General features: G+C 65.1%; 42 protein-coding genes (1 of these 42 only partly in view). 17 read left to right on the forward strand and 25 right to left on the reverse strand.

The window, feature by feature from the left end:
- The 3 genes from RO07_RS25160 to RO07_RS25170 form a co-directional block, all read right to left on the reverse strand.
- A protein-coding gene (locus tag RO07_RS25160) for an ABC transporter substrate-binding protein (protein WP_039413654.1) crosses the window boundary here: on the reverse strand, positions 1-1078 show its 5' portion. 116 nt of this gene lie to the left of the window's left edge; the window shows 1078 of its 1194 coding nt (coding positions 1-1078); it begins with the start codon at positions 1076-1078; its stop codon lies off the left edge, out of view.
- Between the two features lie 76 nt (positions 1079-1154).
- A complete protein-coding gene (locus RO07_RS25165) occupies positions 1155-1928 on the reverse strand; it encodes an ABC transporter ATP-binding protein (protein ID WP_039406838.1) in 774 nt (257 codons plus the stop codon).
- 8 nt (positions 1929-1936) lie between these two features.
- Complete coding sequence (locus tag RO07_RS25170; RefSeq protein WP_039406839.1) at positions 1937-2716, reverse strand: ABC transporter ATP-binding protein; 780 nt, start codon at positions 2714-2716, stop codon at positions 1937-1939.
- A 621-nt stretch (positions 2717-3337) separates the two neighbouring features.
- Here RO07_RS25170 and RO07_RS25175 point away from each other — a divergent pair.
- Positions 3338-4564: an MFS transporter gene (locus RO07_RS25175; RefSeq protein WP_084072801.1), complete on the forward strand. Its 1227-nt coding sequence runs from the start codon at positions 3338-3340 to the stop codon at positions 4562-4564.
- A 94-nt stretch (positions 4565-4658) separates the two neighbouring features.
- On the opposite strand, the gene RO07_RS25180 is transcribed toward RO07_RS25175, so the two are convergent.
- Positions 4659-6290, reverse strand: coding sequence for a GMC family oxidoreductase (locus RO07_RS25180; protein WP_039406840.1), 1632 nt, complete (start codon positions 6288-6290; stop codon positions 4659-4661).
- 172 nt (positions 6291-6462) lie between these two features.
- The gene (locus RO07_RS25185) at positions 6463-7971 is read right to left on the reverse strand and encodes a CoA-acylating methylmalonate-semialdehyde dehydrogenase (RefSeq protein ID WP_039406842.1); all 1509 of its coding nucleotides are present in this window, start codon (positions 7969-7971) and stop codon (positions 6463-6465) included.
- Between the two features lie 263 nt (positions 7972-8234).
- On the opposite strand from RO07_RS25185, the gene RO07_RS25190 reads away from it, so the two are divergent.
- From RO07_RS25190 to RO07_RS25210, 5 genes are all read left to right on the forward strand, one after another.
- Positions 8235-9110: a LysR family transcriptional regulator gene (locus RO07_RS25190; RefSeq protein WP_039406843.1), complete on the forward strand. Its 876-nt coding sequence runs from the start codon at positions 8235-8237 to the stop codon at positions 9108-9110.
- A 282-nt stretch (positions 9111-9392) separates the two neighbouring features.
- Positions 9393-10769: a class II fumarate hydratase gene (fumC, locus tag RO07_RS25195; RefSeq protein WP_039406845.1), complete on the forward strand. Its 1377-nt coding sequence runs from the start codon at positions 9393-9395 to the stop codon at positions 10767-10769.
- A 37-nt stretch (positions 10770-10806) separates the two neighbouring features.
- Positions 10807-11709, forward strand: a complete 903-nt coding sequence (locus RO07_RS25200; protein WP_039406847.1) for a LysR substrate-binding domain-containing protein — start codon at positions 10807-10809, stop codon at positions 11707-11709.
- A gap of 214 nt (positions 11710-11923) precedes the next feature.
- Complete coding sequence (locus RO07_RS25205) at positions 11924-13204, forward strand: MFS transporter (RefSeq protein WP_039406849.1); 1281 nt, start codon at positions 11924-11926, stop codon at positions 13202-13204.
- A 65-nt stretch (positions 13205-13269) separates the two neighbouring features.
- A complete protein-coding gene (locus RO07_RS25210) occupies positions 13270-14502 on the forward strand; it encodes a metal-dependent hydrolase family protein (RefSeq protein WP_039406852.1) in 1233 nt (410 codons plus the stop codon).
- A 115-nt stretch (positions 14503-14617) separates the two neighbouring features.
- Here the strand turns inward: RO07_RS25210 and trpS are convergent, their stop codons facing one another.
- Both trpS and RO07_RS25220 read right to left on the reverse strand, forming a co-directional pair.
- Positions 14618-15646, reverse strand: coding sequence for a tryptophan--tRNA ligase (gene trpS, locus RO07_RS25215; protein WP_039406855.1), 1029 nt, complete (start codon positions 15644-15646; stop codon positions 14618-14620).
- Between the two features lie 276 nt (positions 15647-15922).
- Positions 15923-19540 carry an indolepyruvate ferredoxin oxidoreductase family protein gene (locus tag RO07_RS25220; protein ID WP_115089009.1) on the reverse strand — a complete coding sequence of 1206 codons (3618 nt, stop codon included), beginning with the start codon at positions 19538-19540 and terminating at the stop codon, positions 15923-15925.
- Positions 19541-19769: 229 nt separating this feature from the next.
- Between RO07_RS25220 and RO07_RS25225 the strand changes: the two genes are divergently transcribed.
- The 6 genes from RO07_RS25225 (at position 19770) to RO07_RS25250 (ending at position 27201) form a co-directional block, all read left to right on the forward strand.
- The gene (locus RO07_RS25225) at positions 19770-20231 is read left to right on the forward strand and encodes an Lrp/AsnC family transcriptional regulator (RefSeq protein WP_039406858.1); all 462 of its coding nucleotides are present in this window, start codon (positions 19770-19772) and stop codon (positions 20229-20231) included.
- A 356-nt stretch (positions 20232-20587) separates the two neighbouring features.
- Positions 20588-22984: a TonB-dependent hemoglobin/transferrin/lactoferrin family receptor gene (locus RO07_RS25230; RefSeq protein ID WP_084072894.1), complete on the forward strand. Its 2397-nt coding sequence runs from the start codon at positions 20588-20590 to the stop codon at positions 22982-22984.
- 128 nt (positions 22985-23112) lie between these two features.
- Positions 23113-24213: a hemin-degrading factor gene (locus RO07_RS25235; RefSeq protein ID WP_039406861.1), complete on the forward strand. Its 1101-nt coding sequence runs from the start codon at positions 23113-23115 to the stop codon at positions 24211-24213.
- A 77-nt stretch (positions 24214-24290) separates the two neighbouring features.
- Positions 24291-25166: a heme/hemin ABC transporter substrate-binding protein gene (locus RO07_RS25240; RefSeq protein WP_072637240.1), complete on the forward strand. Its 876-nt coding sequence runs from the start codon at positions 24291-24293 to the stop codon at positions 25164-25166.
- Between the two features lie 42 nt (positions 25167-25208).
- Complete coding sequence (locus RO07_RS25245; protein ID WP_039406866.1) at positions 25209-26327, forward strand: FecCD family ABC transporter permease; 1119 nt, start codon at positions 25209-25211, stop codon at positions 26325-26327.
- A 79-nt stretch (positions 26328-26406) separates the two neighbouring features.
- Complete coding sequence (locus tag RO07_RS25250) at positions 26407-27201, forward strand: ATP-binding cassette domain-containing protein (protein WP_418303735.1); 795 nt, start codon at positions 26407-26409, stop codon at positions 27199-27201.
- A gap of 77 nt (positions 27202-27278) precedes the next feature.
- Here RO07_RS25250 and RO07_RS25255 read toward each other — a convergent pair whose 3' ends face one another.
- From RO07_RS25255 to RO07_RS25270, 4 genes are all read right to left on the reverse strand, one after another.
- Positions 27279-28250: a delta(1)-pyrroline-2-carboxylate reductase family protein gene (locus RO07_RS25255; protein WP_039406873.1), complete on the reverse strand. Its 972-nt coding sequence runs from the start codon at positions 28248-28250 to the stop codon at positions 27279-27281.
- Between the two features lie 174 nt (positions 28251-28424).
- Positions 28425-30737, reverse strand: a complete 2313-nt coding sequence (gene pbpC, locus RO07_RS25260; RefSeq protein WP_039406874.1) for a penicillin-binding protein 1C — start codon at positions 30735-30737, stop codon at positions 28425-28427.
- A complete protein-coding gene (locus RO07_RS25265; protein ID WP_072637153.1) occupies positions 30721-31455 on the reverse strand; it encodes a lysoplasmalogenase family protein in 735 nt (244 codons plus the stop codon). The genes pbpC and RO07_RS25265 overlap by 17 nt, the downstream gene beginning before the upstream one ends.
- 19 nt (positions 31456-31474) lie before the next feature.
- Positions 31475-37522, reverse strand: coding sequence for an alpha-2-macroglobulin family protein (locus tag RO07_RS25270; RefSeq protein ID WP_039406877.1), 6048 nt, complete (start codon positions 37520-37522; stop codon positions 31475-31477).
- Between the two features lie 207 nt (positions 37523-37729).
- Between RO07_RS25270 and RO07_RS25275 the strand changes: the two genes are divergently transcribed.
- Positions 37730-38239 carry an FUSC family protein gene (locus RO07_RS25275; protein WP_039406880.1) on the forward strand — a complete coding sequence of 170 codons (510 nt, stop codon included), beginning with the start codon at positions 37730-37732 and terminating at the stop codon, positions 38237-38239.
- Positions 38240-38269: 30 nt separating this feature from the next.
- On the opposite strand, the gene RO07_RS25280 is transcribed toward RO07_RS25275, so the two are convergent.
- A complete protein-coding gene (locus RO07_RS25280) occupies positions 38270-38761 on the reverse strand; it encodes an Lrp/AsnC family transcriptional regulator (protein WP_039406882.1) in 492 nt (163 codons plus the stop codon).
- 141 nt (positions 38762-38902) lie between these two features.
- Between RO07_RS25280 and phhA the strand changes: the two genes are divergently transcribed.
- Complete coding sequence (gene phhA, locus RO07_RS25285; protein WP_072637154.1) at positions 38903-39748, forward strand: phenylalanine 4-monooxygenase; 846 nt, start codon at positions 38903-38905, stop codon at positions 39746-39748.
- A 255-nt stretch (positions 39749-40003) separates the two neighbouring features.
- The gene (locus RO07_RS25290; RefSeq protein WP_039406884.1) at positions 40004-40309 is read left to right on the forward strand and encodes a 4a-hydroxytetrahydrobiopterin dehydratase; all 306 of its coding nucleotides are present in this window, start codon (positions 40004-40006) and stop codon (positions 40307-40309) included.
- 140 nt (positions 40310-40449) lie between these two features.
- Here the strand turns inward: RO07_RS25290 and RO07_RS25295 are convergent, their stop codons facing one another.
- From RO07_RS25295 to RO07_RS25320, 6 genes are all read right to left on the reverse strand, one after another.
- Entirely contained in the window at positions 40450-40902 is a 453-nt protein-coding gene (locus RO07_RS25295) for an SET domain-containing protein (RefSeq protein WP_039406887.1), read from the reverse strand.
- Positions 40903-41075: 173 nt separating this feature from the next.
- Positions 41076-41717, reverse strand: coding sequence for a MarR family winged helix-turn-helix transcriptional regulator (locus RO07_RS25300; protein WP_039406890.1), 642 nt, complete (start codon positions 41715-41717; stop codon positions 41076-41078).
- Between the two features lie 1414 nt (positions 41718-43131).
- Entirely contained in the window at positions 43132-44247 is a 1116-nt protein-coding gene (locus tag RO07_RS25305; protein WP_039406894.1) for a YbdK family carboxylate-amine ligase, read from the reverse strand.
- 3 nt (positions 44248-44250) lie between these two features.
- Entirely contained in the window at positions 44251-45456 is a 1206-nt protein-coding gene (locus tag RO07_RS25310; RefSeq protein WP_039406896.1) for a cation:proton antiporter, read from the reverse strand.
- A gap of 510 nt (positions 45457-45966) precedes the next feature.
- Positions 45967-47982, reverse strand: coding sequence for a bifunctional tRNA (5-methylaminomethyl-2-thiouridine)(34)-methyltransferase MnmC2/FAD-dependent 5-carboxymethylaminomethyl-2-thiouridine(34) oxidoreductase MnmC1 (gene mnmC, locus RO07_RS25315; RefSeq protein ID WP_039406897.1), 2016 nt, complete (start codon positions 47980-47982; stop codon positions 45967-45969).
- Positions 47979-49679, reverse strand: coding sequence for a ClcB-like voltage-gated chloride channel protein (locus tag RO07_RS25320; protein WP_039406899.1), 1701 nt, complete (start codon positions 49677-49679; stop codon positions 47979-47981). Before RO07_RS25320 ends, mnmC begins: the two co-directional genes overlap by 4 nt.
- Positions 49680-50437: 758 nt before the next feature.
- On the opposite strand from RO07_RS25320, the gene RO07_RS25325 reads away from it, so the two are divergent.
- Entirely contained in the window at positions 50438-50893 is a 456-nt protein-coding gene (locus tag RO07_RS25325; protein WP_084072802.1) for a MarR family winged helix-turn-helix transcriptional regulator, read from the forward strand.
- A gap of 79 nt (positions 50894-50972) precedes the next feature.
- On the opposite strand, the gene RO07_RS25330 is transcribed toward RO07_RS25325, so the two are convergent.
- Positions 50973-51923: a DedA family protein/thiosulfate sulfurtransferase GlpE gene (locus RO07_RS25330; protein WP_039406901.1), complete on the reverse strand. Its 951-nt coding sequence runs from the start codon at positions 51921-51923 to the stop codon at positions 50973-50975.
- 126 nt (positions 51924-52049) lie between these two features.
- Positions 52050-53615 (reverse strand): DHA2 family efflux MFS transporter permease subunit, encoded by a 1566-nt coding sequence (locus RO07_RS25335; protein ID WP_039406903.1) that lies wholly within the window; start codon positions 53613-53615, stop codon positions 52050-52052.
- A 430-nt stretch (positions 53616-54045) separates the two neighbouring features.
- Between RO07_RS25335 and RO07_RS25340 the strand changes: the two genes are divergently transcribed.
- Positions 54046-54840 (forward strand): MHYT domain-containing protein, encoded by a 795-nt coding sequence (locus RO07_RS25340; RefSeq protein WP_039406905.1) that lies wholly within the window; start codon positions 54046-54048, stop codon positions 54838-54840.
- Between the two features lie 168 nt (positions 54841-55008).
- On the opposite strand, the gene RO07_RS25345 is transcribed toward RO07_RS25340, so the two are convergent.
- From RO07_RS25345 to RO07_RS25365, 5 genes are all read right to left on the reverse strand, one after another.
- Positions 55009-55224 (reverse strand): hypothetical protein, encoded by a 216-nt coding sequence (locus RO07_RS25345; RefSeq protein WP_039406908.1) that lies wholly within the window; start codon positions 55222-55224, stop codon positions 55009-55011.
- Between the two features lie 58 nt (positions 55225-55282).
- Positions 55283-55867, reverse strand: a complete 585-nt coding sequence (gene thpR, locus RO07_RS25350; protein ID WP_052266884.1) for an RNA 2',3'-cyclic phosphodiesterase — start codon at positions 55865-55867, stop codon at positions 55283-55285.
- A gap of 195 nt (positions 55868-56062) precedes the next feature.
- Positions 56063-56422: a hypothetical protein gene (locus RO07_RS25355; protein WP_147284582.1), complete on the reverse strand. Its 360-nt coding sequence runs from the start codon at positions 56420-56422 to the stop codon at positions 56063-56065.
- A gap of 92 nt (positions 56423-56514) precedes the next feature.
- Positions 56515-57093: a YMGG-like glycine zipper-containing protein gene (locus RO07_RS25360; protein ID WP_084072803.1), complete on the reverse strand. Its 579-nt coding sequence runs from the start codon at positions 57091-57093 to the stop codon at positions 56515-56517.
- A gap of 13 nt (positions 57094-57106) precedes the next feature.
- Positions 57107-57463: a hypothetical protein gene (locus RO07_RS25365; RefSeq protein ID WP_039406913.1), complete on the reverse strand. Its 357-nt coding sequence runs from the start codon at positions 57461-57463 to the stop codon at positions 57107-57109.
- Between the last annotated feature and the right edge of the window lie 208 nt (positions 57464-57671).

The raw sequence follows: 57671 nt of genomic DNA on the forward strand, positions 1-57671 counted from the left end.
GCATCAGGTACATGTCGTGGACCATCGTGCCATCCTTTCGGATGTAGCCCTTGCTGAACATGTCGTCGATCTTGATCTTGTGCAACTGCTCCATGACCTTGTCGGCGTCGGTGGTGCCCGCGGCCTGCACGGCCTTCAGGTAGGTCATCGTCGCCGAGTAGTCGCCGGCCTGCAGGCTCGACGGCATCTTCTTCATCTTGTCGAAGTAGCGCTTGGCGAAGGCGCGGGTCTTGTCGTCCTTGTCCCAGTACCAGCTGTCCGTCAGGTACATGCCTTCGGTGTTGTCCAGACCCAGCGAGTGAATGTCGTTGATGAACACGAGCAGACCGGCGATCTGCATCTTGCCCTTGATGCCGAATTCCTTCGCCGCCTTGATCGCGTTGATCGTGTCGCCGCCGGCGTTGGCCAGACCCAGCACTTGCGCGCCGGACGACTGCGCCTGCAGCAGATACGACGAGAAGTCCGATGCCGAGAGCGGGTGACGCACCTGGCCCTTGACCGTGCCGCCGTTGGCCTTGACCACGTCGGCGGTGGCCTTCTCGAGCGCGTGACCGAAGGCGTAGTCGGCCGTCAGGAAGAACCACGACTTGCCGCCGGCCTTCACCACGGCCGAGCCGGTGCCGCGCGCGAGCGCGACGGTATCGTACGCGTAGTGCACGCCGTACGGCTGGCACTGGTCGTTGGTGAGCGCGTCGGAGCCGGCGCCCACGTTGATGTAGACCTTCTTCTTCTCGGCGGAAACCTTGTTCATGGCCAGGCCGGTGCCCGAGTTGGTGCCGCCGATGAGCATGTCCACGCCACCGCGGTCGAACCATTCGCGCGCCTTCGACGCAGCCACGTCGGCCTTGTTCTGGTGATCGGCCGTCACCAGTTCGACCGGCTTGCCGAGCACCTTGCCGCCGAAGTCGGCGATGGCCATCTTGATGGCTTCCGCGCCGCCCTGGCCGTCGATGTCGGTGTACAGGCCCGACATGTCGGTAATGAAGCCGATCTTCACCGTATTTCCATCGGCATGGGCCTGCGAGGCCATTGCCGCAAAACCGAACGCAGCCGCAACGGCCAACGCCTTCATCCGCATCGTCATCTTCGTCTCCTTCGTGGATTTGATCGCCTGGGTCCATCGCCCGGAACGGACGCGCTCCGGGTAGCTCACCTCATACGCCCAACAACTCGTGCAGCACCGGCATCTTCGTTTCCAGCTCCGGAGCGCCGAAGCGCTCCACGATCTTGCCGTGCTCCATCACATAGAAGCGATCGGCAAGCGGGGCCGCAAAACGGAAATTCTGTTCCACCATCACGATGGTGTAGCCACGCGCCTTGAGCGTGGTGATCATGCGCGCGAGCGTCTGCACGATCACCGGCGCGAGGCCTTCGGAGATTTCGTCGAGCAGCAGCAGGTTCGCGCCCGTGCGCAGAATGCGCGCCACGGCCAGCATCTGTTGCTCGCCGCCGGACAGGCGCGTGCCTTGGCTGTGACGTCGCTCCTTGAGGTTCGGGAACATGTCGTAGATCTCTTCGAGCGACATGCCGCGTCCGCCGTCCTCGCGACGATTGCCGCTCATGCCGATGTACGGCGGCAGCAACAGGTTCTCCTCGCACGACAGGCTGGCGAAGATGCCTCGCTCTTCCGGGCAGTAGCCCACGCCGTGATGCGCGACCTTGTAGGTCGGCAGATGAATGGTTTCCTCGCCCGCGATGCGAATCGAGCCCTGGCGCTGGCCGGTCAGCCCCATGATCGCGCGCAGCGTGGTGGTGCGACCGGCGCCGTTGCGTCCGAGCAGCGTGACGACTTCGCCGCGCCCGACGGTCAGATCCACCCCATGCAGGATGTGCGATTCGCCGTACCAGGCCTGCAGCCCTTCGACTTCCAGTGCCGGCACGTTGCTGCCACCCTTGCCCGCGCCACTGCCGTTGCCATTACCGTACATAGACGTCCTCACCCGTGGGCTCCCTGCAGTTCGCCGTCCGCAGTGCCCATGTAGGCCTCCATGACCTGCGGATTCTTCGAGACTTCGTGATACGGGCCTTCCGCGAGCACTTCGCCGCGCTGGAGCACGGTGATGGTGTCGGAGATGCCGGCGATCACGTTCATGTTGTGCTCGACCATGAGGATCGTGCGACCCGCCGACACTTTCTTGATGAGCGCGGTCACGCGATCGACGTCTTCGTGGCCCATGCCTTGTGTGGGCTCGTCGAGCAACATCAGTTCGGGCTCCATAGCAAGTGTGGTGGCGATTTCCAGCGCGCGTTTGCGGCCGTACGGCAGTTCCACGGTAAGCGTATGGGCGAATTCGGTGAGTCCCACTTCGGCGAGCAGTTCCATCGCGCGGGCGTCGAGCTGGCGAAGCGAGCGGCTGCTGCGCCAGAAGTGGAACGCGGTGCCCAGGTTGCGCTGCAGACCGATGCGCACGTTCTCGAGCACGGTGAGGTGCGGGAACACGGCGGAGATCTGGAACGAGCGGATGATGCCGCGTCGCGCGATCTGCGCGGGCGCTTCGCGGGTAATGTCTTCACCGTTGAAGGAGATCGTCCCGGCGCTGGGCACGAGAAATTTCGTGAGCAGGTTGAAGCAGGTGGTCTTGCCCGCGCCGTTCGGGCCGATGAGTGCATGAATGGTGCCGCGCGCGACGCGCAGGTCGACCCCGTTCACGGCGGTGAAGCCGCGGAACTCTTTCGTGAGTCCACGGGTTTCGAGGATGTAATCGTTGTTCGCCATGTCTCCTGCCACATTCCTGGTTAGCGGTGCGCCCGGCACCATCGTCTGTGACAACCGCGAGGCAGCCGAACGACGCTATGGTTTACGTCCTCCGCGAAATACCCCGCGTCCCGCGTGATGCGCCGAATTCTTGGTTCGTTCGCACATAGGGAAACGTTATTGTGTGTGGTTTGCTGCAACGCGATCATTGGGATTTGCACTAGGCTTCCCAACCCTCGAAACGCGCATGCCCGCACGCGTTCGAGAACGTTCGGTCACATCGTGCGGGCGTGCTCACAGCCCTTATGGGGCAAGGCTTTTGCGGCACATGCAAATGTACGGACGACGGCCCTTAACAGCGCCGCGAGAACCGTTTGCGCAACCGACATTAGGTATTACTACGTAAGTTTCATTGGGAGAAATCTGGGAATCCGGAAAAGCGGAAATCGGAATTTCTTCAAACCCGGTTGTCTCGAATCATGAAAGGATGGTCTCGGCCGAGGCGCCATTCGCCTTGAACCAGGAAACTGTCATGAAAGAGAGCAACCACGGCTCTTTGTGGGCGCAAGGTACTGGACAGGCGATGAACCCGATCCGGCGCGTGGCGCCGCTCTGTCCCGACAATCGTAACGGAACGTTGCCATGAGCACCGTCGGCAAACGCCCAGGCGAACCGCCCATGACGCCCGCCGCCGCCATCATTCTGACGAGCGCGCTTACCGCCCTCAGTGCGCTTCCCCTCGATGTCATGCTGCCCTCGTTCGCCTCTATCGCGAACCGATACGAAACCGGTGTCGACTCCGTCGCGTCGCTCGTGGGGTACTTCGCGATGAGTTTCTCGCTCCTACAGCTCTTCGTCGGCCCTCTGTCCGACCGTTTCGGACGCAGGCTCGTGCTGGTCACGGGATTGGTCATTGCATCCATAGGCGCCATCGGCGGCGCGCTGGCGCCGACTTACGCATCGCATGTGGCATTCCGTCTGCTTCAGGCTCTGGGATGTTCATGCTTCGTGCTCGCTCAGGCGATCATTCAGGATACCTTTCCGGGGGGCACCGGGCTCCGCGCCAGAATCGTAAACGTCACCTTCGGTGGCCTTTGCATCGCGTGCTCACCGCTTCTTGGCGCCGTACTTGAGGAACACTTCGGGTGGCAGGCAAGTTTCTGGTTATTTGCCGCGATTGCCACCAGCGTCTGGATTTATGCGGCACGGCATCTGAACGACCTTGCTCGCGCTCCCACCATGAGCCTTGCCAAATGCATGCGGCTCTATCTCGCTCTGGCTACCCATCGAACTTTTCTCTGCTATACGTTTCTCGGTGCCATCGCCTTTGCCTGTCACTTCGCCTTCGTCATCCTGTCACCGAGCCTATTTGTCGAAGCGCTTGGATATAGCCCGTACGAATACGCCAACGTGCTCCTCCTGTATGGCGCCATTTACCTGCTGGGCGGTTTCGTCGCGGATCGGATGTCCAAGCGAGTCACTGTCAGAAGGCAGATCCAACTGGGCATCGCATTGTTGGGGGCGGCGAGTATGGCGATGATCGGACTTTACGTCTGGCTCGGAGATCATCTGGCCACCGCGATCGCACCCATGGCGCTGGCAACGCTGGGGACAACACTCATACGCCCCGCAGCAGCAACGCTCGCGATGGAGGTCTTCGAGTCATACGCAGGCACCGCGGCGGCGGCGGTCGGCGCCATTCGCTTCTTCATGGCAGGCGTCCTTAGCGTCGGGCTCTCCACCGTCGCGTTGTCGAAGTTCCTCGCGCTTGCGGCCTTGCTTCTCTGCGCATCGGCAATTTGCACTTTCATTCGTCGAGGCGAACGCCCCACGGTTTCGCCGTCGCGACAGCCCGAACGTCGGGCATGAGTATCGACGAGGCGCGACTCTATCAATGCTCGCGTTATCAAGAAACCGATACTCCCAACCTTCTCCGAAAGTCCCTGCCCATTCCGCCAACCCGTCACCCTGACTTACGCGCCGCCCGAATCATGTCGCTCGCCCGCTCGGCAATCATGATCGTCGGCGAGTTGGTGTTGCCCGAAGTAATCACCGGCATGACGGATGCGTCGACCACGCGCAGGTTCTGCACGCCGCGCACGCGAAGCTGGGCGTCGACCACCGCGGCGCGATCGTCCGCCCGCCCCATGCGACACGTGCCGACCGGGTGGAAGATGGTCGTGCCGATGTCGCCCGCCGCTCGCATCAGTTCTTCGTCGCTCTGGTACGACGGCCCCGGCAAATACTCGCGCGGCTCGTAGCGCGCGAACGCCGGCGCGCCCACGATGCGACGCGTGAGCTTGATCGCATCCGCCGCGACCCGCCGATCGTCTTCCGTCGACAGATAACGCGGCGCAATCGCCGGCGCCACGCGCACGTCCGGCGACGTCAGATGCACACTGCCGCGCGACGTCGGTCGCAAATTGCACACCGACGCCGTGAACGCATTGAATTTGTGCAGCGGCTCGCCAAACCGATCGAGCGACAGCGGCTGCACGTGATATTCGAGATCGGGCCGCGCCACGTCGTCGCGGCTGCGCGCGAACGCCCCCATCTGCGACGGCGCCATGCTCATCGGCCCGCGTTGCGCGAACGCATACTGCATCCCGATCATCAGCTTGCCCACCAGACTGTTGGCGCTCAAGTTCAGCGTCTTCGCACCGCGCAGTTTGTACACCGTACGCAACTGCAGATGATCCTGCAGGTTCTCGCCCACGCCCGGCAAATCCGACACGACGTCGATCCCCAATCCGCGCAACCGTTCGCCGTCGCCGATCCCCGACACCTCCAGCAAATGCGGCGAGTTCACCGCGCCCGCCGCGAGAATCACCTCCGCCCGCGCTAGCGCCGTGAAATCCTCATTCCCGCCGCGATACGCCACGCCGATGCAACGCGTCCCCTCGAACAGGAGACGGCTCACGCTCGCCCCCGTGACGGTCGTCAGGTTCGGCCGCTGCATGGCCGGGCGCAAGAACCCTTTCGCCGCACTCCAGCGCACCCCACGCCGCTGATTCACTTCGAAATAGCCGATGCCGAAGTTGTCGCCGCGATTGAAGTCGTCCGTCTTCGGAATGCCGATCTGCTCGGCGGCATCGGCGAACGAATCGAGCACGCGCCACGACAGGCGCTGTTTCTCGACGCGCCACTCGCCGCCGCTGCCGTGAAATTCCGTGCCACCCTTGTAGTGATCCTCGCTGCGCTTGAAAAGCGGCAGCACGTTGTCCCAGCGCCAGCTGTCGTCGCCGGCCACCTCGGCCCACACGTCGTAATCCTCGCGCTGACCGCGCATGTAGATCATGCCGTTGATCGACGAGCTGCCCCCCAGCACCCGCCCGCGCGGATACGCCAGCGAGCGCCCGTTGAGACCGTCCTCCGCCTGCGTGCGATACAGCCAGTCGGTGCGTGGATTGCCGATGCAGTACAGATAGCCGACGGGGATGTGAATCCAGTGATAGTCGTCCTTGCCGCCCGCCTCGAGCAGCAGCACGTTGACGTCGGGGTCCTGCGTGAGCCGGTTGGCCAGCACACAGCCGGCCGAACCGGCCCCCACGATGATGTAGTCGAAGCTCTCCTGCTTTGCTGCCTGCTTGGTCATTCCCGCATGTCTCCGTCGATGGCGCGGCACTCGCCAGGTGCAGTGCTCGCACCGGTGCGGCACCCGAGTGAGGTGGACTGTCGCCCCCTGCCCCGGGTTCACTTTGTCGTCAGGCGCAAGGCCGCGGCGTGCTCGCCTGCTTCTCTTGTTCTCCCTCGACCGGCAGCTTCGCTTACTTCGCCACCGGCATGGTGAATTCCGCGCCCTTGGCAATGCTGTCCGGCCAACGCTGCATCACGCTCTTGAAACGCGTGTAGAAACGTATCCCCTCTTCGCCGTATGCATGATGATCGCCGAACAGCGAACGCTTCCAGCCGCCGAACGACTGCCATGCCATCGGCACCGGGATCGGCACGTTGATGCCGACCATGCCGATCTTCACCTGACGCGAGAAGGCTCGCGCCACCCCGCCGTCGCTCGTGAAACACGACACGCCGTTGCCATACTCGTGCGCGTTGACGAGCGAAATGGCCGACGCAAGATCGGGTACGCGCACGACCGCCAGCACCGGCCCGAAAATCTCCTCGCGGTAGATCGTCATTTCAGGCGTTACATGATCGAACAGCGTCCCGCCGAGGAAGAACCCCTGCTCGTGTCCCGGCACCCGCAGGCCTCGTCCGTCGACCAACAGCTTCGCGCCAGCGCGCACGCCCTCGGCAATATAGCCTTCGATCTTCGCCTTGTGTGCACCCGTGACGACCGGCCCCATCTCCGAGGCATCGTCCTCGCCCGAGCCCACGCGCAATGCCTTCACGCGCGGCACCAGCGCATCGACCAGACGGTCCGCCACCTGACCGACCGCCACGGCGACCGATATGGCCATGCAGCGCTCGCCCGCCGATCCGTAAGCCGCGCCGATCAAGGCGTCGACCGCCTGGTCGAGATCGGCGTCCGGCATGACCACGAGATGATTCTTCGCGCCGCCAAGCGCCTGCACGCGCTTGCCACGTCGCGTACCTTCCGTATGGATGTACTCGGCGATCGGCGTGGAGCCGACGAACGACAATGCTTCGACGTCCGGATGCGCGAGCAGCGCATCGACCGCCACCTTGTCGCCCTGCACGACGTTGAACACGCCGTCCGGCAACCCTGCCTCGCGCAGCAACTCGGCAATCAGCAGGCTCGCGGACGGGTCGCGCTCGGACGGCTTGAGCACGAACGTGTTGCCGCAGGCGAGCGCCATCGGGAACATCCACATCGGCACCATCGCCGGAAAGTTGAACGGCGTGATGCCCGCGCACACCCCGACAGGCTGACGCAAGTGCCAGTTGTCGATGCCGCCGCCAATGTTGTCGCTGTGCTTGCCCATGAGCAGATGCGGTGCGCCGCACGCATATTCCACGATCTCGATGCCGCGCGTGACTTCACCGCGCGCGTCCGAGAACACCTTGCCGTGCTCCCGCGTGATGAGGCGCGCGAGCGCGTCATGATGCTCGTCGAGCAATGCCTTGAAGCGAAAGAGCACGCGGGCGCGCTTGAGCGGCGCCGTCTCCGACCACGCCGGCAGTGCCGCCCTGGCTGCGGCAACGGCCGCGTTCACCTCCGCCGCGCCCGCCAGCGCCACGCGTGCGCTTACGCGGCCCTGCGCCGGATTGAAGACGTCGGCAAACCGGTCACTCTCGCCGGCGACAAGCCGGCCACCGATGAAGTGCTGCACCGTCGTAACATCAGCCTTACTCATATTCGTTGCTCTCCGAATGCTCGTCGCACGGCCCCTCTGGCCCGTATGTCTGTCATGGTGAATGGGTTCGGCACACGGCCGCCACATGCATTGCCAGCTTTGAATACCGGCCCCCGAGTCAACACTGTGCGCCGCGATGATTGCAGAGCGTACTGCGGCATGGGCGCGCAATCCAATGAGAAATTATCAAAAGCAATATAAGATTCTCTTATGTTGCCTTTCCCGAGGAATGGCGCTGCCCCCCTCACATCGACGCAGACGGTATGGAACTCGCCCATCTTCGCGCTTTCGTCGCGATCGCCCACGAGGGCAACCTCACGCGTGCGGCGCAGCGTCTGCACCTCACGCAGCCCGCCGTCAGTCTCCAGGTCAAGGCGCTGCAGGAAGCGCTGCGTCTCACGCTCTTCACCCGAACCGCGCACGGCCTGACGCTCACACGCGACGCACAGGCGTTGCTACCGCTGGCCGAGCGAATGCTCGCCGCCTTCGGCGACTTCGAGCAGGCTGCCGTCGCGCTGCGCGAAACGGTGCGCGGCCGGCTTCGCATCGGCACCATCCTCGATCCGGAATTCACCCGCCTCGGCGCGTTCCTCAAACGACTGGTCGAGTCGTATCCGCAGATCGAAACGGCGCTGCGTCACGGCATGTCCGGCTCCGTGCTGCAGGCGCTGGGGCGCGGCGAGCTCGACGTCGGTTTCTATCTCGGCAGCCCGGACCCCGAACGCTTTCACGCCATCACGCTCACGCCGTTCTCGTATCAGGTGGTGGCGCCGGCGGGCTGGCGCGAGCGGGTCGCGCGGCGTGGTTGGCGCGAACTCGCCGCGCTGCCGTGGATCTGGACGCCACCCGAGTCGGCGCACCATCGCCTGCTGTCGGAGCGTTTCGGCACGCTCGGCGTGTCGCCGGTGAAAGTCGCGGAAGTGGATCAGGAGCCGTCGATGCTCGATCTGGTGAAGTCGGGCGTCGGCCTGTCGCTGGTGCGAGATTCCATCGCGCTGCGCGAAGCGCGCGCTCACGGTCTCGTGATCGCCGACGGCGTCGCCGTGCCGACCGAACTCACGTTCGTCACGCTGGCCTCGCGGCGCGACGAACCGGCCATTGCCGCCGCGCTGCAACTCGTGTCGGCGGTCTGGGCCTGACACGTCGTCGGTCGACGTCGAACGCGAGCGCCATCCCGCGCCGGATTCATACATCGCACCTGCGTCAACGGGGAGCAACCGCAGCAACGCCTTCAGACGACTCGCCCGGGTCACGAATCCGGCGCATAATCCGAGGCTGCCAAGACCTTCGGCGTCGAAAGGTCCCTGCCCCGCAATTCATTCCCATGCAGCGACACTCCACGGAATGCGCTGCCATGCCGGATCGTCACGAAAGCTCTACTATTCAAGTCTCTCTACGAGGAGTCGATCATGTCTGTAAGAATGGAACGCGATACTTTCGGCGAAATTGCGGTGCCCGCCGATCGTCTGTGGGGCGCTCAAACGCAGCGCTCGCTGCAAAATTTCAAGATTTCCACCGAGAAGATGCCGCGTGAGCTCGTGCAAGCGCTCGCGCGTGTGAAACGCGCCGCCGCCCTGGTCAACAAGGACCTGCGCGTGCTCGATGCGAAGAAGGCCGACGCCATCATCCAGGCCGCCGGCGAGGTCGTCGACGGCAAGCACGACGACGAATTCCCGCTGGCCGTGTGGCAGACCGGCTCGGGCACGCAGTCGAACATGAACATGAACGAAGTGCTCGCCAATCGTGCCAGCGAACTGCTCGGCGGCGTGCGCGGCGAAGCGCGTGTCGTGCACCCGAACGACGACGTGAACAAAGGCCAGTCGTCGAACGACGTATTCCCGACGGCCATGAGCGTGGCCGCCCTCGAAGCCCTCGTCAAACACCTCAAGCCGAGCATCGGCCAACTGCGCGACACACTCGCCGCGAAGGCGAATGCGTACGACAACATCGTCAAGATCGGCCGCACACACCTACAGGACGCCACGCCGCTCACGCTCGGCCAGGAAATTTCCGGCTGGGTCGCGCAGCTCGATCACGGTCTGAAGCACGTCGACAGCGCCCTGCCCCATCTGGCCGAACTCGCCCTCGGCGGCACCGCCGTCGGCACCGGCCTGAACGCTCACCCCGAATTCGCCAAGAAGGTCGCCGACGCGCTCGCGAAAGACACCGAGCTGCCTTTCGTGACCGCACCGAACAAGTTCGAGGCGCTGGCCGCCAACGACGCCATCGTCAACGCGCACGGCGCGCTCAAGACCCTCGCAGCAAGCCTGATGAAGATCGCCAACGACGTGCGATGGCTCGCCAGCGGGCCGCGCTGCGGCATCGGCGAGCTGACGATTCCCGAGAACGAACCGGGCAGCTCGATCATGCCGGGCAAGGTCAATCCTACGCAGTGCGAAGCCATGACGATGCTGTGCTGCCAGGTGCTGGGCAACGACGTGGCGATCAACGTCGGCGGCTCGATGGGCAACTTCGAGCTGAACGTGTTCAAGCCGATGCTCATCCACAACTTCCTGCAAAGCGTTCGCATGCTCGCCGACGGCGCCGTGAGCTTCAACGACAATTGCGCCATCGGTATCGAGCCCAATCGCGCCCGCATCGGCACGCTGCTCGAAGAGTCGCTCATGCTGGTGACCGCGCTCAACCCGCACATCGGCTACGACAAGGCCGCGCAGATCGCGAAGAAGGCGCACAAGGAAGGCACCACGCTCAAGGCCGCCGCGCTCGCGCTCGGTCACGTGACATCCGAACAGTTCGACGTCTGGGTGCGCCCGGAGCAGATGGTCGGCAAGCGCTGATCGCGCGCCGACCGCCAACGTCCGATCGTCGTCGCGCATGCCCATCTCGCCGCTACCGCCGCTGCATTGCCTGATCGCGTTCGATGCCGCCGTGCGGCATGCGAGCTTCACCCGGGCGGCCGCCGAGCTCAATCTCACGCAAAGCGCCGTGAGCCGTCAGATCGCGCAGCTCGAGGAGTTTCTCGGGCGCGCGCTCTTTACGCGTGAGCATCGCACGCTGCGACTGACGGTGGCGGGTCAGCGCTACGCCGAGCAGATTCAACGCCTGCTCGGCGAATGCGCCGAAGCGACCGCCGACCTGATGAAGCGCCGCGGCGATCTCGAGCTCACGGTGGCGTGCTCGTCCGGCGTGGCCGTGCTGTGGATGACGCCGCAACTCATGCGCTTTCGCGCCGCGCACCCCGACATCAAGATCCGCGTGATCGTGAAGGACGGCATCACGTCGCTCTCCGCTTCCGAATTCGACCTCGGCGTGTACTACGTGCGCAACGATCTGCCGTCCGACTTCGCGGGGCGACGCCTGTTCGACGAGGAAGTCTTTCCCGTGTGCTCGCCCGCCTATCTCGACGGCCGCAAGCTCAGTGCCGCCGATCTCGTCGACGAAACGCTTCTCTTCATCGAAGACGGCCAGCGCAAATGGATGTCGTGGCCCGACTGGTTCGAGCTGCAAGGCGTGAGCGTGCGCAAATTCCCTCGCATGGTCAGCGCCAACTACTACCCGTTGCTCGTGCAGATGGCCATCGAAGGCGGCGGCCTGGTGATGGGCTGGCGTCACATGATCGATCCTTGCCTCGACGCCGGGCTGCTCGTGCGCGCCTGCGAAGCGAGCGCCAGCCTGGGCGGCGGCTACTATCTCGTGTGGCCTGCCGAGCGCCACGAGCATGCCGCGGCGCGAATTTTCCGCAACTGGATTTACTCGCAAACTCGTTTCCCATCATAGGGATTACGTGCATCTTGCAAAGTTGCCATGCGTTGCACGCATGACAACATGACGAATTATCGTTTTGCCTGTCATTTTGTCTGACCTATTTTGTGATGCATCCGCGCACGTCCGACGATCCTCTCGGCGGACGTGATTCGACAAAAGCAGGCGTATTCGGCATGACGTGAATTCCAGGCACGCAACGGACGCCATCATCCTCCGGGAGACCCAGATGCAGGCGACCTACGCTGTGCCTCAAGACAATATGGCCCGCCAGCGCCGTCAAGCCATCGTGGCGACGGTGATCGGCAATGGTCTGGAGTGGTTCGACTTCACCGTGTACAGCTTCTTCGCGGCCATCATCGCGAAGCAGTTCTTCCCCACGGGCGACGAGCTGTCCTCGTTCCTGCTCGCCGTGGCGACCTTCGGCGTGGGCTTCTTCATGCGCCCGGTCGGTGGCATCGTGCTCGGCATCTATTCCGATCGCGTCGGCCGCAAGGCAGCGCTCTCGCTGACCATTCTGCTCATGGCCGCCGGCACCGCCATGATCGGCCTCGCGCCGACCTACGATCAGATCGGCCTCGCCGCTCCGCTCATCATCGTGCTCGCGCGCTTGCTGCAAGGCTTCTCGGCCGGCGGCGAAATGGGCGGCGCCACCGCGTTCCTGACCGAATACGCGCCGGCGAACCAGCGCGCGTATTACTCGGCATGGATTCAATCGAGCATCGGCTTCGCCGTGCTGCTCGGCGCTGCCGTGGGCACGTTCGTGACGACGGAGCTCGACCGCGCCGCGCTCGAATCGTGGGGCTGGCGCGTGCCGTTCATCGTCGGCATGCTGATCGGCCCGGTCGGCTTCTACATCCGCAACAAGATCGACGAGACGCCGACGTTCCAGCACGCCGAGAAGTCGGACACGCCGCTGCGCGACGTCTTCTCGCAGTACCCGCGCGAGACGCTCGCGAGCTTTTCCATGGTCGTGCTGTGGACCATCTGCACCTACGTGCTGCTGTTCTACATGCCGACGTACGCCCAGCGCGTGCTCCATCTGCCCGCCTCGAACGGCTTCACCGCCGGCATGGTCGGCGGCGCGATGATCCTGGTGTTCGCGCCGGTCGTGGGACGTCTGGCGGATCGCTACGGCCGCCGCCCGTTCCTGTCGGGCTCGGCACTGCTGATCCTGCTGCTTGCCTGGCCGATGTTCACGTATCTGAACGTGGCGCCCGGTCTGCCGTCGCTGCTCGCGTTCCAGATCGTGTTCGGCGCGCTCATCGCCTGCTACACCGGCCCGATCCTCGCCGCCTTCTCGGAGCTGTTCCCGGCGAAGGTGCTCTCGACGGGGCTGTCGGTCGCGTACAACTTCGCGGTCACGATCTTCGGCGGATTCGCCGCGCTCATCATCACGTGGCTGATCGCCCGCACCGGCAGCAACATGGCGCCGGCGATCTACGTGATCATCGCCGCCGCCATCAGCCTCGTCGGCACACGTTTCGTGAAGCCGCTGCCCAAGGCCTGAGTCCCCCCAAGGACAAGGCGCGCCCGGTCCGGCGCGCCTTGTGCATTTTTTCAAGGAAATCCCCCATGTCCGTTACTCTGCTTCGCGGCGGCAACGTGCTCGATGCCGCCGCCGGCCGCTTGCTCGAGCGTCACGATGTCGCCATCGACGGCAACCGCATCTCGGCCGTGAGCGCCACGCCGCTCGACATCGACGGCGCCACGGTGATCGACGTCACCGGCAAGACCGTCATGCCCGGCATGATCGACTGCCACGTGCACGTGCTCGCCTCGCATCCGAACCTCGGCACCAACGCCAGCCAGCCCAACGTGCTCACGGTGCTCAAGTCGCTGCCGATCATGCAGGGCATGCTCAATCGCGGCTTCACCACGGTGCGCGACGCGGGCGGCGCCGACTGGGCGCTGCAACAGGCGATCGAACAAGGCGTGATCCCGGGCCCGCGCATCTTCCCCTCGGGCAAGGCGCTCTCGCAGACCGGCGGCCACGGCGACTTCCGTCCGCGCGGCGACACGCTGGAGCCGTGCTCGTGCGCGTTTCGTGCCGGCGCCATCGGCCGCGTGGTCGACGGCGTCGACCCGATCCGCCTTGCCGTACGCGAGGAAATTCAGAAGGGCGCAACGCAGATCAAGCTGATGGCGTCGGGCGGTGTCGCCTCGCCCGTCGACCCGATCGCCAACACGCAGTATTCGGAAGACGAGATCCGCGCGGCGGTCGCCGAAGCGCAAGCGGCACAGACTTATGTGATGGCCCACGCCTATACGCCGAAGGCGATCGCACGCGCCGTGCGCTGCGGTGTGCGCACCATCGAACACGGCAATCTGTGCGACGCCGAAACGGCCCGGCTGATGGCCGAGAAAGGTGCGTATGTCGTGCCGACGCTCGTCACCTACGACGCGCTGGCGAAGGACGGCGCATCGCTGGGCCTGCCGCCAGAGTCGGTGGCGAAGGTCGAAAGCGTGCAGCGCGCCGGGCGCGAGTCGCTCGCCATCTATCGCGACGCCGGCGTGAAGATGGGCTTCGGCTCGGATCTGCTCGGCGACATGCACAAGTACCAGTCCGACGAACTCACCATTCGCGCCGATGTGCTTGGCGCCGCCGACACGCTGCGCTCGGCCACCGTGATCGGTGCGGAGATCCTCAACCGCGTGGGCGAACTGGGCGTGATCGCGCCGGGCGCGATCGCCGACGTGCTGGTTGTCGACGGCAACCCACTCGAATCGATCGACGTGCTGACGGGCCAGGGCGAAGGCATCCGCTGGGTCTTCAAGGACGGCAGGATCGCCAAGCAGCCGCAATAATCGCAGCTGTCGCAGCCATCGCCGATCAACGAAAAAGGCAGTCCGCCGATGTCGTGCGGACTGCCTTTTTGCCGTCTGACGTTCTGCCCGGCGCGTGACACGCCGGGCGACTGCCTCACTTCTTCCAGCCGGGCGTGACGAACACCGAGCGCACGTCGTCGAGCGTCTGCGAGACCGTTTCGCGAGCGCGCTCCGTGCCGGCGCGCAGCATGTTCCACACGTACTCGGGATCCTTCGCGTACTGCTCGCGACGCTCGCGCATCGGACGCAGCATCTCCTGCAGGCGTTCTTCCAGGCGCGCCTTCACCTTGGAATCCGCCAGCCCGCCGCGCACGTAGTGATCCTTGAGCGCCTGCAAGCCTTCCTTGTCCTCGTCGAACGCATCGAGATAGGCAAACGCCACGTTGCCTTCCAGATGTCCGGGATCTTCCACCTTCAGATGCAGCGGATCGGTGTAGCACTTCTTCACGGCGGCGCGGATCTCGTCCGGCGTGGAGGAGATGTTGATCACATTGCCCAGCGACTTGCTCATCTTGGCCTTGCCGTCGATGCCCGGCAGACGGCCGATCGGCGGCACGAGCGCCTTCGTCTCGACGAGGATCTCGCGATCGGCGAGACGGTTCAGACGACGCACGATCTCGTTCGTCTGCTCGATCATCGGCAACTGGTCTTCGCCGACCGGCACCAGCGTGGCGCGAAACGCCGTGATGTCCGCGGCCTGGCTGACCGGATACGTGAGAAAGCCCGCCGGAATGTCGCGCTCGAAATTGCGCAGACCGATTTCCTGCTTGACGGTCGGGTTGCGCTCCAGGCGCGCCACCGTCACGAGGTTCAGGTAGTAGAACGTGAGTTCGGTCAGCTCGGGCAGCCACGTCTGCACGCAGATCGTCGTGACGTCCGGGTCGATGCCGACCGCCAGATAGTCCAGCGCCACTTCGGAAACGTTGCGGTGCACCTTGCCGCGATCATCCGTGTTGTCGGTCAGTGCCTGCGCGTCGGCGACCAGAACGAACTGCTTGTACTCGTGCTGATACGCCACGCGGTTCTTCAGACTGCCGACATAGTGGCCCAGATGCAGCGGGCCCGTCGGGCGATCGCCCGTGAGGATCACCTTGCGATCCCCAGGTGCCTTCGAAACACTCATTTTCCTCTCCCTAATCAAGCATTTAGGGGCGTCCCGCGGCTGCACGCGCGGCCATCGCCACACCGCTGTCAGCCCTAAGTCCGCCCCAACGCGTCTACCGCAACCTACGAATGGTAGCGCGTCGGCCCGATGCCGGTACAGAAACGCGCTCGCGTTCCTGGCAGCACATGCGCGTTGGCGCGGTGACGGTGCATGAAAAAACGGGAGCCGAAGCTCCCGTTCTCACTGACATCACGCGTTGGCGCGAGTCGTCTGTCGCGCAGGGTCCTGCGACGCTCAGCGTGCCGTCACCACCGGAATGCCCTTGAGCGACTTGCCGCCCGCGCGTGCATGCGCCAGAGCCTGCTCGACGGCTTCGCCCGTGGCGGGCGTCACCCCCAGGCGGCCCGCGATCGTCGCTTCGACGCGCTTGGCCATCGCCAGGTTCGCCAGCTTCACGTGACCGTAGCCGCGGATCTTCGCCGGCGTCTGCGCGAGTGCGATGACGTCCTCGAGCGTTTGCTCGTTGAGCACCGCCAGTGCGCGCTCGAGCGTCGCGCGGTAGTCGGCGATCAACTGGCGCTCCATGCGACGCTCCAGCGTGTAGCCGAAGACGTCGAGCGCGCCGCCACGCAGACCGCGCAGCTTCGCCATGCCGCGCAGCACCGGCCACAGCCACGGGCCGATGGTGACCTTCTTCGGCGGCGCACCGTCCTTGCCGCGCGCGATGAGCGGCGGCGCCATGTGGAATTCGAGACGGAAGTCACGGCCCGGCTTGCCTTCGAAGGTCTCGCCCAGCGCGTCGGCGAAGGCCGTTTGCGCATACAGCCGCGCGACTTCGTACTCGTCCTTGTAGGCCATCAGGCGCGAGAGCTGCTGCGCAACGACGCGCGTGAGGCGCCCCGGCGCACCGGCCACGCGGGCCTCGGCATCCGAGACCTGCTTGACGAACGCGGTGAACTGCGCGGCATACGCCGCGTTCTGGTACTGCGCGAGCAGATCCACGCGATGCGCGACGAGTGCGTCGAGCGTCATTTCGTCGGCCACCGGCGCATGCGCGGGGGCGTGCACGGCCTTGGCGGTCGTCTCCGTCAGGGCGGCCGGATCGCCGGCGGCCAGTCGTCCGATCGCCAGCGCGAGCTGGTTCATCGGCACGGCCACGTTGTTCAGCTCGATGGCGCGTTGCAGCGCCTGCAGCGAGACCGGCACCAGCCCCAGTTGCCATGCGAAGCCGAGCATGATGATGTTCGCGCCCATCGTGTCGCCGAGGAAGCGCTGCGCGAGCGCCTGCGCGTCGCACGTATCGAGTTTGTCGCTGCCGGCGGCGTGACGCATCTTCGCGAGCAGCGCATCGCCATGCAGGCTGGCATCCGGATTCTGGACGAACGAGGCGTTCGGAATCGCATGCGTGTTGACGATCACGCGCGTGCGATCGCGCCGCACAGTCTGCAGCGCATCGGCGCTCGCGCCCACGACCATGTCGCAGGCAAGCAGCACGTCGGCCTGCTGCGTGTCGATGCGCACCTGATTGAGCGCCTGCGGCGTGTTGGCGAAGCGCACGAACGAAAGCACGGCGCCGCCCTTCTGCGCGAAGCCCATGAAGTCGAGCACCGAGGCGCTCTTGCCTTCGAGGTGCGCCGCCATCGTGATCAGGGCGCCGATCGTCACCACGCCCGTGCCGCCCACGCCGGTGACCATGATGTCGAACGGTGCGTTGCCGGCGAGCGCCGTTGGTTGCGGCAGTGCGTTCAGCCGCGCTTCGAAAGCCGCTTGATCGAACGCCGCGGCCAGTGCCCTCTTCAACTGTGCGCCCTTGACCGAGACGAAGCTCGGGCAGAAACCGTTCACGCAGGAGAAGTCCTTGTTGCACGACGATTGATCGATGCGACGCTTGCGTCCCAGCGCGGTTTCCACCGGCTCGACCGACAGGCAGTTCGACGCCACGCCGCAATCGCCGCAGCCTTCGCAGACGGCTTCGTTGATGAACAGACGGCGATCCGGGTTCGGGAATTCGTTTTTCTTGCGACGGCGACGCTTCTCGGCCGCGCACGTCTGGTCGTAGATCAGCACGGTCGCGCCGGGGATCTCGCGCAATTCGCGCTGCACGGCGTCGAGCTCGCTGCGGTGGTGGAACGTAGTGCCCTTCGGGAACTGGCCTTCATGGCCGATGTACTTCTCCGGCTCGTCGCTCACCACGACGAGTTTGGCGATGCCTTCGGCTTCGACCTGGCGCGCGATCTGCGGCACCGAGATCGAGCCGTCCACGGGCTGGCCGCCGGTCATCGCGACCGCGTCGTTGTACAGGATCTTGTAGGTGATGTTCGCCCTGGACGCCACCGCCTGACGAATCGCAAGCAGGCCCGAGTGGAAGTACGTGCCGTCGCCCAGGTTCTGGAAGACGTGCGGGCGCTTGGTGAAGTGCGAATGCGCCGCCCAGTCCACGCCCTCTCCGCCCATCTGGATCAGGCCGGTGGTGTCGCGGTCCATCCACGACGCCATGAAGTGGCAGCCGATACCGGCTTGCGCGATGGAGCCCTCGGGCACCTTCGTCGACGTGTTGTGCGGGCAGCCCGAGCAGAAGTACGGCACGCGACGCACGCCATCGGCTTCGTTCGACAGGATCTCGTGTGCCACCAAATCGACCACGCGCTCGCGACGATCAAGCGCCGGGCGATGCTTCGCGAGCCACTCGGCGAAGACGGGCAGCACGCGCGAGGGACGCAGTTCGCCCAGCGCCGAGAGCAGCGCACGGCCATCGGCGTCGGTCTTGCCGAGCACGATCGGGCGCGTGCCCGTCGTGCGGTTGTAGAGGGACTGCTTGATCTGTTGCTCGACGACCGGGCCCTTCTCCTCGATGACGAGGATTTCCTTGAGGCCGCTCACAAAGGCGTCCAGACGCGTCATGTCCAGCGGGAACGACAGACCGACCTTGTAGATGCGCACGCCGGCGGCGGCGAGATCGTCGACGGTGATGTCCAGGCGACGCAGCGTCTCCATCAGATCCAGATGGGCCTTGCCGCAGGTCACGATGCCGATGTCCGCCTCGGGGGCCGGCGCGATCCACTTGTCGATGCTGTTCACGCGCGAGAAGGCGCGCACGGCGTCGAGCTTGGCCGTCAGGCGGGCTTCCAGCGCGAGGCTCGGCAGGTCGGGCCAGCGGTTGTGCAGACCGCCTTCCGGTGCGACGTAGTCGAGCGGCTCGGCCCAGTCGGTGCGGATCTTGTCGAGGTCGACGGTGCCGCGCGACTCGACCGTCTCCGAAATCGCCTTGAGACCGGCCCAGGCGCCCGAGAAACGCGAGAGCGCGTAGCCGTACAGGCCGAATTCGACGAGTTCGCCGATATCCGCCGGGTTAAGCACCGGCATGCTCCACGACATCATCGTGAAGTCGCTCTGGTGCGGCATCGACGACGACACGCAACCGTGGTCGTCACCGGCCACCACGAGCACGCCGCCGTGGCGCGACGCACCGTAGGCGTTGCCATGCTTGAGCGCGTCGCCCGCGCGGTCCACCCCCGGGCCCTTGCCGTACCACATGCCGAACACGCCTTCGACGGTGCGCTCGGGATCGGCCTCCACGCGCTGCGTGCCCATGACGGCCGTGCCGCCCAGTTCCTCGTTGATCGCGGGCAGGAACTTGACGTTCGCCGCATCGAGCAGCTTCTTCGCCTTCCACAACTGCTGGTCCACGCCGCCCAGCGGCGAGCCGCGGTAGCCGCTGATGAAGCCAGCCGTGTTCAGGCCGCGCGCGGCGTCTAGCTGGTGCTGCATCAGGAGGATGCGCACGAGCGCCTGCGTGCCGGTCAGAAAGATCTGGCCATGGCGCGCGGTAAGTGCGTCGGAGAGCTGGTAGTCGGGATGGGCCAGGGGGTTGGCCGTCGGCGTCGCGAGCGCGGCGCGCATGGGGGCATTCATCGTGTATCTCCTGATCCCCACCACCGCCGCGGTCCGCCATCTCGGGAGAGCGGCGCACCAGCCAGGCTTCGGGGACACCTGTTCTGTTCGTCTGGACGCCGTGTCCCATAGCGCGGGCACGCGTCTGCATGGAAGCAGTGTAGGGGGAGGTACGAGAAAGATTTTTACTATTTCACTCCGTTTGGCGCACAATAAGAAACGTTCATTTCGAAAAATGCGATTTTGAAAAATGGAATTACTCGATAACTTTGCGCGCCAGATCCTGCGTCTTTTGCAGATCGACTCGCGGCGTTCGGCGCAGGAGCTATCCGATAACGTGGGCCTGTCGGCCACGCCCTGCTGGCGCCGGATCAAGGGCATGGAGCAAAGCGGCGTAATCCAGCGCTACACGGTGCTGCTCGACCGCGAAAAGCTCGGCCTGCACGTATGCGCGCTGGCGCATGTGCAGCTCACCCGCCACACGGAAGGCGGCACGGAACAGTTCGAGCGCGAAATCCGCAGTTGCCCGGAAGTCACCGAGTGCTACAGCACGACGGGCGAGGCCGACTACATCCTCAAGATCGTGGCGCCCGACATCAAGGCGTACGACGCCTTTCTCCACGAACACATCTTCCGCCTGCCCGCCGTGTCCAACGTGAAGACCAGCGTGGTGCTGCGCGAAATCAAGTTCGATACGAGTCTGCCGATCTGAGCGGCCTCCTTTCATCCGCGCTTCCCCCACCCTCCAACCTCCCCCGCGCGCATTCCCAGACGTTGACGACATACCGAATTGCCGCTTGACGTCCGTTTCTTTTTCGCTTAAAAATGCAAATGATTCTCATTTAATATCAATTCGAGTTCGTCGTCCCAAGGCCGATTTCCGGAGTCCGGTAAGGCCGCGTGGCACGAGATATTTCGCCAGCCGCGCCTGCCCGCGTGCGCATCCGTCTCTTCCCCGACGGATGCACACCGCGATTGCCACGAGCGCTTGCCAGCCAGCAACGGGGTTTTTTGCACTGGGAGCCAGCAGTGAAGCAGTCGTCGAGCGGCGGGGGCCGCGCTTTTGTCATGACCACGCGCCAGGAACATGGCGCAAACGGTTCGCACCGTGCCGTTCGCGACCAAGCGGCGCGAACGCACGCATCGCCGCGTTGGCGCCTGCATCCGCTCGCCGGCGCGGTGCTCGCCGCCGTCTGGCTGCCGGCCGCCTTCGCGCAGCAGACCGACGCCGAAACGGCAGCGGCCCCGGCCGCCAGCGTGCAACTCGCGCAGGCGCCGCGCCAGACATCTCACCAGGCGCCGCTGCAGATCGCCGAAGCGAACCTGCGCGAGGTTAACGTGACGGCGACACGCACCCCGACCGAAGCGGAGCGCACACCGGCATCCATCTCCGTCATCACCGATCAGGATCTCGAAGAGCAGCAGGCGCAGGACATCAAGGAGGCGCTGCGCTACGAGCCGGGCGTCACCGTGCGCCGCGCCCCCTATCGTCCCGCCTCGGCCGCGGCCGGGGGCGGGCGCGACGGCAATTCGAGCATCAACGTGCGCGGCCTCGAAGGCAACCGTGTCGCGATCTTCGAAGATGGCATCCGCATGCCCTCCTCCTATTCGTTCGGCCCGCTCGAAGCCGGCCGCGGCGACTACATGAGCATGGATCTGCTGCGCCGCATCGAGATCCTGCGGGGCCCGGCGTCGTCGCTGTACGGCAGCGACGGCCTGACCGGCGTCGTGAACTTCCTCACCAAGGATCCGCAAGACCTGCTCGACGTGTTCGGCAAGTCGACCTATTTCTCGCTGCGTCCGTACTACAACTCGATGGACCGCAGCTTTGGCACGACCGCGCAGGCGGCATGGGGCGGCGAGCAATTCCAGGGCATGGTGATCGTCGACGGCAACAAGGGCCACGAGCTCGATGGCAAAGGCACGAACAACTCGGCCGGCACCACTCGCACGACCGCCAACCCGCAGGACACCAACGGCAATTCGATCCTGGGCAAGCTGGTCTTCAAGGCCACGCCGAGCTCGCAGTTCAAGCTCACGGCGGAGAACGTGCGACGCCGCACGGACACGAACGTGCTCTCGGCCATTGCGCCGCCCACGACGCTGGGGCTGACCACGAGCGACCGTCTCGAGCGCAATCGCGTGAGTCTCGACTACGACTTCAACGACAACGCGCAGGCCTACGTCCAGCACGCCCACGCGCTGCTGTACTTCCAGGACGCGAAGAACAGCCAGTACTCGTACGAGAAGCGCACTGCGGGCGATCGCACGCGCGACAACACCTACAAGGAACGCACCGTCGGCGGCTCGCTGCAGGCCGAGAGCCACTTCTCGACCGGCCCGCTTGCCCACAAACTCGTGTACGGCACCGACGCGAGCCTCGCGTACATCACCAGCTACCGCAACGGCACGGTGCCGGGCGTGGGCGAATCGTTCCCGAACAAGGCGTTCCCCGACACGAACTACACGCTCTTCGGCGCCTTCCTGCAGGACGAGATCCGCTACGGCGCGCTCACCGTCACGCCAGGTATCCGCTACGACGCATACTGGCTCTCGCCCAAACAGAACGATCCGCTGTACGTGTCGCAGACGAGAACCGGCACCCGCCTGCAGCCAACGTCCTCGAACGATTCGGCCTTCTCGCCGCGCCTGGCGATCATGTACGAGATCGCCCCGTCGCTCGTTCCGTACGTGCAATATGCGCGCGGCTTCCGCACGCCGACGCCCGATCAGGTCAACAACGGCTTCTCGAACCCGATCTTCGGCTACATGTCGATCGCCAACCCGAACCTGAAGCCGGAAACGAGCGACACCTTCGAGCTAGGTCTGCGCGGCCGGCTCGCGACCACGCTCGGGCCGGTCACGTACAGCACGGCGGTGTTCGCGGGCAACTACCGCAACTTCATCTCGCAGCAGAACATCAGCGGTTCCGGACGTCCGAACGACCCGCTCATCTACCAGTACGTGAACTACAGCCGCGCCCGCATTCAGGGCTGGGAAGGTCGCGCGACGTGGTCGCTCAAGGGCGGTATCACGCTGCGCACGGCAATGGCCTACACACACGGCACGACCGAGAACAACGGCGAAGCGAGCCAACCGCTCAATACCGTCAATCCGTTCTCGATGGTATTCGGCGTGCGCTATGAACCGAACAGCACATGGTTCGCGCAAGCCGATCTGCTCTTCCAGGCGGCCAAGTCGCAAAGCCGAATCGCGAATACCTGCACGTCCGGCATGCAGCAGAACCAGAACTGCTGGGCGCCACCGTCGTCGATCGTGCTCGACCTGTCGGGCGGCTACCGCATCAACAAGTACGCCACGGTTTATGCGGGCGTCTACAACGTGTTCGACCGCAAGTACTGGAACTGGTCGGACGTCCGCAACATCGCCGACAACTCGACCATCAAGGACGCGTACTCCGCGCCGGGCCGCAGCGTGGCGGTCAGCCTGAAGCTTCAGTACTGATCCGGCGCATCGCGATCGCCCGATCTCCGGATCGATTGTCGGAACTCGCATCGGCGCGCACCGCTCACGCATCACCCGCGCGCCGGTGTGCGCCAGCCACTGCCAGCAAACCGCAACGAGGAATTGCCATGATGAACGCTCAAAACGCCATTTCCGCCACCCCGGCCACCCGCCCGACGGCGCCCCCGCTCGCCGACGTGAACCGTCTGCGCAGCGAATTCCAACGCGTGAAGACCGAACAGAATCTGCGCGACCGCGACGCCGCCGCGGCCCTTGGCGTCTCCGAGGGCGAGACGGTCGCCGCGTTCGTCGGCGAACACGTGGTGCGCCTGCGCCCGGACTTCATCGAGATCGTCGAAGCGCTGCCCGCGCTGGGCCGCGTCATGGCGCTCACGCGCAACAACGCCGCCGTGCATGAGAAAGACGGCCAGTACGAGAAGCTCTCGCACTCAGGCACTGTCGGCCTCGGACTCGGCAAGGACCTCGACCTGCGCATCTTCTATCACCACTGGGCCAGCGGTTACGCCGTCGAAACGCCGACGGAAACCGGCCCGCGCCGCTCGCTGCAGTTCTTCGACAAGTCCGGCACCGCCGTGCACAAGGTGTTCCTGCGCGAGCACAGCGACGCGGCGGCATACGACACGCTCGTCGCACGCTTTCGCGCCGACGACCAGACACCGGGCGAGCACGTGGTCGCCGTCGACGCGCCCAAACCCGAAACGCCCGACGCCGACATCGACGTCGCGGCCTTCCAGCGCGACTGGCTGGCGATGACCGACACGCACCAGTTCTTCGAAGTGCTCAAGCGTCACGGTCTCTCGCGCGCGCAGGCACTGCGTCTCGCGCCTACAGACTACGTGCAACGCGTGCCCGCCGCGTCGGTGAAGACATTGCTCGAAGACGCCGCCGGCACCGGTCTCCCGATCATGGTGTTCGTGGGCAACGCCGGCATGATCCAGATCCACACCGGCCCCGTGAAACAGATTCGCGTGATGGGCCCGTGGGTCAACGTGCTCGATCCGGGCTTCAACCTGCATCTGCGCGAAGACCTCGTCGGCAGCGCCTGGATCGTGCGCAAGCCTACTTCCGACGGCATCGTCTCGTCGCTCGAACTGCTCGACGCCGCAGGCATGGTGATCGCCATGTTCTTCGGCGAACGCAAACCCGGACAGGCCGAACGTGAAGACTGGCGACAGACGCTCAAGCGTGTTGAGGAGGCTTCCGCGTGAACCAGCCAATCGATGAGCGCGGCGTGACGCGTCGCGCGCTGCTCGCCGGTGGCGCCACGCTCGCCGCCGGCGCATGGATGGGAGCGCTGCTGCCGGCGTCGCTCGCGCATGCGGCGAGTGCAGCGAGTGCGGCCAGTGCGGCCGCGCAGAGCAAGAACGCGCCCCGGCGAGTCGTGGTCGCAGGCGGCGCGCTCACGGAGATCGTCTACGCGCTCGGCGCGCAGGATCGCGTGATCGCCAACGACTTGACCAGCCTGTATCCGGAAGCCGCAACCCAACTGCCGAAGGTCGGCTATCTGCGTTCGTTGTCGGCGGAAGGCGTGCTCTCGCTGCATCCCGATCTGCTGCTCGCCGGTGCGGAAGCCGGACCGCCCAACGTGCTCTCCCAGATCGCAGCCGCCGGCGTGTCGGTCAAGCGCTTCAAGCACGGCTACACCGCCGAGCTGGTCAACGACAACATTCGCGAAGTCGCCGCCGCACTGCGCATGCCCGGCGACGGCGCGCGCGTGTCGAACCGCTTCATGACCGACTGGCTGCGCGCGCGCGAAGACATCGAACAGCGCTGGGGAATTCAGAAGCGGCCGCGTGTGCTGTTCATCCTCGGCCATACAGGCAATCAGGTCATGGTCGCGGGCCAGGACACGGCGGCAGATGCCATGCTCGCCTATGCCGGCGCCGAGAACGCGCTGCGGGGATTCAACGGTTATCGCCCACTCACGGCGGAGGCGGCCGTCGCGGCACAGCCCGACGTGCTGCTCACGACCACGGCGGGCCCCGCTTCCGACGATCGCGTCGATCCGGCGGCAACGCTGCTCGCGCAGCCGGGACTGGCCAACACGCCTGCGGGGCGCGCGCGCCGCGTGGTGAGCTTCGACGCGCTGTATCTGCTCGGTTTCGGTCCACGTCTGCCGCAAGCGATCGCCGATCTCGCGCGACGCGTGCACACCGTCTGACGGGGCATTGCGCCCAACCAGCCAATCGCCAGTGAACGCCCCATGTCAGCCGCACCTCCGCTTCCGAAATCCATGAAGTCCGTGGCCTCTTCCGCCCGGGATCGCCACGGCGCCACGCGCCGGCGTCCGGCGCGGTGGTCCGTGATGACGGTGCTCGCCGTCCTGCTTGCCCTCGCCATCCTCGCCGCGCTGTGCGGCGGCGCTTATCGCATCGCCCCTGGCGAAGCGATGACAGCCCTGTTCCGCGGCGCGACGGGCGACTTCGTGCAGGACCAGGCGCGCAACGTCATGCTGCAGATTCGCCTGCCGCGCATCGTGCTCGGCATCCTGGTGGGCGCGGGATTCGGCGCCGCAGGCGCCGCGCTGCAGGCGCTCTTTCGCAACCCGCTCGCCGACCCCGGCCTCATCGGGGTGGCCAGCGGCGCCGCGCTCGGCGCGGCGGGCGTCATCGTGCTGGGCGGCGCGATGCTCCCGGCGGCGCTCGCCGCATCGCTCGGTCTATGGCTGTTGCCGCTGGCGGCCTTCGTCGGTGCGCTGGGCGTGACGGCGCTCGTCTACCGCCTCGCCGCCGGACGCGGCCGCCTCGCCCTGCCCCTGCTGCTGCTCGCGGGCATCGCCATCAACGCGGTGTCCGGTGCGGCGATCGGCCTGCTCACGTATCTGGCCAACGACACCCAGCTGCGCACGCTCACGTTCTGGACGCTCGGCAGTCTTGGCGGCGCGCAGTGGTCGATGCTCGCCGTGATCGTATGGCCCGTCGCCCTGGGCATCGTCGCGCTCGCCACGCAATGCCGCTCGCTCAACGCGCTGCTGCTCGGCGAGGCGGAGGCGCTGCATCTGGGCGTGGCGGTGCAATCGGTCAAGCGGCGTGTGATGGTGGCGTGCGCGCTGTGCGTGGGGGCGCTCGTGGCGTCGAGCGGCATGATCGGCTTCATCGGGCTGATCGCGCCGCATGTCGTGCGTCTGGTCGTCGGCCCCGACCCGCGCGCCGTGCTGCCGGCGGCGGCGCTCTTCGGCGCGATCCTGACCCTGCTCGCGGATCTCGTGGCGCGCACCTGGGTCTCGCCGGCCGAGCTGCCGCTGGGTATTCTCACCGCGCTGCTCGGCGCGCCGTTCTTCCTCATGCTGCTGTGGCGACGCCGCGCACAGTTCGGCCTGTGACGGCCAGCACCAGGACTTCGCCATGCTCAGTGCACACGACCTCACCATCGCCCACACCGATTCGCCCGTCCTCGACGGCCTGTCGCTCGACGTCCGCCCCGGCGAACTCCTTGTGCTGCTCGGCCGCAACGGTGCGGGCAAGAGCACGTTGCTCAAGGCGCTGGCCGGCGAGCCACTGCCACCCCGCACACGCTTGAGCGGCGCCATCACGCTCAACGGCGCCGCGCTCGCGCAATACAGCGCAGCGGCGCTCGCGCGGCTGCGGGCGGTACTGCCGCAAACGGCGCAGCTCTCGTTTCCGTTCAGCGCCCTGGAAATCGTGACGATGGGACGTCTGCCGTTCCCCAGGCCACCCCGCGCACGACGCGTCCCGAGCGATACCGACATTGCGACGATGGCGCTCGAGCGCGTCGGCGCCTTGCCGCTGCTCCATCGCGACGTGATGACGCTTTCCGGCGGCGAATGGGCCCGCGTGCAGTTCGCGCGGGTGCTTGCGCAGCTATGGCCCGAAGCGGCGGCGTCGCCATCGGTGCCGCGTTACCTGCTGCTCGACGAACCGACGGCCGCGCTCGATCTCGCGCATCAACATCATGTGCTCTCGCTCACGCGCGAACTGGCGAAGACGTGGGGATTCGGTGCGATGGCCATCGTGCACGACGTCAATCTCGCGGCACGCCACGCCGACCGCATGGCCCTGCTCGCCGACGGCCGCATTCTCGCCGCGGGAACGCCGCGCGAAGTCATGCGCTCCGAGCTTATCGAAGCGACGTTGGGGTTGCCGGTGCATGTGATTTCGCCGGACACGGTGCCCGGCTTCGGCTTCAGTGTGCTGACGAGCTCGTCGGCCGGCGTGCCGTTCGCGCTGCCGGCATGAGGCCACGGAGCGCGCCCGAAGCGCCTGCGAGGCGTCCATGTACTTCGATGTGCTACGTTTGAGAGCTGCCCCGCGGTTCAGCCGACGGGGATGCCATCCTTCTCGAGGTTCACGCGGGCGCAAAGCACCGCCGCGAGATCCCACAGCGCATAGCCGACGCTCTTGAAGAGCACCGGCCCGCTCGAGCGAAAACGATCGGGGGTGATGATCGCGTCCATGAGCGGCGCGGCGCGGCCCCAGTCGATGGCCGCATGCAACAGGTCGCCCGCCTCGTGCTTGACCTCCCACGTGTCGACAACGAGCGTACCGCGCACTGCCGCATCGCGGCACAGTTGCGGCGGCAACTCGCGCATGTCGGGACGGAAGGCGCCCACGCCGGCGACGAAGATGTCGTCGCGCCAGCGGATCGTGTCACTGTCGGGCAGCACCGGCTCGCTGCTGGTCGTGGCGGTGATCACGATGCTCACGGTGGCGAGCACCGGCTCAATGGCGTCGACCACCGTCGCTTCCACGCCGAGCGATGCGGCATGGTCGGCCAACGCATGCGCGCGCTCCGGACTGCGCGAATAGATCATGAAGTGACGCGTGCCCATGCCCGCGGCGAATGCTTCAAGATGCGCGCGCGCCTGAACGCCAGCGCCGACGATGAGCACCGGCCCCTTCGGACGAGGCGCGAACTTGCGCGCGGCAAACAGCGTCACGGCGGCCGTGCGGCGACCGGTGACGGTCGGGCCGTCGAGCAGCATCAACCGCTCGCCGGTGTGCGGGTCATACACCATCACTTCGCCGATGATGGACGGTTTGCCGACCCGGCAATTCTCGGGGTGAACCGTGATGTGCTTGGTCATCGCGACGTCGCGATTCACGGCGGGCATGACCAGCAGCACGCCGGCACGACGACCGCGTTCGGATTCGGTGAGGGGAAAATGCAGACGCTCGGGCGCCCGGGCCGTGCCCGAACGCATTTCCATGAGCATGGCCTCGATACCGTCGGCCAACTGCGGGTAAGGCAGCACCTGCGCGGTCTGCCGCGCATTGAGCGTGATCATCGATATGTCTCCGCTTCGGAGCGTGCGCCACCGACAGCGAGCTCACACCCGCGGCCAACCTCTCGCGTCACGCTTTGCCAAGTCTTGTTTTTAGTGTAGCTCGCATCGCGTCCACGCGTCTGCAACAACCAAAATTATTCGTGGCATTTCTGCGTCGTCGCTGCGCACATGCGCTCAGCGACTCGCATTGCGCATGCGTTTGCCGTCATTGACGGTCGCACCGCGTACCTCGAAATGCACGCTGTCGCGAACGACTCCGGCGGCATCGACGAGTTCGAGCGTGTGACGGCCCGGCCATGGCAACCAGCTCACCCGCGCGCGGCCGGCGAGCGGTTTGCCGTCGAGACGCCACGCCGCGCCCTTGGGCCACGCGGCGGCCACCTGGAACCACAACCGTTGATTCGCCGGCGGAATGTCGGGGTCGAGCGCGACGATGGTGCCGTCGGCCGGTCCGGCGATACGCCACAGCGGCCCGCTCGGGGCCTTCGTCGCGAGGGCGGACAGCGCGATGGTGCGCTGCGAGGTACCCGCCAGGAACCACTCTTCGCGCGCGGGTTCGACGTGCTCCGCGTATTGCACCGCGACATGTTCCAGCCCCGGCGGCGGCGAAGGCGGTGGGCTCGCCGTGCGACGATGCAGGTAATCCATGATGCGATGCCAGATCGGCGCCGCGCCGGACACACCGGAGACGTCCCACATCGGCGCGCCGTCGGCGTTGCCGACCCAGACGCCGACCGTGTAGCGCCGCGAGTAGCCGACGGCCCAGTTGTCGCGCATGTCCTTGCTCGTGCCCGTTTTCACCGCCGTCCAGTAGCGCGTGGACAACGGACTGTCGAGGCCGAACGTGCGCGTGCGCGCCTGCCGGTCGGCGATCATGTCCGAGACGATGAAACTGACTTGCGGCGAAAACACCGGCGTCTGCGCAGGCCTGCGTGAATCGCGCTTCGTATCCCCGACGTTGTGCGCCTTCGCGGCGTCGGCGTTGCCTGCAGGACGCGCCCCGGACGCACTGCGGTCCATGCGCTCGTTCACCGCGCCGGCGGTCCCGCCATTGGCCAGCGCGCGGTACGCGTTGGTCAGCGACAGCAGCGTCACGTCGGCGCTGCCGAGCGCCAGACTGAAGCCGTAGTAATCGCCGCTTTGCGTGAGCGGCAGGCCCAGCGAAACGAGAGTCTGCGCGAAGCGTCGCGGCGTGACCATCACGAGCGTGCGCACCGCAGGCACGTTCAGCGACGAGCCCAGTGCCGTCCGTGCACTGACCCATCCCTTGAAGTGCCGGTCGTAGTTCTGCGGAATGTACAAACCGCCGCCCGTGGGCAGATCGAGGGGCGAATCGTCGAGCAACGAGGCTGCGGTCAGACGCTGCTCGGCGATGGCCTGGGCGTAGAGGAACGGCTTGAGCGTCGAGCCGGCCTGACGCAGCGACGTCACGCCATCGACCTCTGCGGCCGAGGATAGCGCGCCCGACGATCCGACCCACGCGAGAATGTCGCCGCTGGCGTTGTCGATGACCACGATGGCCCCGTCCTGCACGTTGCGCGAACGGCCCGGCATACCGAGCTCGCGCAGTGTCTGCTGCAACGTGGTGACGGCAACCCGCTGCAGCCGCGCGTCAAGCGTGCTGGTGATGCGCGTACCGGCCGGCGGCCGCGTCTCGCCGAACACGCGCCGTGCAAAATGAGGCGCCAGATTGACGGCATCGCGCGTGTTCATCACGCTGGCCGGACGCGAGAACACCAGTTGTGTGTAGCCCTCCAAACCGTTGCAGTCGGACGCCTGCCCCAAGTCACGAAGGATCGTGCACGCGCGCTGCGCCACCCGGGGCGCCGGGGCGTTCGGCGCCCGCAACAGGGCCACGGCGAGCGCCGACTCGCGGGCGTCGAGCCCGATGGGCAGCTTGCCGAAGAGCGTTTGCGACACGGCCGAGATGCCGACCAACTCGCCGCGAAACGGTACGAGGTTCAGATACGCCTCGAGAATCTGGTCCTTGCGCCAGCGTTGCTCGAGCCACACGGCCGTCGCGGCCTGACCGATCTTCTGCGTCATCGAGCGATTGCGGGTGCTCGGACGCAGATCGTCGTCGAGCAGTCCGGCAAGCTGCATCGTGAGGGTCGACGCACCTCTCGTGCGCGAATGCCAGAGATTGCCCCACGCGGCGGCGGCCACACCGCGCCAGTCGACGCCGCTGTGCTCATAGAAGCGCTTGTCTTCCGAAACGATCAGCGCCTGCCGGAAGGCGGGTGAGACGTCGGCGAGCGTGACCCAGTCGCCGCGTTGCGCCTGCATGTCGGCGCGCAACCGTTGCAACGGCTCGCCACGGCGATCCAGCAGGATCCAGTCGGACGCCCGCCAGTCCTGCCGCACGTCGTCGAACGACGGCACGGCATGTACCGCCGCGCTGGCCGGCACCAGGCTCAGCACCAGGGCAAAGCGCAACACGATCCTGCGTGCGACCTGACAGCGCAACCCCTCACGCACCGTCGGCATGCCCCATGTCCTCTTGTGCCACATCGGGCAAGCGTGGCGTACGCGCCGCCATGATGCCGGCGCTCAGCAGCAGTTGCGCGAGCGCGTAGAAAATCCAGATGGCGTATTCCTGCGCAGGGATCGCGCCGACGAATCGCGTGGTCCCGATCAGGGCGTCGGACACGGTGAAGAGCAGCGCCCCCACGGCTGCCCATTCGCCGGGCAGATCGGCCAGCAGCGCCGCCGTGGCCATCATCGCCAATACGATGACGTAACATGCCACCGGCGCCTTGAGCCCTCCCATGCCGGGCCAATACATCGCATAGGAGAGCGCCGCCGCAATCCAGACGACGACAATGGCCACCCGATGCCAGCGAGGCACCCGCGCCCACGGCCGGCGCAGGCGCCAGAACAGTGCGAAGTAGGCCAGGTGAGCGAGCAGGAATGCCGCCAGGCCGAGCACGAACCCCGACATGAGTGTCGGAATGGCGAGCAGCACATCGCCCGCTCCCGACAGGATCAATGTCGCGCACAACCACGGCCGCTCCCCCGGCGCGCGGTGATACAGCGCCGCAAAGAGCAGCAACGCGCACAGCAATGCCTTCGCCACGGCCTGATCGGCGTACGGCGCGCCGCGCAGCGAGAACGCATAGGCGGCACCCGCGGCGGCCGCCAGCCACCAGAAGCGGCGCGCCTCGCGTGGCAGCGCCGCTGCCGGAGCGAAGAAATTCAGCGTCATGTCGGTATCGCTCCAGCACTCATGGTTTGGCGGGCACGACCTGCACCGGCGCGTTCGGCGTCTCGCCGTACATGGCGGGCTCGTACATCGCTTCGACGCGCGTCGGCGGTGTCGCGAACTTGCCCACATTGTTCAGACGCACCGTGTACTCGATCCGATGCTGCCCCTTCGGCAGATAGTCGAAGTAGGCGCGGTAAGCGTCCTGCGCCCGTTCCTCGAAGGCGGGCATGGCGCCCTCGCTCTTTTCGCCCTGCGTGGCAATCGCCGAATCGCGTCCCAATCCGCCGCCAAGCACCGTCGCCCCGCCCGGCAGCGGATCGCTCACCACGACCCAGCGCATATCGGCCTGGGCGTCGATGTCGAGCCGCACGCGCAACACGGCGCCGCGCACGAAGCTCTCGCCGCTGCGCTCTGCCGCATCCTGCACCTGGACGCTGCGCGTGACGCGATAGCCCGCCGAGAATGGCGCCTTGAGCGGCACCGCCGCGAGACTCTGGATGGTCGCCCACGGCTTGCCGGCGCCGGTCTGATCGAGACGCAACACGTCGCGCGCGCTGTCCGATCCCGAGGCGGCGTGGCTGAGCCACGGCAGCGAGACGGTCGGCGGCACGGCGCCCGGCTTGAGCTTGTCCCAGTCCACCGTCTGCACGCCACCGCTGGTCTGATTGTCGCGCTGCCATTGGATCGCGGTCTGGCCCGTCGGCGTATCGTGCTCGAAGCGCGCCGAGAAGCGATCCACCGCCAGCCCGCCCCAGACGTTCGCCGTCGTCGTCGACCAGGCTCCACGCGACTGCAGACCCAGCAGCCCGATCACCAGTCGCGGCATGTCGTCCTTCCACGCGGGATTGGCGTTCATCAGCAACGCCAGACGCGCCGCGTTGGTCTCGGGACCGACCATCAACCACCACAGGCCGTCGCTCGACTGCGTCGAGAAACCCACGCGCGTACCCTGGTACGACAGGCGCGCGCGCAGGATCTGCTCGGCCTGCGCCAGACGCTCGGCGCGCTGCGGTGCATCGGGCAGGCGTTGCAGGATGGCGTACCAGTCGATCACGGCCGACGTCGGCCAGTCGTTCGGCGTGAGGGTTAGCGAACTCAACATGCGTGCATTCGCCCTGCCGTACCTCGACAAGGCCTCGATGGCGCTGAGCTTGCGCAAGGTCAGGTCGTCGCGCGGCGCCCAGAAGCGGCGCGTCAGACGCCCTTCCACGAACGCCGCCAGACCATCCTGCATGCGAGCCAACGCGTCGTCCGGCAACGCATACGCCGGGTCGAGCGCCTTGGCCTCGCTGCTCACGGACAGCAGGTAGGCGGTGAGCGTATCGCTACCCTGGTTGGCAAAGCCTTCCTGCGGCGGGAAGTAGCTCGCCAGACCATCGTCGTCGAGATACGACGGCAACGTGCCCATCACTCGCTTCCATTGCGCGGCGTCGCGCAGGCCAAGCGCCTTCGACGCCTGCTGTTCCAGACACGCATACGGATAGAGCTCGAACCAGCGCTTCACGCCGGGCAGCCCCTGCGACAGACGCGGTTGCATGCTCACGCGAACACCCCCGCGCAACTTGCCGGTACTGTCGCTCACCGCCCCCGCGGGCGGCGCCATGGGCAGCGTCAGGCTGCCCTCGACCTGCATGAGCACCGACTGCTGCACGGTGGCCGGCAACGACGGCTGTATGTCCTGGCCCACCTTGATCGCATCGCTCGCCGCAGGCCCGCCACCGGCGGCCGGCGCCTGCGCGCTGACCTCCCAGAGCAGACGCTGCGCGCGCGTGTCCGCGAGCCCCGTTGGCGCGGTCACTTCCCAGGCCACCTCGCGGGATTCGCCGGCGGGCACATCGACGCGCTGTGGCGCGAGCGTCAGTTGGGTCGCCCGCGCCGTCAATTGCACCTGCATGGCGTGTTGCGTCGTGTTGCGGACGGTGAACTGCGCGCGATAGTTGTCGCCCTCACGCACCAGCGGCGGCAAGCCCGAGATCAGTTGCAGATCCTGCGTGGTGCGGATCGTCGCACTGCCCGTGCCGAACCAGCCGAGCGCCTGCGCCCCCGGTTTGCCGTCGTCGGCCACGGCCACGATGCGGAAGCTCGACAGCGAGTCGTTGAGCGGCACATCGACACTCGCTTCGCCCTTGTCGTCGAGCACGACGCGCGGCTGCCACAGCAGCAACGTATCGAACAGCTCGCGCGTGGGGCTCTTTCCGCCGCCACCGCCGGCAGGCACCGCTTTGCGCCCATAGTGGCGACGACCGATGATCTCCATCTGCGCCGTGGCCGTCGTCACGCTGTAACTGCGCCGCTGCCACATGGCATCCAGGAGATTCCAGCTGGTGTTCGGCGCGAGTTCCAGCAGCGCCTCGTCGACGGCCGCCACCGCGACCTCCGAACCTGCTGCAACCGGTTTGCCGTCGGGCTGCGTGACCTTGATGCGCACCTTCGCATGACCGCGCACCGGATACGTGGGCGCGTCGGGCTTCACCTCCACGCCGAGACGCTGGCCGGCGGTGCCGACACGCAACTCGGTAAGTCCGAAGCGATACGCCGGCTTGCCCAGATCGACCAGCCCCGTGGGCGCCTGATACTCCCGGCCCTCGTACCAGAACGCTCGGAACCACTCCAGCGGCTGTTTCCAGCCCCACTGGAAGAACGAGTACCACGGCACCTCGTGAATGCGTCCGCGCACGGCGAGCACCGAGACATAGACGTTCGGCCCCCACGACGGATCCACCTTGAGCGAGATGTTCGGATCCTTGCCCGAAATCTCCATCGTGCGCGTCTCCATCACGCCTTCCCGCTCGATGGCGACGAGCGCCGTGGCCGAACGGAACGGCATGCGCACCTGCAGCTTGGCGGTCTCGCCCGGCTCGTAGGCGCGGCGCTCCGGCAGCACGTCCATACGGTCGGTGTTGTCGCCACCGAACCAGACTTCGCCGCGACCGGTCACCCAGACGCTGGTCGTCGACGTGCTCAGGTTGCCCTTGTCATCCTTGGCTTGCGCCACGAGCGTGATCTCCCCCGGCTGCGAGAGCGACACGTCGCACGACAACAATCCATGATCGTCGGTCTTGCCGCTGCATACGGTGCCAAGATCCTTCACTTCCGTACGGTTGTCGTAGGCGTAGAACCCACCGACCATGCGCTTGCGACTGCTGGTCGTGATCCGCGCCTCGGCGCGCACGTCCATGGCGACACCGGCTTTCGGCTTGCCGCGCAGATCGAGCGCGAGCGCCTTCACAGGCAGCTTGTTGGTCACCGATACCCAACTCTCGCTGCGCACGCCGGTGATCAGGTTGGCCGGCCACAACGTGGCATTGCCGCGCAGCGTCTGGATCTCCCCGTTGGGGTCCGCAAAGCTCGCTTCGAGCACCAGGTCGCTCGGCCGGTCGACCTTCGGCAAGTCCTTGAGCGTCAGATTGCCGGCGCCGTTGCGATCGAGCACGAGCCGCTGCTTGTCGGCTACCAGCTTCTGGTCGCTCGACCCCGAGTTCTCGTCGTTGCCCTGATCGCCGTCGTCCGGCGCGCCGGACTGGGTTGACGGCGGACGGTACGGCGTAAAGCTGAAGTCGTCGTAACCGTCGAACGTCAGATCGCGCACGCGCAGCAGCGCGGAGACACGAACCGGCAAATTGCCGGCCGGCCCGCCCGCGACGTAGTTCACCTGCACGCTCACCGGTGCTTCCGTCTTGTTGATGAGCGGCGACTTTGCGGCGTCGCGCACGCCGATCGAGCCGGCGAGCACCGGCAGCCGGAACGCTTCCACGCGGAAATGCCCGGCGTCGAGCGACGTGGGATAGCTTTTCGGCCGTGTGTCGCCATCGGTGTAGTCGAGTGTGACCGAATACTCGCCGAGCTTCGCCCCCTGCGGAATCTGGAAGCTGTTCTCGGCAAGCCGTCCGTTGCGCCACTTGACCGGTTGCGTGTACGTCTGCCCCGATCCCTGATGCGTGATCGTCAGTTGCGACGGCAAGGCCGCGGGCAACGCCAGCCCCTGCATGGTTTCCTGGCGGATGAAGTGCTTCATCGACACGGTCTCGCCAACGCGGAACAGCATGCGATCGAACACGGTCTGGGCACGAACGGTCGGGCTGCTGCCGCCATCGGTCGGCACATGGAAACGCCAGGGCTCGATGCCGCGATCCGAGTCCGACGACACAAACGCCATGTCCGGATCGTTTCCTTGCGTGCGGGCAACCACGAAGTAACCCGAGCGCATCGTCTTCTCGCAATAGCGGTAACGATCGAGCGACTTGTCGATCTTCGCCACACCGGTCTTGTCGGTCACGGCGGAGGCCACTTCGGTGCCGTCGCAGTCGAGCACGCGCACGTGCGCGTTGGCCACGGGCTGCCCCTTGTCGAGCGTGGTCACCCACGCCACGGCATTCTCGCGGCCCGTCTTGAAGTGCACACCGAGATTGGTGACGAGCACGGTGGTGCGCACGTACATCGGCAGCGACTTGCCGAGCAGCGCCGCCCCCAGCGAGGGCGACGCCAGCTCCACGACATAGAAGCCCGGCTTCTGGAACGGGATACCCACGACCTCGAACGGACGCGGGTCCTTGTCCTTCGGCACCGGCAGCGTCAATGCCTGTACGCCCGGCAGACCGGAAAGCAGCGACAGGCTGCGCGTGTCGTAGCGCGTGATCTTGTCTTCGACGATCGTCGCGGCATTCGGCCCGAACGTCTCCTTCGCGGCGGGCGCCGTGAGGATCGTCGGCATGGCTTCGGCGATCTGCTTGCGCGTCATCGTCGTTTCGTCGAACCGGCGCACGCGCGAGAGCCACTCCATGACCTGCACATCGTCGTCGACGCGCAACTGCATCGTGCGGCCGTTCGCGTTGGCGTTGGCGGCATCGAGCGCCCTGGCCGCCTCCCCCGCCACGCCCAGACCGTTGATCTGCAGCGCCGGCTCGACCTTGCGAAGCGTGACGGGCAGCATCGGCGGCATGCCCGGCTCAGCGAAGCGCTCGACGATCCCGAACGGCGCCGCGGCGAACTTGGCCAGCGGCGGCATGGTCGCCGTCTTCGTCTTCAGTGGGAATTCGCTCGCGTTGTCGAGCGCACGACCGCTGTCGTCGGCAAAGCCTTTCGGCAGCGTGATGGTGAGTTCGGCCTTTTCCGGGAATGGCGCATCGAACGTCACGTCACTGACACTGGACGTTCGGTCCGTATCGCTGAATTTGGGTGTCCGTTCCGCCCCAGCGCCTTGCAGCCGTATCCTGGCGGCCATGTCGCGCGCGACCGGCGAATTGAACGTCAGACGCAGCGGACGCAACGGCGTGCATGGTGCGTTGGCGTTCTCGCGCTCGCAACTGAAGCTGGCGGTAAACGGCTCGCGCACGTCGTATTCGAAGCGTCGCGCCTGGCGCGTCGGCACGCCCGACGGCGTCGTGATACCCGCACCCCACACCAGATGCATCTTGGCGCCTGCGGCGAGCGTGCGATTGCATTGCAGCATGACCACGCGCGCGGCCTGCTTGTCGAGATTGAAGCGTTTGAGCAGCGCGGCGCGCGTATCGCCTTCGATCCACTTCACGCCAAGACGCTCGCCCACGCCCTCGGTCTCGCACCAGGCGTTCTGCGTCACGCTGGCGGGCTGCGCCGCACCATTGAGCGTGAGAACGAAAATCTGATTTTCGTCGATCGGACCATACGACGGACGAATGTTGGTGACGGCCGGGCCGCCCGTGTTGAACGCGTAACGCGTCGTGCCCGAGAGCGCCGTACCGGAGACAGCGGACAGGCCGCTGCGCGCCTCCACCGTGCATTTCGCCCCCGGCGGCAATGGTTGTTTGAAGTCGTAGACCCAGATCTTCGGTTCGAGCCAGTGGCCGTCGCCGGTGAGCGAGGCATCCGTGCATCGCACGGCAGCCGGCGCCTGCGCGCGCGGATCGCCCGCCGGCACCATCGCCTCGTCGAACTTCACAACGACCTGATCGACGCTGGCGACTTCGCCCTGCGGACTCACGCTGACGACGCGTGCGGCATGTGCCGGCGACGTCATCCACATTCCTAGACAGAGTGCCGCCCACGCCAACGGCGCAGCCGGCCAGACGCGTTGCGTTCTGCGATGCATGCCGGACTCCTCCCCGAGTTCTGGTGAGGCGATTCTAACCCGCGGTCTTTGGCAATTCGAACCGTTTCTGGCCAATTCCGGCATCGTTCGATAGACAAGCGCCACAATTCGGATTGCTCGCCTCGTAACTTCGGAATACAGGACGCTGGGTCTAGGAAGTAGCCTATGTCACACTGACGTCTTTCCTATGTGCGTTGCGAGCACGCCATGTCCGTCGCCTTTCTCCATCCGAAGAAGAACGCGCTGGTCTATCTGGTCAAGATCCTCAGTGGTTCGCTGATCGTCTGGTTCGGTCTGCGCGCGGCGGGCTTTCCCGAGCCGTACTGGGCGATGATCTCGCTCATTGTCGTCACGGAGCCCGATCCAACGCAGGCGCGCAGCAACTTCAAGGCGCGTTCGATCAACACGATTGCCGGCGCGGTCGTGGCTTGTGTCGTCTTGCTGGTAATCGGGCCGGGACTGCTGGCGATGCTCCTGGGCATCACCATCGCCACCCTCGCCGCCATGCTGGTGCAGAACTACCCGGCCAACTGGCGCCTCGGACCGGCGACCGTCGTGATTCTGATGTCCGCGGCGCTGAGCGGACAGGGGCTGCACGAAGAACTGAGCCTCGCCATGTTGCGCGTGATCGAAGTGCTGGTCGGCTCCACGGTCGCCCTGATCCAGTCGCTGATCTATGGGCGGTACGTGAAACCCTGGTTCATGCCGTCCGATTGAGGCATGCGGCCATCGGCCGCGCCGCGCGTGTCAGCGCGACGTCTGCCGGTTGGCCAGATAGTGGAGGGGCAGCGCGTTGCTGCGCTTGAAGGCGCTCAGCACGATGTTCGAGCGAACGTTCTCGACGCCCGGCACCTGCATCAGCCGCTTCATGACGAACGCCGACAGGGCGTTCAGATCCGGGACCACGATGCGCAGCAGGTAATCCGCCTCGCCGACCACGGCATGACATTCGAGCACTTCGGGCAACAGATCGATCTCCGCCTGGAAGCGCTCGATGACCTGGTCGCCGTGATGCTGCAGTCGCAGCGTCGTGAATGCCGTCACGGCCAGGCCCAACGCCTCGGGCCGCAACACCACGCGATATCCCTCGATGACCCCCGCCGCTTCGAGCCGTTGCAAGCGCCGGCCGATCTGCGACGCCGAAAGCGCCACGTGCTCGGCCAACTGGTGATGCGTGGCCCGTCCTTCCTTCTGCAAGGCGTCCAGAAGGGCCAAATCGAAGCTATCCAAATCAAGCATGACGATTCTCCGCAATAAATCGCTTTTTTATGCGAACTTTATGCAAACCACTTTCACCACAGGCGCATTATGCGCCCATTTCGCATGCCATGCGCACTACACTTTCAATCATTGCAACCGCTTGATTGAGTCGCTCGTATCATGTCCCTCACCGCCATGCTTCAGGAGCAGTTCGACGCCGGTCTCACGACCCGGCCCGACTTCACCATCGATCAGCCCGTCGAACAATACGGCGCGGTCGATCACGCGGTGTGGCAACAGCTCTACGAACGCCAGACGGCGATGCTGCCCGGTCGTGTCTGCGAGGCATTCATGGATGGCATTCGCGCTCTCGACATGGACGCCCGTCGCGTACCGGAGTTCGACCGTCTCAACGAAAAACTGATGGCGGCTACCGGCTGGCAGGTCGTGGCGGTGCCCGGTCTCGTGCCGGACGAAGTCTTCTTCGACCATCTCGCCAATCGTCGCTTTCCGGCCACGTGGTGGATGCGACGCCCCGATCAACTCGATTACCTGCAGGAACCCGATTGCTTTCACGACGTGTTCGGTCACGTGCCGCTGCTCGCCGATCCGGTATTCGCCGACTTCATGCAAGCCTACGGCCAGGCCGGCAGGATTGCGCAATCGCTCGGGGCGCTGCCGTTGCTCGCACGTCTGTACTGGTACACCGTCGAATTCGGTCTGATGCGCGATGGCGACGGTCTGCGCATCTACGGCGCGGGCATCGTCTCGAGCCGGGGTGAAACCGAGTTCTCTCTCACCTCGCGCGAGCCGAACCGCATCGGGTTCTCGCTCGAACGCGTACTGCGCACGCAATACCGCATCGACACGTTTCAGCAAACGTACTTCGTGATCGACGACTTTGCCCAGTTGTTCGATGCGATGCGCGCCGATCTGCCGGCGCTGTTCAAGGCGTTTGCCGAGACGTCGCCGTTTGCGGCCAACGCGCGTCGGCCGGAAGACACGTCGATCCTGTTGCCGGCATGACGACGTGGCCCGCACGCGGGCCGCGTCCGCCCCATCCCTTGGCACGGCCTCGCACTCGCCGGGCGTCTCAACACACGCGCCGCCAGCCTGTGAAACAATAGTCCGCATGAGCAGGCGACCCCGCCGCTTCATGGGCGCTGCGCGTGGCCCGGCAGAGTATCCTCCCGTCCCCGCTCGCAGTCATCATCGGTGTCGTGCCGACACCGGTACATTCGAATCGGCCCGATTCAAACCGAACGTTTTGAAAGGAATGCCATGACAACACGACTCTCATCCGAGGCTCGCGCCAGCCTGGCCGAAGTGCTGCCCGAGTGGCACCAGGTGGTCGGCCGCGATGCCATCCAGCGCAGCTTCACGTTTCACGACTTCAACGAAGCCTTCGGCTTCATGGCGCAGGTCGCGCTCAAGGCCGAGAAGATGAATCACCATCCCGAGTGGTTCAACGTCTACAACCGGGTGGACATCACACTCTCGACGCACGACGCCGACGGTCTGACCCAGCGCGACGTCGATCTCGCGCTTGCCATCGACCAGTTCGCTGGCGATCGCAGCTCGAGCTGAGCCCGTCTGCCTCCTCATTGCCCCAGCACTACGATTCGGGGCGTCTTCCTCAGCATCGGACGGTATCGCGGCCGGGATTCACACCGCGGGCCCGATCCGCACCGATGCCGCCTCCTCCGCCCTCTCCCCGCATCAACTCGTCAGCGTTTGGGCGCCAGCAACGTGCCGCGGCAATTCTTGCTGCCGCAGTGGCACGCGTATTCCCGTTTGAGTTTCTTGGTGTAGCGCGCGTCGATCACCAGACCGTAATCGTAGAAAAGCTCTTCGCCGGGCTCGATGTCTCGCAAGGCGTAGATATACACGTGCTTGCCCTTTTCGCGCGCTTCGCAGTTCGGCGAGCATGCATGATTGATCCAGCGGGCGTTGTTGCCGTCGACCTTGCCGTCGATACAGCGTCCGTCTTCCAGACTGAAGTAGAACGTGTGCGTGGGGTGTTCCGGATCATGCGGATGACGGCGCAAGGCTTCGCGCCACGAAATGATCTCGCCCTTGTACTCGATCACGCGATCTCCCTTTTTGAGACGCTTGACCGCGTACACACCCTTACCGTGGACGCCGGACTTCCTGACTTCGATTCTGCGCTTGGCTGCCATGTCTATGCGACGAGGTTTCGTGAATGCAAAAAAGCGCAGTGTACAGGCACGAGCCCGTCATGTGCGTGACAAAGCCAAACGAAAAAAAACGTCACCCGGTACCGGTTGACGTTCTCCTCCCTCGGGCGCGCAGCCAGCGCGAGACGAATCGACGCCTCGCGCTCAGGTCGCATTCAGGCCTTGCTGTAGAGTTTCCAGACCTTGCGCTGCGTGGCGATGTCGGCTTCCTCGTACGCGTTACAATCGATCGGCAGTCGGGAATCGTCGTACGTCGCGTTGAAGTGATTGCAGTAGTACGATCCTTTGCCCCGCGCGTTCGCCTCGAAGTGGCTGCACGTCAGACACATGCGTTGCGGCGGCATGTCGCCGCGTTCCTGCATCGTGAAGACGAGTTTGAGCAGCGTCCGATAGAACTGCGCACGCTCCTTCTCGTTGAGCGTTTCGGATGCCGTCATCAGGAAGTTCGCCCATTGCGAGGCCTTCTTCGCGGCGGTCTTGCCGCGTGCGGTCAAACGCAGGGCCAATGCACGACCGTCGTTGACGTCGCGGCGTTTCTCTACCAGATCCTTGCTCTCGAGTGTGCTCACGGCCTCACTGACCGTGGCCGATGTGAGCGCGGCATCCTCCGCAATTTCGCCCAGTCGCATCGGCACGCCGCGCGCAAGCAGGAGAGTGAGGATCTCACCCTGCGTCGGCGTCAATCCAGCCATTGCCGCGCCCTCCCAGGCGTGGCTCCGTAACGCAGTTCCGATGCGCAACAAACCTGCCGTCACGCGCTTGGAAAGCGCTTCATCAAGTGGGGTCGGAGTAGCCATGATTTTTCTTTAGGATTTCTAAAAACTATACGTCGATAAAACAGCTTGTCAAATACGAACACCCAGGCGGTGCATCACACGTCATCACCAACATTTGCCTTTCATTCCGGCGCCCCGCCCGGGGGAAACCCTAAAGCACTTCCGTGTCGATACGCGACGGCAAGTCGCTGTTGAACCTGCCATCCCACCACGATTCCATTGTGTGTTCCGAGTTGAATTTTGGCGTATCAGTTCTTGTACTGATCTCCCAAATCCTACTCACGATGTTTACAGAATATTGGTGTCCTGCGCACCCGCCCTGCGAATCCCGGCCTCATTGAAAACGCTTCGCATTCCATGCGAATTTCATCGATTGCTGAATAGGTGTAACGCGCGACGTTCTCTTGCATCCCTCACCAGATTCGACTTCGCGCCCGAAGCCGCGCCGGACATGGCTCGCAGACCTTAACGATCCCTTTCCGTTACTCGAGGTTCCCCACCGCCCCGTAAGAAAATTTCCTCGATTTTCGAGAGATTCGCGGCGTTCCAAGGGCGGATCCTGCTCGCGTCGTTCTTCGATGTGTTTAGGACAGAACGCAAATGATTTGAAACACAACCATCGGTCGCTAGTTGCCGAGGGACGGTTTCGCCAAAAAAGTCTGGGAATGAGGGGGTCGGTATGTCCGTTGGCGTTGCCGTTTGGACACACGAAATGAAGAAATCGACAGTACCGGCGATTTCGCTCGTTACAGCCAGCAAAACCAACATTACTCACTTCTCACACCACGCCCGGTAAGTCTCAAAAACAAGTGGCGAGATTGTAGCCGCGAACCGGGTAGCCAATGCGAGAACATCAAAATTATCCACAAAACCCCATTTTCGGGGGTCTGCTGCACAAAATTTAGGCGCCTGTGGATAACTTTCTGGATAACTTACCGGACTAGATGTGCATGGCTTCGGGATAACTCGCGAAGGTTTCCACAGGGGTCAAAAACTGTTCCGAGTTGTTCTTGGGATACCCGCTGTTTTTCCATCCAGTTCTTAGTTCGGCAAGATCCTGTTTACACACGGTTAACTGTGGTTATCCACAGGAGTGGGTCGCCTTTGTTAACTACTACTATGTATACATACAGTAAACCTATTAAAACCTTAAAACCTTGCTACGAGTGACGCGAAAACCGCAAACCCGACCCCGTCGAAACAGTGGAAAAGGCAGCGCCTGCGATGCATGATTTCCTGTCCCACTGGCGTGTTTCGTTCCGAACGCGGCACATGGGGTGCCACTTCCCGCCAAGTGCCGCACCCATCGTCGGCTGCAGACCGTCACGGCAATAAAAAACCCCGCCAAGGCGGGGTTTCGTGACACCGATCGCAAAACTACGGACATTGCCGAACACAACGCGTCCGGAACGCCCGGGTTTCGTGTTGCCTCATGTCATGCTGCCCACCGCAGACATTGCTGACGGACCATCTCATTGAGCGACTTCTCATTGGCGTGGACTTCGCGCAACCACACAGCGTCGTTCTTGCCGGAGGCGACCAACTGGCGGATCTCTTCACAGGCGCCTTCGGCCTCGAGCGCCGCCGCGTGCGGCTTGATGACCTCCAGCGTGTGTGCAACGTGCTGGCCGAGCATGGTGCGTTCGCCCGTCTGCGGGTTCACGTATGCGCCTTCCAGACCGAAACGGCAGGCCTCGAAACGGTTGAAGGTGTAGACCAGGTAGTCGTCCTCGCTGAGCACGAACGGACGTTCCTCGAGCAGATAACGGGCCAGGGACTGGATATAAGAGGCGATGGCAGCCGCCCGGTCGACCGACAAGGGGGTATCCATCACCCGGACCTCGATCGTCCCAAAACCCGGTTTCGGTCGAATATCCCAGTAGAAGTCCTTCATGCTCTCGACGACGCCGGTTTTCACCATCTTGTCGAAGTACGTTTCGAAGTCTTCCCACTTGAGTACGAACGGCGCACGCCCCGAGAGCGGGAACGCGAACACCGAGTTCAGTCGCGCCGAATGGAAACCCGTGTCGACCCCCTGCACGTACGGCGACGACGCCGACAGCGCAATAAAGTGCGGGATATAGCGCGACATCGCGTGCAGCAGATACAGCGCACTGTCCGGATCGGGACAGCCGATGTGCACGTGCTGGCCGAAGACGGTGAACTGCTTGGCGAGATAGCCGTAGAGCTCGGACAGGAAATGGAAACGAGGCGAATCGTAGATCGTGCGCTCGCTCCATCGCTGGAAGGCATGCGTGCCGCCACCGCACAGCCCGATATTGAGCTGCTTGCCGGCCGCGACCAGCACGTCGCGAATCCGCCTCAGTTGCATCACGGCGTCACTGTGGTGATTACAGATGCCCGTGGAGAGCTCGATCATGCTCTCCGTCATCTCGGGCTTGATATCACCCGGATGCGTTTCCTTGGCCACAAGCCGCATTACGTCCGCGGCTGCCTTGGTCAGATCGTAATCGTGAAGATTGACGATCTGCATCTCCAGTTCCACCCCGAACGTGTACGGGTCCGAGGGAATGAATTCTTCTAGTGACATGGCTTAATCCTTCCGTTCACCGACAAGGGCCAATGCCCAATAGACCACCAACGGCGCGACCAGTTGCAGCAACGCGATGACACACATCACCACGGCCTTGAGCATCGGATCGAACTGCGGGTAGATGTCGTACGTATCGGCAACGAGTACGAACGCGAGACTGGCCACCGGGCACAACGACAACCCGAGCGCGAAGGCCTGCTTGTAGCTGATACCGGCCTGGTGGGCGACGGCGACAGTGCCCACGACCTTCGCGGCAAGACGCACGACGATGATCGCCGCAGCGGCGAGACCCCCGAGTGCAAGGTACTCCCATTGGAACGCCAGCGAGGTCAGCACGAACAGCACCACCGCGAGCAACCATCCGGCCGTGCCGAAATACGCCGGCCAGAGTTGCGGGCGTTCCTCCAGATTCCGGAAGATGATCCCGGCAAGCAGCAGCGTGAGCGAGTTCGGCAGCCTGAGCATATGCACGAGCGCCACCATCAACATGATCAGGCCGATGAGCATCACGAACGCATGATGGTCCTGGCTGCCGAAGCTGCGGAACACAAGGTTGCAGGCCTTGGCCAGCACGAACGCCAGCACGATCGAGCCGACGAGCAGATACAGCGGGTGGAACATCACGACCCACACGCTCGAGTGATACGCCTGGTGCATCCAGCCGTAGACGAGCTTCACGGCGACCACGGCGTACACGCTGTTGAGCGCCGCCAGCGCCAACAGTCGTTCCGTCACCTGCCCTTCGGCGCGCAGTTCGTTCTTGAGCTGGATGACGACCGCCGGCGATGTGGCCATGCTGATCGACGCGATGAGTACCGCGGTGAGTGGTGTCACGCTGAACACGCGCAGCACGGCGTAGACCGCGACAAAGGTGAGCAGGGCTTCGAGCGCGCTCGTGACGATGATCCAGGGATTGGCCCGCATCCATTTCAGGTTGAGGCGACTGCCCAGTTCGAAGAGCAGCAGGCCCAGCGCCAGGTCGATCAGCAGCCGGATGGCCGCGCTCGTTTGCGCGTCCAGCGTTGAGGAAAGACCCAGGGTGCCGCCAACCAGCCCGACCACGGCGTAACCGGTGATGCGCGGCAGGCGCAGTCTCCGGAAACAGATTTCCCCTGCGAGGCCGGCAAATACCAATGCCAGCCCGGCAAAGAAAACGGGATCGGGCGCCGGCGGCCAGCCCGGGAAGAGGGACAGTTCCGACGTCATAATGCTCGCTTTGCGCCGCTTGACGGCGCATCAAGTGGTGAAAAGGAAAGAAAGTCGCGCGCGGGGTTGCAGATGAAGGACAAATGCGCGACGAACCCGAAGGGTTGGGGTTATTTTGCCACATTCGCTTTCCGAGGCTCCCGGTGGCCGGTGGCGCCCCCGCACATGCCCGCCGAGTGGAGGTGCCGGGTGCGGGGCGAGGCGCAGCGCGGCCAACCGCCGTTTGGAAACCGTCTTCGGGGAGATGAGGCCTCGCCATGCCAGGGTGAACAGGACGGAAGTGCCCGGGGGCGTCGCCCCCGCGCGGGTGGACCTTCAATCCTATGGGGGTCAGATTCGATTTATCGAGGCGGAACGAGAATTTCGGACCGTGGCGGTATGCCTTCAGGGTTTCTCGCCGATGAACGGTGCAGACTGCACGCGAGCTACGGTTGCCCGCTGCCGCTTGTCTGGCAACCCGCCGACGTTACTTCGCGCCGAGGATGCGCGGTGCTTCGGCGTTTCGCCCGTTCAGCCTTTGCGCAGCGCCTGCATGAGAAAGCGCGCCGGGTCGATGGCGTCGGCGAGGTCGCTGCCCACCGGCCATGGCTCGCCTTCGATCTGGCTGGCAACGAGCTCCGCGCACAACGACGCGAAGACCAGTCCGCGCGAGCCGAAGGCGAAGCTGGCATGGAGGCCGTCCAGACGCGGCAGATCGCGCAGATGCCTGCCGGCGAGTCGCTGCCGCTGCGACTCGATCGCGGCCACGTCCGGCAATTGCCCGGCCATTGGCAGACGATCGGGAACGAGCGCACGGAACGCCGTGCGTCCACCCAGCTCGACGGCGGCGCTCTCGCCGGCGAGTCCCGCATCGCCGAAGATGGCGGCATGGGCGGGCAGCAGCGCGGCGAGGCGTCGCAGATTGGCCTGATGGTCGGCCACGCGAACGTCTTCGGCCGGATCGTCGAAGCCGTAGGTGGCGCCCGTGATCGGGCCTGCACCGCCAAACGGCGACGGCGCGACATAGCCATCGCCACAGACCGGCACGCGCAGGCCGGGCAAGGTATCGGGCGGCAGGAACGTCAATTGCCCGCGCACTTTCCTGATGGGAATGAACTCGGGTGCGAGGTACGGGGCGAGCAGGCGTTGCGAGACATCCGCCGCCGTCACGACGACAACGTCTGCTTCGGCGAGCGTCTGACCGGCGTCGTCGACGGCCGTCCAGCGCCCACCACTCCCATCGTGGCGTTCCAGCCGCTCGACTGACACGCCGTAACGTGCATCGAGCGATGGCCCGGCAGCGACCAGCTCCGCGCGGCACAGCATGGCCGGGGCGAGCCAGCCACCTTCGGGGAACCACACACCGCCATGAGCGAGTGTCTCCCCCGCCAGCGCGGAAGCTTGCGCTGCGTCGACCCACTTCGCATAGCTCTGCGGGTACGCCTGGGCGATCATCAGTTGTTCCATCGCCTGCGCTTGCGCCTCGTCGGTGGCGACTTGCAGCAGGCCGTCGGCGCGCCCGGGCAGCCCGCCCGGCAAGGTGCGCCACTGCGAGAGCGCATAGAGAAAGCCGGCGCGGGTGAGTCTCGACAACACGTTGTCGTCGGCGGACAACTGCGGGTGGAAGACACCAGCGGGGTTGCCCGACGCCGCCGAGCCTGGCGCCTGGGCCCGCTCGAAGAGCCGCACCCGCCAGCCGCGCGCCACGAGTTGCCGGGCCATCGCGGCACCCGCCATCCCGGCGCCGATGACGATGGCCTCGCGGGTACGCCGGCGCGGTGCGACGGGCGGGTCGTAGCGGCGCATGCGATATGGCGGTGCGTAGACGCCGGCGAGCATATCGCGCTTGCGACCGTAGCCCGGTTTGCGTTCCATCCGAAAGCCGACTGCGATGAGATCGCGCCGCACCTGTCCGGCCGCGGTATAGGTGGCGAGTGTGGCGCCGTCGCGCGCCATCCGGCCGAGCGTTTTGAAGACGTCGGCTGACCACATGTCAGGATTTTTCGATGGCGCGAAGCCATCGAGAAAGAATGCGTCCGCGCCCACGCGCAGCGACGGCATCAGATCGAAGAAATCGCCAAAGCCGACGCTCAGCACCACGCCGTGAGCGAGTTCGAGCCGGTGCCAGCCGGCCACGGGCGCGGGCCAGGCGTCGCACAGGCGCTGCACCAGCGGCGCGAGCTCGGTCATGCCCGGCAACACGAGCATCGGTTCGAGCATGCGACGCAGGTCCTGCGGCCGGAACGGAAATTTCTCCACCGACACGAAGTGCAGGCGCGTGGGCCGTTGCGGGTCGTCGCGCCAGGCGGCCCATGTCGCGAGGAAGTTCAGTCCAAGACCGAAGCCCGTCTCGACGATCACGAACTGTTCGCGGCCGCGCCAGCGCTCGGGCAGGTCATTGCCGCCGAGGAAGACGTGCCGCGCCTGACCGAGCGCGCCGTCGGTGCTGTGATAGACGTCGTCGAACGCTGCCGAATAAGGCGTGCCGTCGTCGGCGGTGGCCGGTTCGGCCGGCGTGATGGGGCTTGCGCCCGGACGGCGACTCATTCGTCCCCCCGCTCTTCGGTCACAATCTCGATGAGTCCCGGCAGAGAGACCACGCCGAGCCACTTCCCTTGTGCATCGACCACAGGCACCCAGTCGGCCTGCAGCTTGCCCACCGCGCGCAGCGCGGCGACCAACGGCATCTCGCCGTCCAGCGGTTTGCATGGCGCAATCGCTTCCGTCCATTGCCAAGGTTGGCCCGTCGCCTGCCGGCGCCACCAGCTCGCGGCGTCGAGCAAGCCGATGAGCCTGCCATCCTCGGCTCGCACCACGAGATTGCGATAGCCCGTGGCGACGAAACGCTCGCCGATGGCGTCCGACGTGGCGGTGGCGCTCAAGACCGCATCGTTATTCTCGGCGAGCGACGACAAGCGCATCTTGCCGGCCTCGCCGGTCATCGACAGCCAGCGGCCGGCGACCTGATTGCGTCGCAGCGACTTCGCATATACCGAATCCGTGCGCAGCGTGTGTGCCGTGAGATAGGCGGTCACGCATGCCAGCATGAGCGGGAGCACCACCTGATAGCTCAACGTCATCTCGAAGATCATCAGGATCGACATGAGCGGCGCGTACGTCGTGGCCGCGAGAAACGCGCCCATGCCGACCACCGCGTAGCTGCTGGCGACCGACGCCGTTGCCGGCGCAAGCGCATTCATCGCCAGACCGTAGAGGCTGCCGAGCGCGGCGCCGACGAAGAGCGTCGGCGTGAACACCCCGCCCACCGCACCGGATCCGGCCGACGAGGCGGTCGCCAACACCTTGAAGACCAGCACCATGGCGAGCGCCTGCCACGCCCAGTGCGTGTGCAGGATCGAGTTGACCACGCTGTAGCCGTTGCCCCAGACGTGCGGTACTTGCAACGAGAGCACCCCGACGATCAGGCCGCCTAGCGCCAGACGCAGGAAGAGCGGCACGGGCAGCGCGCCGAAGCGCTGCTTGGCGGTGTCGAGCAGGCGCAGGAACATCGGCGCGAGTACTCCCGCGAGAATGCCCAGACCGACGTAAAAGAAGACTTCCCAGCCGGAGACGAAGTCGAAGCGCGGCATCTGGTAGACCGCGTCGTAGCCGAGGAACTGGCGAATGACGATGTTCGCGATGACCGAGGCGACGACCAGTGGCCCGAGGGTGGCCGTCGAAATCGAACCGTAGACGATCTCGGAGATGAAGAGCGCGCCGGCAATCGGGGCGTTGTAGGCCGAGGTGATGCCGGCCGTCGCGCCGCACGCCACGAGCAGGCGCAGCCGCTCTGGAGGAAACGCGAGCATCCGCCCGACGAGCGACGCGAACATCGCCGCGAGCTGGACCATCGGCCCTTCCCGCCCGATCGAGGCGCCCGAGGCGACGGACCAGAGCGACGACAGGCTCTTGACCAGCGTCTGGCGCAGGCTCAGCACGCCGGTACCGATGGCGATGGCCTCCATGTAGTCGTCCGCGCCCTTCTTCGGCACCCATAGCGTGGCGTACTGAAGAATCAGGCCCGCGACGAGGCCGCCGGCGGTCGGCAGCAGCAGGCGCTGCCACCAGTTCAGATCCCGTGCCAACTCCACCATGCCGCTGTGATGCCCCGCGAGCAGAAACTGCAACCCTGAGAGCGCTTCGCGGAACGCCACGGTGGCCAACGCCCCCAGCAGCCCGACGATGCCGGCGAGCAGCAGCGTGATTTGCAGGGTGTTCGGTGCGAATTGACGCCGCACCCACACAACGACAGGCGATTTGGCCCAGGCGGACACTGCTGACACGGATAAGAGACGGTCGTGATCGAAATTGGGTCTCATGGTATCGACCGACGACTTAATTTGAAAGCGCAGGGCTCAACGGGCGGAATATCGCCGAAGGGAGTCGGGGAAACTGAATACTGCTCAGATAATGTGGTTTTGGGATGGGATTTCGCTTTCCATGCCGTTTTGGCCGCGTCTGCCGCTTCCGTATCGCTATTTGTGGACGTCGCAATCCCCTGCGCACTTTTTGTCATTCGATTCGGGGATCCCCGTTCGCATGGCGGGATTCCCGAGTCGGACGTCAGTAAAACTGAACGTTGCTCACATAGGCGCATTTTTCGCGCTCATATCGACGATGGCTCCGGGCGTCACCATGCGATCGCACCGAGGCCCCGGAAGTGCGATTTTTCTGCGGGGCGGTGAGCGACGTTCCGGGTCGACCTTGAAAGCCCCCATTCACTGGAGAACTTCTGAACGTTATTCAGATAAACGTAAATTTGCTGCGGCAAGACGCATTTGCAGTGATGGCGGTGCGTTTCCATTGCCTGTGAGGACGCGAGCGCCACCCTCTCCCGCCGATGCATGCGGCCTCGCCCCACGGGTGCTCGATTCAGCGTTTGGCGACCGTACGTCGGTGATGAGCACCATGTCCCTTGCTCCGTCCTATTTCAACTGGTCACATTCCACTCGGTGAAATAGAATGGCGCGCAATCGAATTGGAACAGAGAAGCAACACCGTAATGGCAGTGAGCAAAAAAACCGCACAGAAAACACCCGTGCGTCTGGAAGATCAGTTGAGTTTCGCGTTGTACTCGGCATCGCTCGCCATGATCAAGGCGCACAAGCCGATGCTCGACAAGCTGGGTCTGACCTATTCGCAATATCTCGCGATGGTCGTGCTTTGGGAGCAGGACGACATCGCCGTCAATCAACTGGGCGCGCGTCTCGGGCTCGATTCGGGCACGCTCACACCGTTGCTGAAAAGACTGGAAACCATGGGACTTCTGACGCGCCGTCGCGGCGAAGCGGACGAGCGTCAGGTGTTCATCGACCTCACGCCGCGCGGGGTGAACCTGCGTCGTGAGGCACGTCAGGTTCCGGCACAGATCCAGGCCGCCGCGGGCCAATCCGACACCGCGCAGAAGACGCTTCGCAACTTGCTGCTGCAACTGCGCGACGCGCTCAACGACGTTTGACAAAAAGACGCGCGCCGCCGCCTTCCGGCCGGACGCGCGTCATTCAGTGATGCGCAATCGATCGGCGCCGCGGTGCCGATCAGTGTGCCGGGACGAGCATGTCGACACCGTCGATCTTCTCGACGGTGTAGCCGGCATCGCGCCATGCATCGAGGCCTCCGAGCAGCGGACGAACCTCCGTGAAGCCTTGCGCGCGCAACTGCTGCGCGAGCCGCGCGGCGGTCACTTCGTTCGGACAGGCGCAAAACACCACGATACGGCGATCGCGCGGGATGTCGCGCAGTTGATCGGCCAGGTTGTCGTCGGGCTCGATGGCTAGGGCGCCGGGGATCGTGAACGGATCGATGGCGCGGCGCGCCGCCGAGCGTACGTCGATGACGACGGGCGTCACCTCATCCTTCATCCAGTCTTCGAGCGTCTTCACGCCGATGCGCGCCATGCGCAGCGAGCGCAGCAGCCGGTAGCGGTTCAGCCACCGGTTGAGCAGGTACAGCGCGAACACGACCACCACCAGCCAGAGCACGCCGCGCCCGAGAGTATCGAAGGCGTCGAGGACCGCCACGATGTGCGAGGCGAAGCCCACGCCCAGCGCCACGGCCACACCCGACCAGAGCATGGCGCCGATGGCGTCGTACAGCAGGAACTTGCGCCAGGGCACGCCGAGCGCGCCGGCCATCGGCACCGACAGGGCCGAGAGTCCCGGTACGAAGCGGGCGAACATCAACACGCGCACACCGTGCCGTCCCATCGCGCCCTCGGTACGGCTCACGCAGGTGTCCGGCGAGATCGACAGGCGGCACATCAGGCGCAGGATATGGTGGCCGTAACGCCGACCGGCGAGAAACCAGAGGACGTCGCCGAGCAACGCGGCGAATACCGCCAGGGCGACGATCAGCACCGCCGGGAAGAGCGACGTGGACGCCGTGACGATCAGCGTGGGATAGGCCGGCAACGGCAATCCCAGCGCCTGTCCCAAGATATTCAGAAAGACGAGCCAGAGTCCGTAACGGGCGATCAGATCGAACAGCATGCCGGGTACCTGTGGTGTTGGCGAACGAGCGCGATGTCGCGCAATAACGCATGGTATCGCCCGGCGATGACGTTCAGAAGCCGAAAAGGCGAAAAGTAATGTTGCTTTTCTGGAACGGTGATGGCGTCAGTGACCGGCGGACGCTTTTGCGCCGCGTTTCGGCCGGGTCATCCAGACGAGCGCCGCCATAGCGAGGAAGACGTAGCCCGACAGGTGGAAGATGTCGTTCGTAGCGAGCATGAAGGCGTGCCGCGTGACGAGGTCGTTGAGCATGCCGACCTCCGCACCGTTGCTCAGCCCGAGACCCAGGCGCAACTGGTCGAGGTAGCTCGTCGTGGCGTCGGAATACGGCGTGATGCTCTCGGCGAGTCGCGCGTGGTGATAGATCGCCCGGTCTTCCCACATCGTCGTGCTCACCGCCGTGCCGATCGCACCGGACAGCGTGCGGAAGAAGTTCGACAGGCCGGATGCGGCCGCGAGTCGCTCGTCGGAAATGCTCGAGAGCGTGATGGTCGTCATCGGCACGAAGAAGCACGCGATGCCGATGCCCTGCACGAGCCGCGGCTCGATCACCTTCGCGAACGACATGTTCAGCGCGAAACCCGAATTCCAGAACGACACCCCGGCAAACACGAAGAACGCGAACGAGGCCACCGCGCGCAGATTGAGCCGCTCCATGTTCTGACCGATGATCGGCGAGAGTACCAGCGCGAGCAGGCCGACCGGAGCGGTCGCGAGGCCCGCCTTGCCGGCGGTGTAGTCCATCACCGTCTGGAGCCACAGCGGGAAGATCACCACCGACGCGAAGAACGTCATGAAGCCGAACGAGATCACCACGACCCCGAGCGCGAAGTTGCGGTCCTTGAACAGCGTGAGATCCACGATCGGGGTGTCGGACGTGAGCTCCCACAGGATCAGGAACGACAGACAGACGGTGGCCGTGATCGCAAGCGTGACGATCAGGCTGTTGTTGAACCAGTCTCGATCCTTGCCGAGGTCGAGCATCATCTGCAGCGAGCCCACGCCGATGGCGAGCAGCGCCAGACCGATGAGATCGATCGGCAGCTTCTGCGTCTTCGTCTCGTGTCCGCGCAGCAGTACGAAGCACGACACCGCGGAGAAGACGCCCACGGGCACGTTGATGTAGAAGATCCACGGCCAGGTGTAGTTGTCCGTGATCCATCCGCCCACGACGGGGCCGAAGATCGGCGCGACGATGACGGTCATGGCCCACAGGCCGAGCGCGAGCCCGCGCTTCTTCTCGGGGAAACTGCGCAGCAGGATGGTCTGCGAGAGCGGCACCATCGGGCCTGACACCAGGCCTTGCAACAGCCGGAAGAAGACCAGCGCTTCCATGTTGGGCGCGAGGCCGCACAGCATCGACGCCAACGTGAAGGCCGCCACCGACGACACGAACAGCTTCGTCTCGCCCACGCGCCGCGCGAGCCATCCGGTGAGCGGCACGGCGATGGCCGCCGCCACGGCGTACGAGCTGATGACCCACGTGCCCTGACTGTTCGATACGCCCACGCTGCCGGCAATGGTCGGCACGGCAACGTTGGCGATCGAAGTGTCGAGCACCTCCATGAACGTGCCCAGTGCGAGACCAATGGTGAGGATCGCCAGCCGTCCGCCGGTCAACGGCGCGCCTTGCGGCGCTGCGGCGGATTTTGCGGTGACTGCGTCGGCCATGTGAAGCGTCTCCCTGACGGTGCGACCGGATCCTGGCGGATCGCGGCGGTCCTTGATGGTTCCGGATGTTGCCGCAGAAACCGGGGCGATGTACGACGCGGGTTTGGAATCCGCGCTCTAAACCGCGAGGTTTCGCGCCATGCCATTGCACAAGACGTCCGACGCCGCATGATTCGCGCGTCGTCCATGGGTTTGCGCATGGCACGCTTCCTGCGATGACGTCGGCATGCGGCAAATTGCCTTTCTCTGGCGAACGTCAGACGTTTTTTCCGCTTGACGCCGACGGACCGGCGGGATTGAATCGCCGCTGACGCCCGACGCGCGCAATGCCGCGTCCGCTCTCCTCCGGGGCGTAGTCGTGCAGGCTCGAATAAAGGACTTTCGCCGGCGCTTTGTGCGTTCGACGATCGTACAACCACAGGATAAGCCCATGCAGCCAGGTAGCGTCGTTCCCCTTCAATACAGTGAGTTGCTGGTCCTGCTTTCGTTCGTGATATCGGCGCTGGGGGCCTATGTCGCGTTGGTGGCCGCGTCGCGCATTCGCGACGACGACGGACGCATCAGCAAAGGCTATCTCGTGGTGTCGGCGTTTGCGCTCGGCGGCATCGGGATCTGGGGCATGCATTTCATCGGCATGGCCGCGCAGCGCATGCCGTTCCCGGTTTCGTACTCGCTCTGGCCGACGCTCGGCAGTCTATTGCTGGCCGTCGTGGTGTCGGGGGTGGCGCTCTGGTACGTGGCGCGCTCGCCCTACCGCAATGCCGGCCGTTGTATCGTCGGTGGTGTGGCGGGCGGATTCGGCGTGGCCGGCATGCACTATCTCGGTATGAGCGCGGTGCGCACGCAGGCATATTTCGAGTGGGATACGACGATCGTCGCGCTGTCCGTGCTCATCGCGATCGTGGCCGCGAGCGTGGCGCTGTGGCTGGCGTTTCATCTGGAGACGAGTCTGCAGCGCGCGCTCGCCGCGCTGGTGATGGCCGTTGCGGTTTGCGGCATGCACTACACCGGCATGCGTGCCGGGACGATCATTTGCACGGCCGACACGCGGGCGGAGATCAGTGTGCGTCTGCAAGGCGATATGCTGCCCTATGGCGTCTTCGCGATTGCCTGCGTGGTGTTGCTCGCGATGGCGGTGCTGCTGTATCGCACGTCTCGCAGGCGGCGCGAGCGCATGGCCGCTCGCCTCGACGCGCTCATGCGCCAACGCGCAGGGCATACGTGATCGGGGATTGACTCGCATACCGAATCGATCTCTGTCGAAATTCACGTCGAAATCAAATTCAGCCTGACGGGAATACAAGACGCCGGACCATCGAAAGGTCGTCCGGCGTCTTGTCGTAGCGGATGGAAGTGGCGGAAAGCTGCGCGCCGAGGTGCGATGGCGCGAGGCTCAGTGCAGGATGGGACTGCCTCCGACAGGCATGACGTCGCCCGTCTCGATCAGATCGGAAATGAAGAACGGTTCAGTGTTGAGTTCACGGGATGCACCGGGCTGGCCGGCGTACCAGCGCACCATCGCCATGTCGCCCAGCACACGGGTCACGATGCCGATGGCGCCGCGCGGCACTGCGATGTGATTGGATTTGACGATCGATCCGACTTGCACTTGAAACTCCCTGCGAATGACGAAGAACCGATGCGCGCACCAGCGGGTGCGCTCATCGTCATCCGACTATACCGTATTGCGATGCGGGGATTGTCGATTTCTGGGGCGGCGTCATGAAAAAGCCCTCGGGAGGCGTACCGCGATGCTCGGCGAGCACGCGATAGTGCGGCCCGCGCGGCGTTCGTACCGAATGCACGAGCACATAGCCGTCGCAATGCCAGACCAGCGGCCGCGGGTAGGGATCGGCCGGTGCGCGACGCGCATGACGCAGCAGCGTGACATGCGGACGGAACGACTGCGTCACGACCCGGGCGCCGGTGGCGCGCCATTGCGAGAGCAGCGCGTCGCGGGTGGCCATGAGATTCTCCGGCACGCCAGGTGCGCCCGCCCAGACGATCTTGCGATCCGACCAATAGCCGAGATGATCGAACGTGAGCGAGAAAGGTGCGAGCGGTGTGCGTTGCATCAGCCCGAACAGCACGGGCAGGCGGGCGGGATCGACTTCGTCGAGAAAGGCCAGCGTCAGGTGCAGGGTCTGGGCGCGCAGCACACGGCCGCCGCATTCCGCATGGGCCGATGCAGCCCACTCGTGAAGCTGCGCACGCACGCCCTGCCCGGGCCACAAGGCAAGGAAGAGTCGCATGAGAACACCAGGGGATGGAGCCTGCTGATGATTCTCATAGTAGACGCGCCATACGGCGAATGCCAGCCGTGTCGCGCCGTGGACGGACGGCGGCGACAGAACGGGAATGGCGCGAAAGCATGCGGCTGATGTCTGATGCGACGCTGCGCGCCTTGGCCTTGGCCTTCGCCGGACGACGGTCCGACGGCCGGTGCGTCAGTTGGTGGAGACGCCCGTGTTGATGCCACGGCGCGCACGACGCGGCGTCTCGACCGGCTTTTCCTCGGCCTTGGGCTTGGCCGGATTCATGATGCTGTTCCAGTTGTTCTGAATCGCGGAGTCGGCGGTGTCGCGGGAGACGGCGCGCGAGATGTCCGCGCGCGGATTGAAGGCGGGTGCGCTGCCGGTGCCGGCTGCCGGGGCGCCGACGCCTGTCGTCGGGGCCGACGTGTTCTGCGCATGGGCGCGCGGAGTGAGCATGAGCGCGGTGATGGCCGCGGCGGGCAGCGTCATCCAGAGCAAACGGCGCAACGATGAGGCGTGGGAGGCGGAACGGACGGTTGAAGCGTGGGCCATGAAGTGTCTCGGGCGATGTAATGCGCGTTCGCCGGCGCGTACCCTGCCCGTATGTCAGGGGGCGACGTCGGCGTCGCGTCTCGATGGGGATTTCAGTAGCCGGGCGGCGGCTTCCAACCCGGGGGCGGAGGCGGCGGCGGTGCATAACGCTGCACCGGCTGCACCGGCTGCGACGACACCATGTCGCCGCGTACAGGCACACGATTGCCGTAGGCATACATGCACTGAATGTAGGCCTGATCATAGCGGCTTTGCGTCATGTATGCAGACGACTGTGCGTTGCTCATCCCCACGGCGCTGCCGGTGAGCAGGCCTGCGCCCGCGCCGATGGCCGCGCCCGAGCCGCCGCCGAAAGCCGCACCCGCCGCGGCGCCGATGGCGGTGCCGATGACGGCGCTGCCGACCGCGCTGTTGTTGGCGGCCGTGGCGCTGTCCAAACCGTTGTTCTGGCCCGAGGCGAACTGACGGCAGCTGAAGTCGTCCTGCCGGAACTGGTCGAACGTTTTACCCGTGCCCGGCAATGCCATGATGCTCGGCCCGGCGGGCACGACGGCGCATCCGGCGAGCGCGGCGGCGGCAATGGCGATGGCCAGCGGCGTGGCCAGACGGCGCGCGCGAGGGGCGCGATGCAACGAATGTCTTGCGCGGGAGAGCGATGATTCGAACGTCATGGGCGTCTCCCGCTCAATTGATCGGCTGCGCGGGGACTTCACGCCAGCCGGCCGGACACGTTTTCACGTAGGGGTAGTAGGCCTTGGCCTTCTCGCAGTAATACCAGGTGTCGCCGTTGGCACCGGGTTGGTCGCCCTGCACGCCTTGAGCGCCGGCCTGCGGCCGCTCGATGTATTGCTGCGGCTGACTCGGGACCACGACGAGAGGCGGCGCGTAGTAATAAGGCGCGGGTGCGTAATACGGATAGGCGGGGTAGTAGCCGGGACCGACCCAGACGCGCACCCCGCCGCCATGCCAGGCGAAGGCGCTGCCGCTGGCCATCGCGGCGGCCACGGCGGCGAAGCCGAGAACAACAGGAAGACGTTTCACGACACGGACCTCGAAGAACGAGCCCCGGGGCGCGGTGGATTCCGCCTCGCGTGGATGCGTCGCAAACAGGATGAATGTGACGAGACGCCGCCCGGGGTCTGACGTCTCCGAGTCTAGGCCCGGCGCCCCCGGGGAGCAATTACGGGGAACCGTTAGAAGTGTTTCAAAGCATTACGTTCCATGAGGCGGCGTTCGGAAGCGCACTCGA

Source organism: Pandoraea pulmonicola (genome assembly GCF_000815105.2).
Lineage (GTDB): Bacteria > Pseudomonadota > Gammaproteobacteria > Burkholderiales > Burkholderiaceae > Pandoraea > Pandoraea pulmonicola.

What these genes read in the sequence shown, in the direction of transcription:
- RO07_RS25165 (WP_039406838.1), bottom strand. Translation starts at nt 1,928, where the DNA reads ATGTACGGTAATGGCAACGGCAGTGGCGCGGGCAAGGGTGGCAGCAAC.
- RO07_RS25170 (WP_039406839.1), bottom strand. Translation starts at nt 2,716, where the DNA reads ATGGCGAACAACGATTACATCCTCGAAACCCGTGGACTCACGAAAGAG.
- RO07_RS25175 (WP_084072801.1), top strand. Translation starts at nt 3,338, where the DNA reads ATGAGCACCGTCGGCAAACGCCCAGGCGAACCGCCCATGACGCCCGCC.
- RO07_RS25180 (WP_039406840.1), bottom strand. Translation starts at nt 6,290, where the DNA reads ATGACCAAGCAGGCAGCAAAGCAGGAGAGCTTCGACTACATCATCGTG.
- RO07_RS25185 (WP_039406842.1), bottom strand. Translation starts at nt 7,971, where the DNA reads ATGAGTAAGGCTGATGTTACGACGGTGCAGCACTTCATCGGTGGCCGG.
- RO07_RS25190 (WP_039406843.1), top strand. Translation starts at nt 8,235, where the DNA reads ATGGAACTCGCCCATCTTCGCGCTTTCGTCGCGATCGCCCACGAGGGC.
- fumC (WP_039406845.1), top strand. Translation starts at nt 9,393, where the DNA reads ATGGAACGCGATACTTTCGGCGAAATTGCGGTGCCCGCCGATCGTCTG.
- RO07_RS25200 (WP_039406847.1), top strand. Translation starts at nt 10,807, where the DNA reads ATGCCCATCTCGCCGCTACCGCCGCTGCATTGCCTGATCGCGTTCGAT.
- RO07_RS25205 (WP_039406849.1), top strand. Translation starts at nt 11,924, where the DNA reads ATGCAGGCGACCTACGCTGTGCCTCAAGACAATATGGCCCGCCAGCGC.
- RO07_RS25210 (WP_039406852.1), top strand. Translation starts at nt 13,270, where the DNA reads ATGTCCGTTACTCTGCTTCGCGGCGGCAACGTGCTCGATGCCGCCGCC.
- trpS (WP_039406855.1), bottom strand. Translation starts at nt 15,646, where the DNA reads ATGAGTGTTTCGAAGGCACCTGGGGATCGCAAGGTGATCCTCACGGGC.
- RO07_RS25220 (WP_115089009.1), bottom strand. Translation starts at nt 19,540, where the DNA reads ATGAATGCCCCCATGCGCGCCGCGCTCGCGACGCCGACGGCCAACCCC.
- RO07_RS25225 (WP_039406858.1), top strand. Translation starts at nt 19,770, where the DNA reads ATGGAATTACTCGATAACTTTGCGCGCCAGATCCTGCGTCTTTTGCAG.
- RO07_RS25230 (WP_084072894.1), top strand. Translation starts at nt 20,588, where the DNA reads ATGACCACGCGCCAGGAACATGGCGCAAACGGTTCGCACCGTGCCGTT.
- RO07_RS25235 (WP_039406861.1), top strand. Translation starts at nt 23,113, where the DNA reads ATGATGAACGCTCAAAACGCCATTTCCGCCACCCCGGCCACCCGCCCG.
- RO07_RS25240 (WP_072637240.1), top strand. Translation starts at nt 24,291, where the DNA reads ATGGGAGCGCTGCTGCCGGCGTCGCTCGCGCATGCGGCGAGTGCAGCG.
- RO07_RS25245 (WP_039406866.1), top strand. Translation starts at nt 25,209, where the DNA reads ATGTCAGCCGCACCTCCGCTTCCGAAATCCATGAAGTCCGTGGCCTCT.
- RO07_RS25255 (WP_039406873.1), bottom strand. Translation starts at nt 28,250, where the DNA reads ATGATCACGCTCAATGCGCGGCAGACCGCGCAGGTGCTGCCTTACCCG.
- pbpC (WP_039406874.1), bottom strand. Translation starts at nt 30,737, where the DNA reads ATGCCGACGGTGCGTGAGGGGTTGCGCTGTCAGGTCGCACGCAGGATC.
- RO07_RS25265 (WP_072637153.1), bottom strand. Translation starts at nt 31,455, where the DNA reads ATGACGCTGAATTTCTTCGCTCCGGCAGCGGCGCTGCCACGCGAGGCG.
- RO07_RS25270 (WP_039406877.1), bottom strand. Translation starts at nt 37,522, where the DNA reads ATGCATCGCAGAACGCAACGCGTCTGGCCGGCTGCGCCGTTGGCGTGG.
- RO07_RS25275 (WP_039406880.1), top strand. Translation starts at nt 37,730, where the DNA reads ATGTCCGTCGCCTTTCTCCATCCGAAGAAGAACGCGCTGGTCTATCTG.
- RO07_RS25280 (WP_039406882.1), bottom strand. Translation starts at nt 38,761, where the DNA reads ATGCTTGATTTGGATAGCTTCGATTTGGCCCTTCTGGACGCCTTGCAG.
- phhA (WP_072637154.1), top strand. Translation starts at nt 38,903, where the DNA reads ATGTCCCTCACCGCCATGCTTCAGGAGCAGTTCGACGCCGGTCTCACG.
- RO07_RS25290 (WP_039406884.1), top strand. Translation starts at nt 40,004, where the DNA reads ATGACAACACGACTCTCATCCGAGGCTCGCGCCAGCCTGGCCGAAGTG.
- RO07_RS25295 (WP_039406887.1), bottom strand. Translation starts at nt 40,902, where the DNA reads ATGGCAGCCAAGCGCAGAATCGAAGTCAGGAAGTCCGGCGTCCACGGT.
- RO07_RS25300 (WP_039406890.1), bottom strand. Translation starts at nt 41,717, where the DNA reads ATGGCTACTCCGACCCCACTTGATGAAGCGCTTTCCAAGCGCGTGACG.
- RO07_RS25305 (WP_039406894.1), bottom strand. Translation starts at nt 44,247, where the DNA reads ATGTCACTAGAAGAATTCATTCCCTCGGACCCGTACACGTTCGGGGTG.
- RO07_RS25310 (WP_039406896.1), bottom strand. Translation starts at nt 45,456, where the DNA reads ATGACGTCGGAACTGTCCCTCTTCCCGGGCTGGCCGCCGGCGCCCGAT.
- mnmC (WP_039406897.1), bottom strand. Translation starts at nt 47,982, where the DNA reads ATGAGTCGCCGTCCGGGCGCAAGCCCCATCACGCCGGCCGAACCGGCC.
- RO07_RS25325 (WP_084072802.1), top strand. Translation starts at nt 50,438, where the DNA reads ATGGCAGTGAGCAAAAAAACCGCACAGAAAACACCCGTGCGTCTGGAA.
- RO07_RS25330 (WP_039406901.1), bottom strand. Translation starts at nt 51,923, where the DNA reads ATGCTGTTCGATCTGATCGCCCGTTACGGACTCTGGCTCGTCTTTCTG.
- RO07_RS25335 (WP_039406903.1), bottom strand. Translation starts at nt 53,615, where the DNA reads ATGGCCGACGCAGTCACCGCAAAATCCGCCGCAGCGCCGCAAGGCGCG.
- RO07_RS25340 (WP_039406905.1), top strand. Translation starts at nt 54,046, where the DNA reads ATGCAGCCAGGTAGCGTCGTTCCCCTTCAATACAGTGAGTTGCTGGTC.
- thpR (WP_052266884.1), bottom strand. Translation starts at nt 55,867, where the DNA reads ATGCGACTCTTCCTTGCCTTGTGGCCCGGGCAGGGCGTGCGTGCGCAG.
- RO07_RS25355 (WP_147284582.1), bottom strand. Translation starts at nt 56,422, where the DNA reads ATGGCCCACGCTTCAACCGTCCGTTCCGCCTCCCACGCCTCATCGTTG.
- RO07_RS25360 (WP_084072803.1), bottom strand. Translation starts at nt 57,093, where the DNA reads ATGACGTTCGAATCATCGCTCTCCCGCGCAAGACATTCGTTGCATCGC.